The sequence below is a fragment of the Pseudomonas sp. GD03842 genome (genome assembly GCF_029841165.1).
Classification (GTDB): domain Bacteria; phylum Pseudomonadota; class Gammaproteobacteria; order Pseudomonadales; family Pseudomonadaceae; genus Aquipseudomonas.
Window position 1 is genome coordinate 337,349 of the sequence record NZ_JAOCEA010000003.1, and the last position, 57,671, is coordinate 395,019.

Sequence of the window (57,671 nt, forward strand, 5' to 3'; positions counted from 1 at the left end):
GGTTCTACACGGTGATCGACCAGCAGACCGGCGCCATCGACGGCTTTCTCAGCTTAATGTCTATCGTGCCGAGCGCCGGACGCATCGAAATTGGTCACGTGACCTTCGGCGCTTCCATGCAGCGCACGCCGAAAAGCACCGAGGCGGTTTACCTACTGGCGAAAGAGTCCTTCGCACTGGGCAACCGTCGTCTGGAGTGGAAGTGCAATGCAGACAATGCCCGGTCCATCGCTGCAGCCAAGCGCTTCGGCTTCAGCTATGAGGGCACATTTCGCCAACACATGATCGTCAAAGGCAAGAACCGCAACACGGCCTGGTTTTCGATTATCGACAGCGAATGGCCCGCAGTCGAAAAGGCATTCGCTGCCTGGCTGGCTGTGGATAATTTCAAGGAAGGCAAACAAATCGACACATTGAGCCATTTCAGGTCGTTATAAACCTGTCATATCAAACAGCTATACAGGACGGCCTTTTCATAAAATAGGCCGTCCGTCATGTTCCGCGCCAAGAACCGTCTCGCCCTGCAAGTCGCTCTTATCGTCTCCAGCGGCTTCGCAGGCGAAGCCTTCGCCGTGCCTGAGCCTCAGGACCTTCTGATCACGACACCCGATCAAGCAGGCGTCAAATTGAGCGGCACCGACAAGCTGACCGTGACCAGCACCGGAGGCATCACGGCGAGCGGCAAGGCGGTCAGCTTCAATGACATGACCAGCGGGTCCGGTGTGGTTGTGGATAACAGCGGCACCATCAAATCCACTGGCGGGCGGGCGTTCGACAGCAGCGGCGACGAAACTCAATCGCGCAACTACAGCATCATCAACCGCTCGACGGGGGTGATCACCAGTACCGATGACGCCATCCGCATCGACACCGACTTTCCCAGCGGCCGCGTTCTGATCGACAACAGCGGCACCATTCGCTCGACAGCAGGCGGTCAGGGGATCGACATGGATTCGGTGCGGGGTGCGGGCGTGACGACCACCATCATCAACCGCGAGGGCGCACTGATTCGTGGCGACTTGAGCGACGGCATGAAGACCGGCTCGAACGCCACCATCACCAATTACGGCGAGATTTCCTCAGGCGACTCGACCAAAGCCGATCAGAAATTCGACGGCATCGACGTCGACTCGGCGACCGGCGTGACCCTCAACAACTACGGCCTGATTTCGGGTGGCCGCCACGGTATCACCACCGACCTGGGCGCCACGCTGACCAACTACAGCACGGGCATCATCATCGGCCGCAACGGCTCGGGCTTCGGTTCCGATGGCAATGGCACCGTGATCAACTACGGCACCATCATCGGTAGCAACAACGGCCTGCAGCCCAACGGCGACGGTGACGGCGTGGACATCGACCTGCTCGCCCACATCGAGAACTACGGCACCATCAAGGGTCTGGGCGCCAGCGGCGTGGACAAGAACGGTTTTGCCAACGGCAGCGAAGGCATCGCTGCCGGCGGTGGCTACATCTCCAACGCCAGCAATGCGCTGATCAGCAGCGTAGACAACGCCATTCTGGTCGACAACGGCAGCGACGGTCCCGGTGTGGCCGCCACGACGTTGATCAACCACGGCACCATCGAGGGTCTGGGTGGCTTCGGCGTGAAGTTTGTCGGCGAGTTCGCCGACACTGTCTACAACAATGGCTTGATCAGTGGCAGCAGCGGCCTGGCCATGGACATGGGCGGCGGTGACGACACCCTTGCATTGGGGCACAACAGCCAGTTCATCGGCGTAGTCGACGGCGGCACCGGCACTGACACGGTCATCATGGACGATGCGATGGGTGGCAGCTTCGGCGCCAGCCGGAACTTCGAAAAACTGCAAGTGCGCCAGGGGACCTGGACGCTGACCGGCAGTGGCGATTTCAGCGACGGCGGTAGCGTGTCCAACGGTGCAGCGCTGATCAACCAGGGCGGCATCGCGGGCGCCATGACAGTCGATCAGGGCGGCCTGTATGCAGGCGGCGGCACGGTGGGTGGGCTGAACGTCAACGGCACATTGGTCGCGAACAAAACCCTCGGTGCTGCGCAGGTCAACGGCAATCTCAACATGGGCAGCGGCTCGACAGTGGCCTTTGGCGCCGATGCAGACGGCGGCAGCGCGACGATCAAAGTCGGCGGCAACGCCAACCTCAACGGCGCCTCGCTGGTGGTCAATGCCAGTTCCGGCACTTACCCGTGGCAAAGCCAGTACACCGTGCTTCAGGCAGGCAGCATTAGTGGCACCTTTGGCAGCGTCACCAGCGATTACGCGTTTCTCACCCCGACACTCACCTATCAACCCACCCGTGTTGGCCTGACCTATACCCGTAACGACGTGGCCTTCAATGACTACGCCACCACCGGCAACGGCGTTCAGGCCGCGAACAGCCTGGCGACGCTGGGCAAGAACAATGCGCTGTACAAGGCATTGCTGAACACCAGCACGTCATCCGCAGGTACGGCCATTGAGCAACTGGCAGGCAGCAGCAACGCCAACCTGACCAGCGCGACGCTGAGTGGAACCTCTCAAGTCAGCGCCACCATGATGTCGGCGATGCAAGGGATGAGCAGCAGTTCCAGCCTGTTGGTCGGCAGGAACGACAAAGACACCCCGGCCCTCGCCGCCACTGGCATTCCAACCGCAGCGCGCAACCTGAACGACCCGAACGCACAGGGCCGTGTCTGGCTGCAGGGCATCGGCAGCTACGGCAAGCTCGACGGCGAACATGGCAGCGCCGGTCTGGAACAGCGCACCAAGGGGACGGTGCTGGGCGTGGACTGGTCGTTGACCCCCGCCTGGCGCATGGGTGTGCTGGGCGGTTATTCGCGCACTGATCTGGACAGCACGGGTGTGGACGGCAAGGTCAACAGTTGGCACGTCGGCGCCTACGCGCAGCGTCAGGATGGCCCGGTCGCGTTGCGCTTGGGCGCGGCTTATAGCCGTCATGATGGCGAGAGTAAACGCTCGGTGGCGTTCGATGGCTTCAGTGATCGTCCGAAAGGCGACTACGACGCCGACAGCCAGCAGGCATTCGCTGAATTGGGCTATCAAATGGGCAGCGGTCGTCTGAACGTCGAACCATTCGCCAACCTCGGCTACCAGCGCTACCACCGGGACAGCTACACCGAAAAAGGTGGCGCAGCGGCGTTGAGCGTCGACTCGCAAAGCCAGGACAATTTCAGCAGCGCCTTCGGTGTACGTCTGGCACAACTGACCCAACTGGAAAACGGCATGAGCCTTACACCACGGGGCAGCCTGGGCTGGCGCCACACCTACGGCGACGTCGACAGCAAAACCCGTCAGGCCTTCGTGCTGGGCGGCAGCGCATTCAGCGTTGAAGGTACTGCGCTGGATCGCGATGCCATGGTCGTTGAAGCCGGCCTGGATCTAGGAATCTCTGCTCGCCACACCCTTAGCGTCGGTTACAACGGTGAGCTGGGTAGCAACAGCCGCAATCATGCGTTGATGGGGCAGTGGCAGATGAGTTTCTAATCCGCAGCACGCTGGGCAAAAAAAAGAGGAGCCACGAGAGCTCCCCCAGAGGTAACCGTTCAGCCTCTCGCGTCTGTCCGCGGGAGGCTGTTCAATCAATGATCATTCGATCTCGACCAGAATCTCACCCGGATTCACGCGGTCGCCCTTGGCCACGTTGATGGCCACGACCTTGCCTGCCACGGCGGCCTGGACCTCGGTTTCCATCTTCATCGCCTCGGTGATCAGCACGGCCTGACCGGCCTTCACCACATCGCCTTCCTTGACCAACACATCGACGATGTTGCCCGGCATGGTCGTACTGACATGGCCCGGTTTGCTGGCTTGAGCGCGCTTGCCGATACCGCCACCGACGAATTCGTTGAGCGGTTCGAACACCACCTCTTCCGGCATGCCGTCGATGGACAGGTAAAAGTGCCGTTTGCCTTCGGCCTTGACGCCCACACCCGTGATGTCGACGCGGTAGCTTTCGCCGTGCACGTCGATGACGAATTCGGTCGGCACGCCTTCACCACTGGCCTTGGCGACTGCACCAGGCTCGGGGATCGGGAGCAGCGGCTCTGGTGACAACGTGCCTGCCGCGCGCTCTTCGAGAAACTTGCGTCCGATGTCTGGGAACATCGCGTAGGTGAGTACGTCTTCCTCCGATTGCGCCAGCGCGCCGATTTCGCCCCGCAGCTTGGTCATTTCCGGCTTCAGCAAATCGGCTGGCCGCACGTCGATCAGCTCTTCATTGCCGATGGCCTGGCGCCGCAATTTTTCGTCGATCTGACCAGGCGCCTTGCCATAACCGCCGGTGAGGTACAGCTTCACTTCGTTGGTGATGGTCTTGTAGCGCTCACCTGCCAATACGTTGAAAAACGCCTGCGTCCCGACGATCTGCGAAGTCGGCGTGACCAAAGGCGGATAGCCCAGGTCTTTGCGCACACGAGGAATCTCGGCCAACACTTCGTTCATTCGGTTCAGCGCGCCCTGCTCTTTGAGCTGGTTGGCGAGGTTGGAAATCATGCCGCCTGGCACTTGGTTGACCTGCACACGGGTATCGACAGCGGTGAACTCGCTTTCGAACTGGTGATATTTCTTGCGCACCGCGTAGAAATACAGGCCGATCTCCTGCAGCAGTTCCAGATCCAGTCCGGTGTCGAACTCGCTGCCCTTGAGTGCCGCAACCATCGATTCTGTGCCCGGATGGCTGGTACCCCAGGCAAAGCTGGAAATGGCCGTGTCGATGTGATCGGCGCCGTTCTCCACCGCTTTCAGCTGGCACATTGCAGCCAGGCCAGCGGTGTCGTGGGAGTGAATGAATACAGGCAGTGACTGCTCGGCTTTCAGCGCCTTGACCAGCTCGCCCGTGGCGAACGGTGTCAGCAGCCCGGCCATGTCCTTGATTGCGACCGAGTCGCAACCCATCGCTTCCATCTGCTTGGCCTGGCTCACGAACGCCTCGATGGTGTGCACCGGGCTGGTGGTGTAAGCAATGGTGCCTTGTGCGTGTTTGCCGGCAGCCTTCACCGCTTCGATGGCTACCCGCAGGTTACGGACATCGTTCATCGCATCGAAGATACGGAACACGTCGATGCCGTTAACCGCAGCCTTGGCGACGAAGGCCTTGACCACGTCGTCGCTGTAATGGCGGTAGCCCAGCAGGTTCTGGCCCCGCAGCAGCATCTGCAGACGGGTGTTCGGTAACGCTGCACGCAATTGACGCAGGCGCTCCCACGGGTCTTCTTTCAGAAAGCGCACACACGCGTCGAATGTCGCGCCGCCCCAGACCTCCAGCGACCAGTAGCCGACCTTGTCGAGCTTCTCGCAGATCGGCAGCATGTCCTCGGTGCGCATGCGGGTGGCCAGCAACGATTGGTGGGCGTCGCGCAGGATGGTGTCCGTTACAAAGATCTTCTTCGTCATTCTTATCTCCTCACCAGCGTCGAGCTCCAAGCCACAAGCTACAAGTCAGCACGCGTACGGCTTTTACTTGAGGCTTGCAGCTCGCAGCTTGAGGCTGCTGTTAAAGGCCTGCGTGGGCGGCAATGGCGGCGGCGATGGCCAAAGCCAACTCTTCGGGTTTGCGCTTGATCGAGTAGTTGGTCAGTTCCGGGTGGCTTTCAACGAAGCTGGTGTTGAACTGACCGCTGCGGAACTCCGGATTGCGCAAGATTTCCTGGTAATACGCCGCGGTGGTTTTCACCCCTTGCAGGCGCATGTCATCCAACGCCCGAAGGCCACGGTCCATCGCCTCTTCCCACGTGAGTGCCCAAACGATCAGTTTCAGACACATGGAGTCGTAGAACGGCGGAATGGTGTAACCGGTGTAGATCGCCGTGTCCGTGCGCACCCCCGGGCCCCCAGGGGCGTAGTAACGGGTCACCTTGCCGAAACTGGGCAGGAAGTTGTTCTTCGGGTCTTCGGCGTTGATGCGGAACTGCAACGCGAAGCCACGATGAATGATGTCCTCCTGCTTGACCGACAGCGGCAGGCCAGAGGCGATGCGGATCTGCTCGCGAACGATGTCGATCCCGGTGATTTCCTCGGTGATGGTGTGTTCCACCTGCACCCGGGTGTTCATCTCCATGAAGTACACCTCGCCTTCGGCGAGCAAGAACTCCACGGTACCGGCATTCTCGTAACCCACTGCTTTGGCCGCGCGCACGGACAGGTCGCCGATGTAGGCTCGCTGCTCTGGCGTCAACTGAGGGCTGGGCGCGATTTCGATGAGCTTCTGGTTGCGACGCTGGATGGAGCAATCTCGCTCGAACAGATGCACCACGTTACCGAAGCGGTCACCGAGGATTTGCGCCTCGATGTGCTTGGGGTTGACGATGCATTTTTCGAGGAACACCTCCGCCTTGCCGAACGCTTTGGTCGCCTCGGAAATCACCCGTGGAAACGCCTGTTCCAGCTCATCTCGACTGTTGCAACGACGGATGCCCCGCCCGCCCCCGCCCGAGGTGGCCTTGAGCATCACCGGGTAACCGATGCGGTCCCCTTCGGCCAAGGCTTCGGTGATGTCCGCCACGTTGCCCTCGGTGCCGGGAGTAACGGGCACGCCGGCCTTGATCATGCTGCGTCGGGCTTCGGTCTTGTCACCCATGCGGCGAATCACTTCAGCGGAAGGTCCGATGAATTTGATCCCGCGCTCGGCGCAGATTTCAGCCAGCTCAGCGTTTTCCGAAAGGAAGCCATACCCGGGATGCAACGCATCACAACCGGTCTCCACGGCCAGATTCACCAATTTGCGCGGGTTCAGGTACCCCTCCAGAGGGTCCGAACCGATGCCATACGCCTCATCAGCACGCTTCACATGAAGGGCATGACGATCTGCGTCAGAGTAGATCGCCACCGAGCGAATGCCCATTTCGGCGCAGGCGCGCACGATACGAACAGCGATTTCCCCACGGTTGGCGATCAGGATTTTTGTTATCACTGGCATTTCCTCGACCGATGAGCAGACGGACCGGTAGACCCGGTCAGCACGTCGCGACATTCCGTAACTTCATGTTGCGTCGCAGCGATGCATGCACCCTAAGTCCAATCAGCAATTAATAAAAATGAGTAAAAATTGGGATTACCATAAGTAAAGACTTATAGTCTTGGTTTCGATCATCGAGAGAGCGTTGGCAAAATGCGTAAGTCATTGATGCGTATGACATTGCGTCAGCTACGCGTTTTCAACGAGGTCTGCGATTTACGTTCATACAGCCGCGCGGCAGAAGAAATGTCGCTGACGCAGCCTGCCGTTAGCCTGCAGATCCGGCAGCTGGAAGAACTCGTTGGGCAGCCTCTTTTTGAGTATGTCGGTAAAAAGCTTTACCTGACCGAGGCTGCCGAAGCGTTGCAATTGGCCAGCCGCGATATTTTCGGGCGCCTTGAAAGCCTCGACATGCAGCTTTCCGACATGCAGGGCTCGTTGCAGGGGCAACTGAAGCTTGCGATCGAGTCCAGCGCGAAGTATTTCGTTCCGCACCTATTCGCCGCATTTAAGCGCCAATACCCTGAAGTCATGCTCAGTCTGACCGTCGTCAACCGCGCCCAGGTGATTCGTCGACTCTCCGACAATCGAGACGATCTGGTGGTGATGTCGATGGTTCCACAAGACATGGGGCTGGAGTTTCTGCCGTTCCTGAACAACCCCATCGTGGCCGTCTCCAGACCCGATCATCCTCTCGCTCAACTGGCGGAACCGTCCTTAAAAGACCTGGAAAGCCACACGTTGGTAGTCCGGGAACAGGGCTCTGGCACGCGCAAGGCCTGCGAGGAATACTTCAAAGAAAAGCGCATTCACTTCGATAGCGCTCTGGAAGTGTCGTCCGCCGAAGCACAACGCGAATGCGTGGTGGCGGGGCTCGGCGTCGCGTTGCTGACCCGCCACGCGCTGAGTCTGGAGCTGGCCGCAGGCACCCTGAAAGAGCTGCCGGTGGCCGAGCTGCCGCTTTATCGAAGCTGGTGCGTCGTTCAGGCCAGAGAGAAACGTCTGTCACCAGTGGCGCACGCTTTCCTGGCCTTCATTCGCACGGAGCGGGCGCAGATCAGCGAGCTGGTCAAACGCTTTGACGGGCACCTTCGGACAGGCTAGCGAGCCGCCAGTGGCCTTCCGTCGCTTCGAGGTAGTCATCGAATTCAAGGCTCAGGCGACGGTCTTCGAAGCGGGTCTCGATCGCACGCCGAAAGGCCATGCGTCGTTGATCTTCTTGCTGACGGCGAGTCTTGGCGCTGGTGTGCTGCTGTGAGTCATCGTAGTGCCGAGGCATATCCTGTCTCCCATTGCGTGTGCGGAAGTACAGCATGGCGCTCAGCCGTGACGATCAGGTGGCGCGGCGATTACAAGTTGGTGAAGGGTGCAGAGCGCAAAGCCCGGTCTCAATCACCGCGCGCTGGCTCAATCTTCTGCCGACTTTATGGATTTCGGCGACAGACGCAGACTGCGCAAACTGCGCTTGACGCTCTTCAGGTGGTTGACCAGCGTCGGCCCGCGCGCCATTGCGACCCCCATCGCCAGCACATCGATCACGACCAGATGGGCGATTCGGGAGGTCAGAGGCGTATAGATTTCGGTGTCTTCGTGCACATCGATCGCCAGGTTGACGGTCGACAGCTCGGCCAACGGTGTCTGACTTGGGCACAGCGTGATCAGGTTGGCGCCGCTTTCGCGAACCAGGTTGGCGGTGATCAGCAGGTCCTTCGAGCGCCCGGACTGAGAGATGCACACCGCGACGTCCGACGGTTTGAGGGTGACTGCGGACATCGCTTGCATGTGCGGATCGGAGTAGGACGCCGCCGTTAGCAACAGCCTGAAAAATTTGTGCTGCGCATCCGCCGCAACCGCGCCGGATGCGCCGAATCCGTAGAACTCGACACGCTGCGCGGCAGCCATCACTGTCACTGCGGCTTGCAGTGCATGAGGGTCGAGCTTTTCCCGAACCTCCATCAGCGTATGCAGCGTGGTATCGAAAATTTTCAGGCTGTAGTCCGCGACCGAGTCATCCTCATGAATCGCGAACTGCCCGAAACTGGCCCCTGCGGCGAGGCTTTGGGCAAGCTTGAGCTTCAAGTCCTGAAACCCCGTGCACCCGATGGCGCGACAGAAGCGCACGATGGTCGGCTCGCTGATGCCGACACTGTGGGCCAGATCGGCCATGGAACTGTGCATGACAGCCGCAGGGTCAAGCAGCACATGGTCGGCTACCTTGAGCTCTGACTTACGCAAGAGATGGCGGGACTGGGCAATGTGCTGCAACAGATTCAAAGGGCAGGACTCATTGAGGATGATGGGCCGGGCTGTAGCTTTCTTGTAGTTATACTACATGACCTGCAAACCGCACAGCTAAACGAGCTTGGAGTTCGCAACTGATTGGCAGGAGCAGACAGTTCGCCGGTTAGTGTAGGACTTTTCATACGTGACTCCAGGCAACCGACGAAGAACCACGCAAGACTTCACCCATCGCGGCTGTCTCGAGTGGCCGACTGATCAAGTACCCCTGCACTTCATCGCAACCATGGGCTTTCAGGAAATCCAGTTGCCCTGCGTTCTCGACCCCTTCGGCAACCACCTTCAGGTCAAGACTGTGGGCCATGGCGATGATGGCGCGGGTGATCGCAGCATCCTCGGAACCTTCACCGAGGCCGCGAATGAATGCCTGATCGATCTTCACGTAATCCACCGGAAAGCGCTTCAGGTAGCTCAAAGATGAATAGCCCGTACCGAAATCGTCAATGGTCAGCTTTACCCCCAGCTCCCGCAGTTGGCGGAACGTACTGATAATGTGCTCAACACTGTCGAGCAACTGACTTTCTGTCAGTTCGAGCTCCAGGAATTCAGGCATCAGACCGGTTTCGTCGAGCACCTGACGAACCAGGGTGACCAATTTGCCTTGCCTCAATTGGTGCACGGACACATTGACCGAGACTCGGATCGGCACCCACCCACAGCGCTGCCATTCTCGGGCCTGTCGACAAGCACGCCGCAAGACGAATTCGCCGATATCACTGATCAGACCAGACTCTTCAGCCAAGCCGATGAAATCCCCGGGAGGGACCATGCCATGCACCGGATGGTGCCAGCGGACCAGCGCTTCGGCAGAGTTCAGCCGCCCAGATGCCAGATCGAGCTTGGGTTGGTAATACACCGTGAGCTGCCCTTCCTCGATGGCACGCCGCAACTGGATTTCCAGCTGCAATGTCTCCAATGTCCGAGCCTGCAGACGCTCGGTATAAAACTGGAAATTGTTGCCTCCCAAATGCTTGGCGTGTTGCATCGCCATGTTGGCTTGAGTGACCAGCGTCGAAACGTCGCGTGCAGAATCCGGGAACAGCGCGATGCCGATCGATGCACTGACCACTAACTCGTGCCCGGCCACCGACAGAGGGGAGCGCAGTTTGGCCAGCAAACGCGTGGTGATCCGGGCAAGCGTCGTCAGGTTGCCCTGGGCATCCAGCAAAATCGCGAATTCGTCGCCAGACAACCGTGCGATGGTGTCCGCCTCCGCCAATGCTGCACTCAAGCGCCGTCCCACTTGGCGCAGCAACTGATCGGCGATGTCGTGACCCAGGCTGTCATTGAGCAAGGTGAAGCGGTCCAGATTGATGTGCAGCAGCGCCAGCGAACGCCCACCCTGACGCACACGCTGGTTCGCCTCGCGCAGACGTTCATTGAACAGTGCCCGATTCGCCAGACCGGTGAGCGCGTCGTAATGGGAGAGGTAGCGCGCGCGCTCTTCGAATTGCCGGGCAAGCTCTCGATTGAGCGCTTCGCTGTTGGCTTGCGCCTGCTGCAAGTGTTCGATCAGGGCCAGATTCTGGAAACGCCGCATCAAGCCGCGCTGAATCACTCGGTTGACCTGCGCCGCGACGACGATCAGCGCCAAGAGAAGGATCAACCCCAGCCAGCCCCAGCCTCGCAAGCGAATGTCGCCGCTCCAGAACAGGTAAACCACTGGCGGCAACAGGCAAGGCACGGCGAAGGTCAGAAATGCCGGAATGCTCGCAGCGTAAGCCACGCTTGCCGAGAGGGTCGCGGCACCGATAAGGCCGAACACCCACGCCTGTTGCACGAAGCTTTCCGTCGGCACGAGCACCAGCGCCGCGGTGGACAGCGTCAGACCGCTCACACAGGCTCCCGCCAGAAACGTACGTTTCCAGACCGGATCGGCCTGCCGGTCTGACGAGGCGGCGCGAAAGGCTGCCACCTGAAGAATGCGCAGGCACACCAGTGCAGACAGCCAGCCTACCCAGATGCCGACCAGCACATAGCGCTCCGGGCTCCAGAGCAACCAGGCACACAGCAAACCATTGATGAACATGAACAGGGTTGGCAGCATCGAGCCTTGATAGAGAAGACGGATGCGTGCGGCCGCAAGCTGAGTGGCGTAACGCTTGCGAATGACAGAAGGTGTCGCCACGGCGTCGGCCGGGGCTGCTGGGCGGGTAGTCATGGCGATTCTTATAATTAGCGGCCTTGAACGTCAGCGGAGCATACACAAGCGGCTGACCAGACCAAACAGTCAGCACAATAAAATGCGTGAACGGTCGGCCGACGAGCGCGGGTACAGGCGCAGGTCGCCGCCTTCGCCCGTGGGAACGGAAGGTGGCGGGCGATTTAACGACCGGCCAGCGTTAGGGTTTGCCCGCTCTCCTCCCGCACCCTAGAATGCGCCGATGCATAACGACGACCTCTCCCTTCTGCTCAACTCCCTCAACGATGCCCAACGCCAGGCGGTCGCCGCTTCGGTAGGGCGTCAGTTGGTCCTAGCTGGCGCTGGCTCCGGCAAAACCCGCGTGCTCGTGCACCGCATCGCTTGGCTGATCCAGGTGGAGAACGCTTCGCCGCATTCGATCCTGTCGGTGACGTTCACCAACAAGGCCGCGGCCGAAATGCGCCATCGGATCGAGCAGTTGATGGGCATCAACCCGGCGGGTATGTGGGTGGGCACGTTCCACGGGCTGGCGCACCGCTTGCTGCGCGCGCACTGGCAGGAAGCGGGGCTGAACCAGAACTTCCAGATCCTCGACAGCGATGATCAGCAACGGCTGGTCAAACGCGTGATCCGCGAAATGGGGCTGGACGAGCAGAAGTGGCCCGCGCGTCAGGCGCAGTGGTTCATCAACGGTCAGAAAGACGAAGGCTTGCGGCCCAAGCACATTCAAGCGTCCGGCGACCTGTTCCTGAGCACCATGAAGGCAATCTACGAGAACTATGAGGCGGCCTGCCAGCGGGCCAGCGTCATCGACTTTTCGGAACTGCTGCTCCGTGCCCTGGACCTGTGGCGCGACAATCCAGGCCTGTTGGATCACTATCAACGCCGCTTCCGTCACGTACTTGTGGACGAATTCCAGGACACCAACGCCGTGCAGTACGCCTGGTTACGTCTGCTGGCCAAGGGCGGCGACAGCCTGATGGTCGTCGGTGACGACGATCAGTCCATCTACGGCTGGCGTGGGGCAAAGATCGAAAACATCCATCAGTATTCCGATGATTTCCCGGACACCGAAGTCATCCGCCTGGAGCAGAACTATCGCTCCACCGCCAGCATCCTGAAGGCCGCCAATGGGCTGATCGTCAATAACAGCGGGCGCCTGGGCAAAGAGCTGTGGACGGACGTGGGCGATGGCGAACTGATCAGCCTGTACGCGGCGTTCAACGAACAGGACGAAGCGCGCTACGTGGTCGAAACCATCGAAAGTGCGATCCGCAACGGGCTGTCGCGCAGCGACATCGCCATTCTCTATCGCTCCAACGCCCAGTCCCGGGTCCTTGAAGAAGCCTTGCTGCGCGAGCGTATTCCCTATCGTATCTACGGTGGCCAGCGCTTCTTCGAGCGCGCCGAGATCAAGAACGCCATGGCCTACCTTCGCCTGCTTGACGGCCGGGGTAACGACTCCGCGCTGGAGCGGGTGATCAACGTCCCGCCACGCGGCATCGGCGAAAAAACCGTCGAGGCCATCCGCGAACATGCGCGTCATGCCGATGTGTCCATGTGGGAGTCCATGCGGCTGTTGATCGCCAATAAAGGTCTGACCGGCCGGGCAGCCAGTGCGCTGGGCGCGTTCATCGAACTGATCGAGAACCTTTCGGCCAAGGTCGTGGACATGCCGCTGCACCTGATGACCCAGACGGTGATCGAACAATCCGGCTTGATCACTTACCACCAGGAAGAGAAAGGCGAGAAAGGCCAGGCCCGGGTGGAAAACCTTGAAGAACTGGTCAGCGCGGCCCGTGCTTTTGAAAACAGCGAAAGCGAGGAAGACTTGACCCCGCTGGCCGCTTTCCTGGGGCATGCCTCCCTGGAGGCGGGGGACACCCAGGCCGACGAGCACGAAGACAGCATTCAACTGATGACATTGCACAGCGCCAAGGGGCTTGAGTTCCCTTACGTGTTTCTCGTCGGCATGGAGGAAGGGTTGTTCCCGCACAAGATGAGTCTGGAAGAACCGGGCCGTCTGGAAGAGGAACGCCGTCTGGCTTATGTGGGCATCACCCGCGCGATGCAGCACCTAGTGCTGACCTATGCCGAAACCCGGCGTCTATACGGAAGCGAAACCTATAACAAGGTGTCGCGTTTCGTACGCGAGGTTCCACCGAACCTGATTCAGGAAGTGCGTTTGTCCAACAGTGTGTCGCGCCCTTTCGGTGGCTCGAAGACCATGGCACCGAGCCGACTGTTCGATGGCGAAGGCATACCGCAAAGCCAGTTCTCCTTGGGTCAGCGGGTGCAGCACGCTGTTTTCGGCGAGGGCGTGATTCTGAATTTCGAGGGCTCCGGTGCACAGGCGCGCGTTCAGGTGAATTTTTCCGAAGGCAGCAAGTGGCTGATGCTGGGTTACGCGAAGCTGGAGCCGGTTTGACGCTCGGCGTGGCTTCGTAGAAGCGCGCTTGCGCGGGATTGTGGTGTGTCTGTATGCAACGACGTGTCAGGCAAATAGCAATCGCGGGCAAGCGCGTTACCACACTGGCCGACACACCTACGCTTGCATTCCTACGCATGGCCCCCATCTTTCCTACAGAACTTTCTCCGTAGCCCTACAACCCAAGTCTTATAGGCGCTATTGAGATCCACGCAAAAGCCAGAAACATTTGGTCGCTGGTCAGACACAGTCGTCCTGTTCAATATGGCGCGCGTGCAATCCACAAACGGGAATTCCCACTATGCAACGTTTTCTTAGCATCGCCCTGGCGCTGGTCATCGGACTCACCATGAGTCTGGACGCCAACGCCGCGCGTTTTGGTGGCGGCAAGAGCATGGGCTCGGCGCCGACTCACCAGGCGCGTCAGACTGCCCCTTCTGCCCCTGCCGCTGCTCCTAACGCCGCCGGACGTCCTGCGCCCGCCGCAGGCGGTGCTTCCAAATGGTTGGGCCCGCTGGCCGGTATCGCCGCCGGTGGCCTGCTGGCCTCCATGTTCATGGGTGGCGGTTTCCAGGGCATGCAGTTCTTCGACATCCTGATCATGGCGATCATCGCCTTCGTCATCTTCCGCTTCATCGCAGCTCGTCGTCGCAAGCAGCAGCCGCACATGGCTCCGGCTGGCGCGCCGTACCAACGTGAAACCGTGGAACAGCCTGCGCAGAACAACCACTCGATGTTCGGTGGTTCGAGCGCCGCCGCGCCACGTCCGGTCATCAACGCACCGGCCTGGTTCAACGAGGAGCGCTTCGTCGAAGCCGCACGTACGCACTTCCAGTCCCTGCAACAACACTGGGACGCGAACGAGATGGACAAGATTGCTGAATTCGTGACCCCGCAAATGCTGCAGTTCCTCAAAAAGGAACGTGCCGACCTGGGTGACGCCTTCCAATCGACGTACATCGACAACCTGACCGTTCAACTGGAAGGTGTCGAAGACCGCGCTGACAAGACCATCGCAACGCTGACATTCAATGGCGTGGCGAAGACCTCGCGCTTTGACCAGGGCGAAGTGTTCAGCGAAAGCTGGAACATGGAGCGCGCCCCGGGCGAGAACCAGCCTTGGCTCGTAGCGGGTATCCGCCAGAACGGCTGAAACTCTTCCAGGCTTCGCTAATCCAAAACCCCGACTGCGATCGGGGTTTTGTTTTTCAGGGGCCGCAGTTAATTTGGTGTCGGCTTTAAGCTACTGTATAAACCGCGCATATCGTTAGAGGGTCCACGTCGTGGAAGAAGTTATCGAACAACTCCGTGAAGCCAATGAGCCGGTCCCCGTCCCGCTTGAGCTGCCGGACGAAGATCAGCTTGTCGAAATCGAAGAAGAGCTGTTCATCAACATTCCTTTCGTCTTCAAGGAATTCCTGCTGAATGTCAGTGACGTGGTGTACGGCAGCCTGGAGCCTGTGACCGTTACCGATCCCGGTTCGCACACTTATCTTCCGGAAGTGGCGGCCAACGCATGGGACGCCGGTGTTCCACGTGACCTGATCCCGATCTGTCAGGACGGTGAGGATTACTACTGTGTCGAGGAAGACGGCACCGTCGTGCTCTGGTCGGGCGACGAGGAGCTTGTCACTGAAGAAAGCTGGGAGTCGGTCTGGCACTGGGCACGAGACGTCTGGCTGGAAAGCTGAGACGAATCTACGCATGCCAACCAGCGGCCTTCAGCGGCTCAGTGCTCTGAAGGCTCCTGATGATTACCCAGCGTCTCCAGCAACGCGATCTGCATCCGCGTGTGCACGCGAATGAACCAGCGCCATAGCACCGCGGCCACTACGCCCGCCACGCCCACGATCAACAACAGCCATTCGCTCGTTGGCAACATGCTCGCCGACAGCAAGGCGATCAACAGGAAAATCACCATCAGCGACAGCAGCGGGATCACTTCGGCGATCACCCGCCGGACACGCTCTGTGTGACGTCCGGCCATTTCCGGCTTCACGCTCATCTCGGCCAGTAGCATCGACAAGGCCTTGAGCTTGCGATACGCCGCGATCAGGAAAGGTAGCGACAACAGAAGCGAGGCGCCCCAGATCCAGGCTTTCTGTTGGCCGGGGTCCGTCACCCACTCGCTGAAATAGTCGCCTATGCGCTCAGCGAAATACGCGCCACAAAAGAAGATCGCCACGACCAATGCCAGATTGACGCCTACCTGCAGCAGAATCTTGCGAATCATCGAGGCCAGCAAAGCGCTTTGGCCTTGAGGCTGGATGCTGCGCAGCCATTCCCCGTACAGCCCAAACACCCGCGCCATACGCGTGGGTACGACCCTCCCGAACGTGTGAGAAAGCGGATCGGCCGCACGAATCAAATAGGGCGTGAGCAAGGTGGTGATGGCTGAAACGGCCACTGCCACGGGGTAAAGAAAATCGCTGGTGACCTGGAGCGTCATCCCAAGGGCGGCGATGATGAAAGAAAATTCGCCGATCTGTGAGAGCCCCATTCCGACGCGTAGCGAGGTTTTGCCATCATTGCCTGCAATGAACGCCCCGAGGCCGCAAGACAGCATTTTGCCCAACACCACGGCGACCGTAATGACGACAATCGGCCAGGCGTATTCGACGAGAATGTTCGGGTCGATCAACAGGCCGATGGCGACAAAGAAGATGGCGCTGAACATGTCCCGAATGGGCTCGACCAGGTGTTCTATCTTTGCCAGCTGCCTCGACTCGGCCATGATCGCGCCGATCAGGAAAGCGCCCAGCACCATACTGTACTCAAGCTTGACCACGAGCAGACAGAACCCGAAGCACAGCCCCAGCACCGTGACCAGCAGCATTTCATTGCTCTGGAATTTCGCGACGTAGGCCAATAAGCGCGGCACCAGCAGAATGCCGATGACCAGGGCCACGATCATGAACAGCGACAACTTGCCGACCGTGGAAAAGACCTCACCCGAACTGACCGTGCCACTGACCGCGATGCCCGACAACAAGGCGATGATGCCGATGCCCAGAATGTCTTCGACGATCAGCACACCGAAAATCAACTGAGCGAAGCGTTGGTTCTTCATCTTCAAGTCGTTGAGGGCCTTGACGATGATGGTCGTAGAGGAGATCGCAAGGATTGCCCCCAGGAACAGCGAGTCCATCGTGCTCCAGCCAAAAAACTGGCCGATTTCATAACCGATCCAGATCATCAGCATGATTTCCAGAAACGCTGCGATGAAGGCCGTCGCGCCGACCTTGAGCAGCTTGCGCAAGCTGAACTCCAGGCCAAGGCAGAACATCAGGAAGATGACCCCCAGCTCGGCGAGTGTCTTGATGGTTTCTTCGTCGTGGATGAGGCCGAACGGCGGTGTGTGGGGCCCGATGATGAAGCCCGCCACAATGTAGCCAAGAACCACCGGTTGCTTGAGACGATGAAACAGGACGGTCACCACGCCCGCCACCAACATGATGACTGCCAGATCCTGAATGAAACCGATGGCATGCATGGCGTGGCTCCTTGTAACTGCGAGAAGGTGGCGCTATCGAGAAAAATACGGACGACTGCTGTACGACAATTCGTTAGCAGGGCCAGAATCTTCTGGTCGGAACGCAGGAATTACCCCATCCAAGGGTTTCCGCAGGTTAACACCGCGCAAAAGCGGATAAAGCCGGTGCAATATATGGAAACAGATCGACACCGGGCGTGACGGAAAACCCGCTGCCAGCGTCCCGGTAACGTCGGTTTTGATGGCCGCATTGCATTCGAACACCCCTACGAGGTGTCAATTGACTCAACCTGACCGTGAGCACGCTATGGAACCCGGAAACGCCCAGCTGTCGATGACTGTATTGATGACCCCGGACATGGCCAACTTCTCTGGCAACGTGCACGGCGGCACCCTGCTCAAATACCTCGACGAAGTCGCCTACGCCTGCGCCAGCCGTTACGCGGGGCGTTATGTGGTGACGCTGTCGGTGGATCAGGTGATTTTCCGCGAGCCGATCCATGTCGGTGAGCTGGTTACCTTCCTGGCCTCGGTGAACTACACCGGCAACACGTCAATGGAAGTCGGTATCAAGGTGGTCACGGAGAACATTCGCGAACGCTCCGTTCGCCACACCAATAGCTGCTTTTTCACCATGGTGGCCGTTGACGACCAGCGCAAGCCGGCCAGTGTCCCGCCCCTCACACCAGAAACCAGCGAAGGCAAGCGTCGTTACGTGCAAGCACAACAGCGCCGCCAGATTCGTCAGGAGTTGGAGAAGCGGTATCGCGAGATTCGCGAAGACGGGGTTTGATGGAAATCGTTGGCGTTTGAAAGCCCCCATAGCGGAGTCATCCGCGATGACGTTTGATCGTCCCCATTCTCTGCGTGGGTAAGCATCCCGTGACGCTCTGCGTCACCCCGGCGATGGACGCAGAGCGTTCAGAACGGCATTCCCACGCAGAGCGTGTGAACGATCATGTGCCTATCAAACATCCAGCCGGGTTGCCTCAAACCTGACCCTCGGGTGGGCAATCCTGTCCTGCGCCCGAACCAGTTCGAGCTCGTAACTGGCGCAAGCTTGGGTTTCCAGCAGCACTTCATGCACCGCTGAGGCCGCAAACTCAAAGGCGCTGCGCAGATCCTCGCCGAGCAGCACCTTGCCGAGGAACAAACCGGACGTGAGATCACCCACGCCCACCGGTTGCCGAGGAAACGCCAGCAGCGGCCGACGCAAGTGCCAGCTTTCGTGCTCGGTCACCAGCAGCATCTCGAAGCTGTCAGCTGGCTTGCCAGGGTAGGCGAGGTGTTTGACCACCACGGCTTTCGGCCCCTTGGCGAGCAGCGCGCGAGCCATCGCCAGGCAATCGGACAGTCCGCTGGGTTTGCGTCCAGAAAAACTGTCCAGCTCAAGCTGGTTCGGGCACAGGTAATCCGCGACGGCCGCCGCTTCTTCCAGCAGAAAATCACTGACCTCCTGGGGCACGATGCAACCCTTCTCCGGGTGGCCCATGACCGGGTCACACAGATACACCGCGCGAGGATTGGCACGTTTGATTTGCGCCACCGCTGCCAGAATCGCTCGTCCCTGAGCCGCACTGCCCAGATAGCCCGACAAGACCGCATCGCAATTGCCCAACTCGCCAATGGCCGCGATGCCTTCCACGAGGGCCGGAATCTGCTGCGGCGTCAGCACTTCGCCACTCCAGTGTCCATACTGGGTGTGATTTGAGAACTGTACGGTATTCAGCGGCCAGACGTTGATGCCGATACGCTGCATAGGAAAGACGGCCGCGCTGTTGCCAGCGTGCCCGAAGACCACATGGGACTGGATTGCGAGTAGGTGAGGCGAACGTTTCATGACAGGTTCCTGAGGCCGGGAAAGCACAGTAGTAGCGATGCCGGACGAAGTGAAGCGAAATTAAACCATCGGGCTATGGCTGTCGGCGACCTGACGCAGTTAAGCTGGACATCTTCTGTTGGAGCTCTCTTTTCATGCTGACCCTGGGCAACATTTTCGTCCTGATGCTGCTGGCGACCGCTGGCGCATGGCTGTGGCATTCCCATGGTCTGCGTGAACGGGCTTTGGAGCGTGTCAAACAGCACTGCGCCAAGCTCGATCTGGAACTGCTCGACGGCAATGTCGCGCTGCGGCGGCTCACCTTCAAGCGCGACAATGAAGGCCGCAAGCGGCTGGCCCGCGTGTACACCTTCGAATTCACTGTGACGGGTGAGCAACGTCACCCCGGCACCCTCACGATGTTCGGCGCCCACACCGCCCAAATCGAACTGGCGCCCTACCCGTTCGAGATCAAAGACCCCAAGCCGACGGCCGAGATCATCCAGCTCAGTGAATGGCGGCAGGAACACAACAAGTGGAAACAGTGATCGGCGTGGATAACGGGCGCTAGACCAGGCAGGCCCTGATCTGCGCAGATAACGCCCCCTCGTCTTTAGGCTCGTCGAAGATCAACTCCAGGCGCGAGTCCTTGCGCCACTCACTCGTCGTCCATTGGACTTCACTGCCTGCCAACGCATTGCCGGACACCCAGCCCTTATGGCTGTGGATAACCAACTTCGCCCGCCGCCAGTCGAGGCTTCGCAGCCAAGCTTGCACTTTGGACGCATCGAATGAACGGTCCGGGTGCCAGCGCCAGCCGATGCTCCAGCCCTCCACCTGCCGCTGGCTCAGGCAGATCGGCTCCAGGGGGTCGCTCCAGACGGCGGGCAACTGCGCCAGGCTCCTGGCCATGACCAAGCTGTCCCCACCCTCGGTTGCTCGATGATCGCGCCCCGGTAATCGATCCAGCGGCACGACCCCCGCCTCGGCCCACCAGATGGGACGATCGGGGAGCATCCCCAAGACCGCTCGCTTGTTCACGTCATCCAGTGCCGCCGACTTGTTGAGGACCAACAGTCCGGCGTCTTGCGCAGCGTCTCGCTGTGCCGGAGGTAAGGGGGTTCCGGCTGCGAGGGCCTGACTGTCCAGTACGATGACGCTGGGTTGCACGGCAAGCACACCGCGCCAGGGTGCCTCGCGCAATTGAGCCATCAGTTGCGCTGGGTGGCCGAGCCCGGAGGGCTCGATGAATAGTCGATCCGGTTGCGCCTTGCGAAGCAGACGACCCAGGCCGATCTGAAACGGTGCGCCATTGACACAGCACAGGCAGCCTCCAGCCACCTCACCCAGTGCGATACCATCCTCAGCCGTGGTCAGCAGTGCGGCATCCAGCCCGATCCGACCGAACTCGTTGATCAGAATCGCCCAGCGTTCATTGCCCGGCTTCTGCGACAACAGGTGCTTGATGAGGGTAGTCTTGCCTGCGCCCAATGGGCCGGCAATGACATGGGTAGGAATGTTCTGCAGCATGTCCGACCATTGTTCAACGTGGCTCCTCAGCGGAGCGCAGATGGAGATTATCGATGCGAGCAAGCGGGCTGCCCGCGCCACTGGCGATGCTGCTGATGGCCGTGATGTCGAGCCAAGTGCGGGCCGAATCCTGTGTGGTCCATAGCCAGGCCGAGCGGCTTGACGTCAAGGTCTGCCAGGAAAACCTCACCATCCCGCCCGAGCTGTTTCATGACGGCTTTTGCAAACCGCAGCTCAAGGATCAAAAGGTTGAAGTGACCTTCCTGGATCAGTGCCCGAGCGGCTCGTTCGGCCAATGCAGCAACGCGCAAGTCGCCAATATGCCTTATCGACAGAACATTCACTATTACGGGGTGGCCAGCGATGCCGCTTTTCTCAAGCCCTTCTGTGAACAGCAGAGCAAAGGCATCTGGAAAGCGCCGTGATCGCAGCGGGCGTTGATCCAGGGTAGCGAGCGGACTCGCGACGCGTCAGGTACGTTGATACCTTGTTCATCGCATTCGGTTCGAGCCGCGCTCGTGAGCCCGTTGCGCCCCTAAGGCTTTCTGTATCAAGCCGCCTCGCCATGCCAGTCACCGAACGGATCGGCGAGTTGAGCCCAACCCTCTACCCCGGCCGCCATTTCGACGTCCGTCAGCAGGCAGGCATCTAGCTCAGCGTTGAGGCGCGCAAAATCGATGTTCTGACCAATGAACACCAATTCCTGGCGGCAATCGCCACTCTGCGCCATCCAATTGCGCATGATGACTTCTGTGCTTTCCTCGTCCTGTGGCCAGTGCTCTTTGGGGACAAACCGCCACCAGCGGCCAGCAAAGCCGTAACGCATCAAGCCGCCGGCCTGCGACCAACTGCCGGCCTCCTGATGTTTGTTCGCCAGCCAGAAGAACCCCTTGGAGCGCAGCAACCTGCCGTTGGTCCACTCGCCATTGATGAAGTCGAAGAACCGTTGCGGGTGGAACGGGCGACGGGCGCGATAGGCGCCCGAGGCGATGCCGTATTCCTCGGTTTCGGGAACGTGCTCGCCTCGCAATTCCTTCAGCCAGCCCGGCGCTTGCGCGGCGCGCTCGAAGTCAAAACGGCCCGTGTCGAGGATCTTTCCAAGCGGCACCGCGCCCATCACCATCGGCAGGATCTCTGCCTGATGGTTGAGACGCTTGAGAATGGCCATCAATTCCTGACGATCACTGGTGCTGATCAAGTCGATTTTGCTGATCAGGATGACGTCGGCAAACTCGACCTGTTCGATCAACAGATCGGTGATCGAGCGTTCATCCTCGTCCCCCAGCGTCTCGCCCCGGGTCGCGAGGCTTTCGGCGGCTTGGTAGTCCTGCAGAAAATTCAGCCCGTCGACCACCGTCACCATGGTGTCGAGCCGCGCGACATCGGCCAGGCTCTGCCCGGTCTCGTCGCGAAAGGTGAACGTCTCAGCGACAGGAAGGGGTTCTGAGATCCCCGTGGACTCAATGAGCAGGTAGTCGAAGCGACCCTCATTGGCCAGACGGCTGACCTCTTGAAGCAGGTCCTCGCGCAACGTGCAGCAGATGCAGCCATTACTCATTTCCACGAGTTTTTCTTCTGCACGGTTGAGGCTGACATTGCGCTGGACTTCGCTGCCATCAATGTTGATTTCGCTCATGTCATTGACGATCACCGCGACCCGCAGGTTTTCACGGTTGCGCAAGACATGGTTAAGGAGCGTACTTTTACCGGCACCGAGAAAGCCGGACAGGACGGTAACGGGAAGACGGTTCATGAAGGTCTCATCAGGTAGCAGGTTCGGACGCTTTTTACGTTATAGTATAACAATACTAATCTGCTAACTTTTTTTACAAGGACCGCTCAATGGTCAGGGTTTCCCACATCGTTGTCGGTTTAGTCGTGATACTGGGCACGCCGGTCATGGCTGCGCCACCTTCACCTAAGCTGACTCGAGCGCTGTGTACCCGCAGCGCCACGCTTCTGGCGTGCGTTGATGCCTACGACAACCGCTACAACGTGGCGATGTCGGGCACCACCCTCTACTTGCGCGGCTTCGAAAGCGCAGGCAATCGCAGTTGGGCGCAGACCAACAGTCGCTATGGCGCGCTGACGTTTTTTACGGGGCTGGCCTCGGACGGGGAAGCGTGGGTGGGGACCATCCAGAAAGTCGGCTGGACGACGATCAGCCGGGTCTCCAGCTCCAGCGGCACTCGGAGCAGGATCACCTGCGATCGGGTCATGGGCTGCCGCTGAAGAGGCGCGGGTCAGGCCTCACATCACGCGAGGGCCTGCTCCGCCGCTTTCTGCTCCTGCCGCCAGGCGATGTACGACCCCAGCGGCGGATTGCGCTCGAAGTACTGCTTCATACCTTCGAACAAGCCGTCGGCCACGGCTTGCTGGTGACGCGCCGTGACCAGGCGCTGGCTGTCGCGGGTATTGGAGATGAAGCCCGTTTCGACCAGAATCGACGGGACGTCGGGGGATTTCAACACCGCAAACCCCGCCTGCTCCACGCGCTTCTGATGCAATGTGGTGATGCCCTCCAAGCTGCCCAGTACCGAATGTCCCAACTGCAGGCTGGCGGCGATGGTCGCGTTCATTGACATGTCGAGGATCACCCCCGCAAGCATCGGATCCTTGTCCTTGAGATTGAGCAGGCTGTTGGCGCCGATCAGATCGGCGTCGTTTTCACGCTGAGCCATAAAACGGGCGGTGGCCGATGTGGCGCCGGTTTCCGACAACGCGAACACCGAAGCGCCGGAGGCGGTGAGCCGGGGTGCTGCGTCCGCGTGAACAGAGATAAACATGTCGGCGTTGTATTTACGAGCGATGTCGACGCGCTTGCGCAGTGGCACGAAAAAGTCATCGTTGCGCACCATGCGCACGTCAAAACCCTTCTCACGCTTCAGGCGCTTGGCGAGCAACTGTGCGATGGAAAGCACTACGTCTTTCTCACGTTCGCCTTTGGAGCCGACCGCACCAGGGTCCTTGCCACCATGACCGGCGTCGACCACCACCATGATGTCGCGCTTGGGGTGCGCCTTGTCGGCGACGGGGGCTGGTTGCTTGATCACGGCCGCCGGCGCGGCAGCGAGTTGTACAGGCGGATGGGCTGCAACCTCGTGCCCTAAGTCCAGCACCAGTCTGTTGCCCTGGGCGCCATCCGGGCCAAGGAGAAAGCTATTGAGTTGAACCGGCGAGACCAGGTCAAGCACGATGCGCGTATCGCCTTGGCCAAAGTGGCCTGAACGAATGCCCTTGATCGGTGTGTTTTCCAGGGCGAGTTGGCTGAAATTGCCCTCCAGGCGCGCGCCACTGATGTCGATGATGATGCGCTCAGGCGCACTCAGCGTGAACGTCTTGTACTGCACCGGTCCACTGAGATCGAAAACCAATCGCAATTTGCTTTCGGAACGCCACAGGCGGGCATTACGAATCTGCGTGGCATTGACGGAGAAAGGAAGCGCAAAGGCGGCGCTTGCCAACAGCATATTGAGCAGCATCTGACGTCGGTGCATGACACGTTCCGAAAGAAGATGAGATTCTTCGCAACAATATAACATGCCGGCAACGCGGTGAAGATGAAGCTTTTGATAGGTTCTGCCCTGGATTTATCACTCAAAACAACGGGTAACGGCAAAAAACTCAGGTGAAACAACAAGATGTTCCACGTGGAACATCAGACCGTGTTCGAGCTGAAAAAGAAATGCCCCGGCGAACGGGGCATTCGGACGAACGGTCTATCAGGTGCGGGGCTTGACTGCCCCACAGTTCTGTCCAAGCCAAACCGCTTTGGTGTCCATGCTGCCGTTTTGCTGTTGCCCGGTCGCATTGAAAGAGCCCACGACATGGGTGGTGAACTGACGATCGCTCTGGAACTGCGCAACGCCAGTGCCCTGAGCTCTGGGGCAACTGAATTCGAATTTCCAAGTCGGCCCATTGCGATCAGTGATCCGCTGAGTGCAGCCCGTCTTGGGGTCGGTCAGCGGGATCTGTTCATTTTTAACCTGCTCCGGGGTAAGGCATACGCGAACGCCTTGGCCGCCCAGGATAATGCCTTGCTTGGCGAGCATTTGCTCCATGGCCGCGCGTTGCTGGGGGGCCATCATTTGCAGTTGAGCAAGCATGACTTGCATGTCGGGCATCTGCTGGCCGTCCACCTGCATATTGCTAGACGTCAGCTCCCACAAGCCGGGCTGCAGCACCTGCGCCTGGGCGAAGGGCGCAGCCAGACAAACCATCAACGCCATGACGCGCTTTTTCATGAACATGTTCCTTTATCTGCTGAAGCAAACGAAATGTGGCCGCGTAACAGGGTGGCCCGCCGATGACGCTTAGACGGCAGATCTTCTGGCCAGTTGCAGGCCAAAGAAAATAGCGACAATCCCAGCGCACTGTGGTCTGTTAGGCACTAGGCCAACAGGATAAGGTCGCGCATGGACTATCACAGCCCGTATTTTTTTGGCTACTTGCTTGGCTTTACGCACCTCATTGGCATCGTAGCAGCGATTCACGCGCTGCTGACCGTACGCACGGCACAAGGCTCGATCGCCTGGGCGATGCCGTTGATCTTCATCCCTTACGTCACGCTGATTCCCTATCTGGTGTTCGGCCGAAGTACCTTCGATGCCTACATCAAAGCGCGGCGGCAGGCCAACGAGGAGATGCGTAACGCAATTGTCGACTTCAACTGGAAACCCTGGATTGAAGAGGCGGTGGCCGCACGACGCTCAGCCGCTTATGAATCCTTGCGCGCGATGCCGAAGCTGGGGCGCATGCCGTGTCTGGCCAACAATGAGGTAAAACTGCTGATCGACGGCGACATGACGTTCTCCGCCATCTTCGAAGCCATCCGTTCCGCCAGCCGGGTTGTGTTCGTAGAGTTTTTCATCATCCATGACGACGACCTCGGGCGGCGCTTGCAATCCTTGCTGCTGGAAAAAGCGGCTGAAGGCGTGGAAATCTTCGTGCTCTATGACCGCATTGGCAGCCACGCCTTGCCCGCTCGCTACGTCGAGACGCTGCGGGCGGGCGGCGTGAAAGTGAAAGCTTTCGCTACGCGCGGGGGCTGGCTCAATCGCTTCCAGATAAACTTTCGCAATCACCGCAAGATCGTCGTGGTGGACGGCGTGAAGGGGTTCGTCGGCGGGCATAACGTGGGCGATGAATACCTCGGACTGAAGCCGCCATTGGCCCCGTGGCGCGACACACATGTGTCGATCGTCGGGCCGGTGGTGGCATGCCTGCAGGAGTCTTTCGCTGAAGACTGGTTCTGGGCAACCCGAGAGTTGCCCCCTTTGATCCTGCCGGACAGCTACCCCGAAGACGGCGTGTTATGTCAGTTCCTTGCGACCGGCCCGGCCGATCGGCAAGAAACCTGCTCGCTGTTTTTCGTCGAAGCGATCCACGCGGCGACCGAACGGGTCTGGATCACCACCCCTTATTTCATTCCCGATGAAGCGGTATCGGCTGCACTGCGCCTGGCCGTACTGCGCGGTGTCGATGTGCGTCTGCTACTGCCATCGCGTCCGGATCATTACACCGTTTACGCAGCGTCCAGTCTGTTTGCCTTCGAAGCGGTGCGCGCGGGCGTGCGGATATTCCGCTACACGCCGGGCTTCTTGCATCAGAAAGTCGTCCTGGTGGACAACGAAATATCGGCCATTGGCAGCGCGAATCTGGATAACCGATCATTTCGGTTGAATTTCGAGCTCATGCTGCTCACGGTGGATGAAGACTTCGCCAGGGAGGTCGAGGCCATGTTGAGCGATGACTTCGCCCAGGCCCATGAAATCTCCATAGAGGAAAGCAAGGAAACCCATCACTTGCAGCAGTTGGGGATGCGCGTGGCGCGGCTGATCTCACCGATCCTGTAGGTCATTCTGGCGTCAGGCGGTCCGTCCGGCTGCCCGGCGCTGGCGTTTTTACCACGCCAAGCCCGACAAGCCGAACGGTTCAACGATGGCGAGTGCGCGGTCAGGGATACAGGTCATCCCGCGTCCAGGGCAGGTCATGACCACCGTCGCTACGAGGCTTGACGGCCAGGATCTGATGGAGGTTGATCCAGCCTTTCGAGAACGCATACGCGCACCCCGCCAGGTACAACCGGAAAATCCGCAGGGCCTGCTCCGGTACCATGGTCGCCGCCACGTCCAGCTTCTGCTCCAGACGCATGCTCCAATGATCGAGGGTTTTGGCGTAGTGCAGACGAAGGCTTTCCACGTCGACCACTTCAAGGCCCGCTTCGCTGATGAAGGCGGTGATCATGGCCAGGTGTGGTAATTCGCCATTGGGAAACACATAGCGGTCAATGAAGTCGCCAGCGCCGCGCCCTACCGGACGACCGTCAGTGTGCTTGGCGGTAATGCCATGGTTCATCACCAGACCGCCCTCCTTCACCGCGCCAAACAGGCATTTGGCATACAGAGCGAGGTTCGCATGACCGACGTGTTCAAACATGCCGACACTCACGACTTTGTCGAAGCGGCCATCCTGAGGCAGATCGCGGTAGTCGAGGAGTTTGAGTTCGACCCGATCCTGTAGCCCCTCTGCCTTCACTCTCTCTTGCGCCAGCGCTAATTGCTCGCGGCTCAAGGTGATGCCGAACACTTTCACGCCATATTCGCGGGCGGCGAAACGTGCCAGGCCGCCCCAGCCACAACCGACGTCCAGCAGGTATTCACCCGGCTTGAGACGCAGCTTGCGACAGAGGTGATGAAATTTATCCTGCTGGGCCTGATCGAGTGTTTCTTCGCCGGTCTTGAAGTAGGCGCAGGAGTAGACCATCTCCTTGTCCAGCCACAGCCGGTAGAAGTCATTGGACAGGTCGTAGTGATAAGAGATGGATTTCGCGTCGGTGTCCTTGTCGTGCTGGGTGCGCACCGGGGCGACACCCTCGTCCGCGTCCGCCAACGCGGCGGTCAATTCGTCGCAGACGCGCATGACTTCGCTGATCGAACCTTCCAGTTCGAGACGCCCTTCCACAAAAGCACTGCCCAAGAGGTCTAGGCTCGGGTGGGTGAAGTCGGACACCAGCGAAGGATCCTTGACGACAATCGTGACGCTGGGGTCATTCCCCAGTTCCACCTCGTTGCCGTCCCAGAGCTTGAGACGCAGGGGCAGATGAAGGTTCTGTAACGCCGGTGGTAGTTGCGCGAGCATCGAAGGTAACTCCCTGATCCAAGACAAGGAAAAGGGTAGTCCAAAACCGGCTCCAGACAGGAACCGTCAGGCTATCGGCTTAAGCGAGGGACTGCGACGAATCTGCTGCAGGGGCGGCCGCTGCTCCGCCTCAGGATTCGAGCCCATTTGAAGCCTGCTGTGTTGGAGCACCCACTCATGACTGACTCATAATTTGTTACAGAGTTCTTCAAGGCTCAAGCGAATTCGAGACCATGGCCGAGCCATCTGGAGCGCTGCCGGTCGTGGAGGCAGCGCAACCCAAGGCTTGCAAACGTTTATGAATATTTACCGATGGGCTCGTGGAAACGCAGCAGCCGCCCGGCGTTACCCAAGACCAGCAGCGTACTGAGGTTATGCAGCACAGCAGCGATCATCGCGCCCGCCGCACCGAGAACACCGAACGCTGCGAGCGCGACGATCGCCAAGGTCCACCCCAGGCCGATGATGACATTCACCTGCAAGGTGGAGCGGCATTGGCGGCTCAATCGCACACAGGTTCCCAGTCGACGCAAATCGCTGCCGATCAGCACGATATCCGCTGACGCCAACGCGATGTCGGCGCCACCGGCCCCCATCGCAACACCCACTACGCCGGCTTTCAACGCGAGTGAGTCGTTGATGCCGTCGCCTACCACCATGGGCCGGAAGCCACGACTGATCTCGCCCATGACGCGATTGAGCTTGTCTTCCGGCAAGGCTTGCGCCTGGATGTCGCCGATACCGACCTCCGCTCCCAGGCTATCGGCCACGCTCTGCCGATCACCGGTCAACAGCAGTTGCCGCCCAAGCCCCAGGTCACGTAACTCGCCAAGCGCCTGTCGCGCCTCGGGCTTGAGGCTGTCTGCCAGGAGCAGCCAGGCGAGAAACGTACCATCGATCGCCAGCCCCGCGATTGGCCCGTCATGGCCGGGGACCGGCGAAGTCGCGATTCCCAACTGGGCAAACAGCTCGGGGCGACCCAGTGCCGCCTCGCCTCGCGACGTGTGTGCGACGACGCCCAGCCCCTGACGTTCGCGGATATCTTCCAGCGGCACATGCAGGTCTTTCTCGACCAGGCCCGCCAGGGCGCGGCTGACCGGATGGCTGCTGGCCGAGCCCAGGCTGGCGGCCAGCACAAGAATGTCCTCACCCGCCCCTTCCTGCGCCAGGACGGACTGCAGGCGCAGACTGCCATAGGTCAGGGTGCCTGTTTTGTCGACCACCAACGAAGTCAGGTCCGCGAGTTCTTCGAGGAAAGCCGAGCTGCGGATCAGGATGCCGTGTCGCGCGGCCACGGCGATCCCGGCAATCGCCGTCGCCGGGGCGGACAACACGAGCGCGCAGGGGCATGCGGCGACCAGCACGGCGAGCATGGCTTGCGCGTTGTTGGTGATGAACCAGGTCACGGCAGCGATCAGTAACACCAGCACCATGTAACTGCCCGCGTAGCGTTCCAGCAGGCGCGTGATCGGCGGCTTCGAACGCTCGGCACTCTGCATCAGGGCGATGACCTTACCCAGCGTCGATTCGTGGCCAATGCGCGTGACTTCGATGCGCAGCAGCCCATCCAGGTTGATCGCGCCGCCAAACACCTCCATACCGGAGCGGGCTTCGAGGGGCACCGATTCGCCAGTAATGGGCGCCGTGTCGAGACTCGCCTGTCCCGAGATCACCCGTCCGTCCGCGGGCACACGATCCCCGGCACGCACTTCAACGCGATCACCCGCCACCAGCGAACCGTTGTCCACTTCACGAATCGAGCCGTCCGGCGCGATCAGACGCGCGTGGCTGCGAGTCAGCTTGCCAAGGGCCTGAATGGCTTCTTGCGAACCGATGACGCTGCGCTCCTCCAGCACATGGCCAAAAATCATGATGATGGGCAGCAGGGCAGCCGTCATCAGGTCGCCGGTCGCCCAAGCGCCGAGCATCGCCAGCGCGATCAGCTGGTCGGTAATGCCATGCAGGCTCGGATAGCGCAGGCTATGCCAGCCGGCACTGACCACTGGAATCGCCACCAGCAGTGAAGCGGCGCCCAGCAGCAATTGGCTGACGCCCACTTGCTCCGGCGCGAAGAACCGCCATACCAGCCCCAGCACCAGGAGTCCCAATGCCAACATGGCCAGTGTGAGTTGCCGGGCAGCGCTGCGCTGCTCGGTGCTGGTCAGCATGCTGCCAGGCGTCGCCGGTTCGGCGGAATGATGATCGTGAGCGTGGGTGTGTGCGGCTTGGCCACTCATTTGTCGGCTCCCTGAATGATCAGGCGTGAATCGTCATGGGGGTCGACCGTCGTCACCGAGCCGGCCTGCTTGAGAATTCCCGGCACCCGCTCGCGGTACAGGCGCAGCAACAGCCCGGGGTCACTCTTGTTCTGGATCGACTGGGAAAGGCCTGTTACCGCAGCCGTGTCGGTCTGCGCCTTGGCCAGCCGTTCGGAAGCCTGAGCATGGGCGACTTGCAGCAGGCGGTCCGCTTGTTGATTGGCGGCCTGGTTCTGTTTTTCGGCGGCGGTGCGCGCGTTGGCCACGGCCTGATCGGCCTGCTGACTGGCAGTGAGCACGGCGTTGAAGGCGTTCACTGCGGCCGGGGGCAGGCTGGACTGAACGTCCACCCGCACCACCTCGACACCCAGTCCGCCGCCAGTGGTGGCGAGCGCTTCGAGGCGCTGATTGATCCCCTGTACCAGATCGCCTCGCAGCCGCTCGCGCCGCTCGGCCGCCTGGCTGTCGGACCCCACCAGTTCAGGGCGCGCCACCAGAATCGTGTCCAGATCACGTGCAGCGGTGAGGCTGACCGCGCTGCGGTTGACCAGACGATCCAGCGCTGGCAGCACATGTTCGCCCTGCAGAACGAAGGCCCGGGGATCGGTAACTTTGTAGTACGCCGTTACGTCCAGTTGCACGACGCCCGCATCCCCGGTGAGGAGAAAGCCCGAGCCCGCCAGCGCATCGCTCATCGGCGTGGCGAAGCTGGTGATCTTGTCGGCAGCCAGCGCTGCGGGCGAACGCAGCAGCGTTTCAACGTGGCGCTCAATGACGCGGTCCGCCGACGGCAGCAGCACGACTTGCTCGAACGGCTGTGGCCATGCCAACAACAACCCTGCGTTCTGCACGCGATCCAGTTCACCGAAGCGAAATACCACTGCGCGATTTTGCGGATCGATCTGGCGCACGTTGGAGACCGCCCAGCCGATGGCCGCAAGCAGTGTCACCACGTACAGGCCCACAAACGCCAAACGGCTGGCTTGCAGCCACGGGCTGTTCACCGCCGGGCGCTCGATGTGCGACGCCTCATGCTCACTCATGGCTGCGTCCCGGCCTTACCGTCCTGCTTGCCTTCCGACAGCGTGGGCGGCCCGTCGACCAGCACCCGAAACGGCGCAGCGTCGGTGCGCAGGATCAACTTGGTGCTGGGGCCGACAATCGTGCCCAAGGTGTCGAGCGAGCGCAGCAAATTGTAGAGCTGCGGTGAACTGGCATAAGCCCGGCCGTATATCAGCGCCGCCTCCACGCGGGATTGCGCTTCGATATCGGCGGCTTTCACCGTGGCATCGGCCTCGACGATACGCGCGTCGCGCTCGGCGGCGGAGCGGATCTGCGCCGCTTCGCGTTTGCCGATGGCCGTACGTTCGGTGGCAATGGTTTCCCGCTCGGCGCGCATGCGATCGACCGTGGCATTGAGCGTCACTGACGGAAGCGTCAGACGCTCCACGCCCACCTGCAACACGCGCACCCCGTAGGTATCGAGCAGTTGCTTCTCGATCTGTTGCCGTAACTGGTTTTCGAAGTCACCGATGCGCACTTGATTGGCATCGGTGTTGATCAGGTTTGCCAGGTCGAAACTGGCGGCGGTCGTTTCCAGCGCCGAGCCGACGAAGGTACGGATCTGCCGCGCCGCTTCGTCCGGCTGATTCTGGACGGCGCGCATGAAGCGCTTCACGTTGTCAGGGTCGCCCTGCACCTGCCAGGCCACATAGGCTTGAACGATGATGCGCAAACCGTCACGGGTGCCGACGTCCTGCAGGCCGCTGGATGTGGTGCGCAGGCGCAAGTCCACTGGAATCGCCGCTTCGAATGGCGCGGGCCAGCGCCAGCTCAACCCCGGATCGAGGAGTACACGGGCCGGATTGCCGAAGCGAGTGATGACGGTCGCCTCGCCAGAGCGCACTTGGACCAGGCTCGCCGCGGCCACTGCAAAGGCCACCAACAACGCCGCCAGACCGGCTCGACGCCAGGGAAACCCGACCGGGCCGGCGTCTTCGCCATGATGAGAATGGCCATGATGATGCCCATGCCCGTGACCGGTATGGTCGTGATGATCGTGGGAATGAAACAGACTCAAGGAACGACTCCTTATTCAGCCACTGGCTGTTCGGCTGACTTGGGCGACGTGGTGGGGTCGACCGGAAGAGTGAAAGTACGCAGATCAATGGTCGGGGCACTGCCACCGCCTAGGCGATGGTCCAGAACCAGCAATTTGGCGTGGGTCATGCCCTGGGTCAGTTGGCTCAGGTACTGCTCAAGCAGAAAGGCTTGGCCCGCCTTGGCATAACCCTGTTGTTCGGCACCGAATCGCAGGTCGGCGCTTTGCGCAGTGGCCATAACTTCGCGCGACGTTGCCGCGGCCTGGTCATGCGCGACGCTGGCGTGCAGTTGCGCAAGGTTGGCCTGATCCGCCGCAGCGCCCCGCTCGCGAGCGATCAGCGCCTGGGCGCTGATCTGCGCCGCCTGGACACCGTGGTAGGCATTGGCTGCACCGGCAGGGGGGTGGATCGATTCAACGACGGTTGCGAGGATCTCAACGCCACTGTCGAGTTTTCTCAGGTCCCGCGCGACGGCGCTGCCAATGTCGGCCGCCAGATCCGTGCGCTGTTCCCCGAGCAACTCATCAAGCGTCCGCGAAGCGAAATCGTGGACCAGCACCCGGCTGGCAGTGCTGCGGATCAGGCTCGGAATGTCGGCGCTGTTATAGGTCGCGGCCATCGCTGCCTGGTCGTCCAGCCCGATACGGTAGACGAAGCGCACGTCCATGTTGACGATTTGAAAGCTCTGCTTCTCGACAGAACCGCTGGCGATCACCTGGGACTTATCGTTGATGTGAGTCGCATCCCACAGCCTGTTCGCGGTGGCAGGGGGCGGTCCTTCGGCAGGATCGAGCGCTGGTTCCGCAGGGCTGTTATCCGCACGGCTGCCCTCCGAAACACTGGTCGCCAGTTCATGGACCACACCGTTCTCAACAGGCAACACCGCACCGAACGGCCAGGGCAGTCCAGCATGCAAGCCAGGCCCGAGGACCTCGACCGGTTTACCGAAGCGCTCGTAGATGCCGCGACCCTGCATGGGAATTTCGTGAACCCCGCTCAGTGCCCAACCCAGCGCGATTATGACCGCCAGGACCGGCAGAAATGCACGGCGCATGTAGGTAAACGCCCAGACCTGCCGCAAGTCGATGCCAAAGCGGTTGTGCAATTCATTCTGCAATGCCGTCAGCGGGCGCGGCGGCCAGCGCAGCAGACCGGCGACGAAACTGCTGGCTATCAGACGAGGCTCGAGCCGCTCGTTGCGAGGGCTGAAAACCGACAACAGCGCTCGGACCAGCAATTCCACTGCTACCAACCCGGGTAGCAGCCCGATCAGCACGGCCAGCCGTACGGGCCAGACACGCTCGACGGAAGAAAAGAACAGGCACAAGGCCGCGATCAGCAATGTCCCGATGGCGACCCGCGTGATCTGGGCCAACTGCTCGGCCTCCGGCCAACTGGCTTCGGATTCGTTGCTGAACTGACGCTCCAATACCAGCAAACCGAAGCCGATCAGTAACAGGAGGCCTCCAACCCCATTACCAACGAGGCCAACCGCGGTGCCGACCAGCGTGAAATTCCATATCATCGCGATGCTGATTAGCGCCAAGAGTGTCCAACCCGCCAGCCAGAAGACCGGCACGCCGATCTGGCCCGCCATCGACGCCCCCGCCCCGCTGATACGCGCTAACAGGCGATCGTACCAACCAAGCTCGTCGGCCGAGACATCCTCGACCGAAGAGACGTCCTCCTCATCCGGTGTCAGCACGCGAGAGCGCCACTGCGCCACGATCTGTGCAGACTGCAGTGCCGCGGCGAGCACCAGCAGGCTCGCCGCGCTGTTGGTCAGCACGGCGGTCCACAGGGGATTGGGGGAAAACAGATCGACGAACAGCGATATCACCAAGCCAATGACGCCCAGAGTACCCAGCAGGTAGGTCAATCGTGAAAGCCGACGCACGTGAAAGCCCGCGCGCTGGAACCTTGGCATGCTGGCAGGCGCCACTCCTTCAACATCCAGATCAACCCGCATCGCCACCCCAGAACTTGCTGAATGCTGAACTCATTTCCCAACCTGCCGACTCTGCGGGTGCAATAGCCCGCAACATAGATTCAAGTGGCGTTACGATATAACAAGTGGCGTGAAATTTTCGTCTGGTCATTCACAGACTCAGGGTCAATCCACTCCCCTGACAGCCAGTAGACAGGTTAGTCGCGTGCACGCCCCCGATGGCCGTCTCGACGCAACGGCATGAGGCCCGCCGCCTCTCCACACAACCATAGAATTGCACTAAGCTCCCTGAAAGTTATCCACAGGCAGAGGATTGGCTATGGTGCCGAGTGCCTGGTTGCAAAGAGTCCTTCATCCCGTTGCGAGAATTTTGTTTGAAGACGGTGTACGCGCCATCCATGTCACCCTGTGTACGGCGTTGATTTCCGTCGCAGTGGGTGTGTTGGTGGCTGCTTTCGCTGCCAACGAGCGCATCTTCCTGCTGATTCCAGTCTGGATGCTGATCCGCACACTGTTCAACGCCATCGAAGCCTTGCTGGTCAATGAATTCGGTCAGTATTCCCGGCTCGGCCAGTGCGTCCAGGAATTAGGACGCGTCGTCGCGGAAACAGCGCTGCTCTTGCCATTTGCAGCGGTGCCGAAGGTTAGCCTGCTGCTGGTTTTACTGGTGACGCTACTGGCGATCTTCAGCGAATTCGCAGGCCTGCTGGGCCCGCTGATCAAAGCATCCAGACGCCGGGAGGGCCCTTTGAGCAGCGCGGTGCGAACGCTATGTTTCGCTGTGTTCGGGCTCGGAATCAGCTCAGGCCATACGCTTACTGCGGCGATCAACATCACGCTGGCGTTGATGGCGGTCCTGTTAGTGGCGACGATCGATAAGCGCATCCGGGGCGCTGTCGCGCAAACACCCAGACCTGACGCCGGAGCAGCCGCACGCAGTGGTGGCCCTGAATAGCGCTGTTGCTTCAACAGCGTTACACACGCCTTGCGAACAGCTTATCCACAGGCCTTTCTTGCATTTTCGACAACGGTGCTTGAACACATCGGGACTTGACCTCAGGTTCAAGCGCACTTGATATTACAACCATAATTTCCCTGGCATGTCGTCGACGGGATTTTTGCGGAGAGCGGTCTACGCTTCCCTCCACTGTCGATTTTTCTCGAGGAGTGCGTTCATGAGTCACTACGACGTTGTCATCATTGGTGGCGGGCCTGGCGGCTACAACGCGGCCATTCATGCTGGCCAGAAAGGTTTGAAGGTGGCCTGTGTGGAGGGTCGGGAAACGTTGGGCGGGACCTGCCTGAACGTCGGCTGCATCCCGTCCAAGTCACTGCTGCACGCCTCGGAACTGTACGAGGCAGCAACGGGGGAAGAATTCAAGAAATTGGGTATCGAAGTGGCGCCGACGCTGAACCTGCCGCAGATGATGGCCCAGAAAGTCGAGAGCGTGACCGGCCTGACCAAGGGCATCGAGTTTCTGTTTCGTAAGTACAAGGCCGAATGGATCAAGGGCTGGGGGCGCCTGGCTGGGCCCGGCAAGGTCATCGTCACCGACGCCAATGGTGCGGAATCCGAGCTGACCGCCAAAGACATCATCATCGCCACTGGCTCAGAACCTACCCCCCTGCCGGGCGTGACCATCGACAACAAACGCATCCTCGACTCCACCGGCGCCTTGTCACTCAGCGAAGTACCCAAGCATCTGGTCGTGATCGGTGGAGGTGTCATCGGCCTGGAGTTGGGGTCCGTCTGGCGTCGGTTGGGCGCCAAAGTGACGGTGGTCGAATTTCTCGACCATGTTGCCCATGGCTCGGACCTTGAGACGGGCAAGACGCTGCACCGCTCCCTGTCGCGTCAGGGGATGAATTTCAAACTGAGCGCCAAAGTGACCTCCGCTGTCTCGAGCGATTCGGGCGTAAGCCTGACCGTCGAACCTGCTGCGGGCGGCGAGGCTGAAGTGCTGGAAGCAGACTACGTACTGGTCTCCATCGGGCGTCGTCCTGTGACGAAGGGGCTGGGCCTGGAAACTGTCGGGCTGGAAGTGGACAAACGGGGCGTGCTTGCCAACAAGGGCCACCGTACGGCGGTGGAGGGCATCTGGGTCATCGGCGACGTCACCTCCGGCCCGATGCTGGCGCACAAAGCAGAAGACGAAGCGGCGGTCTGCGTGGAGCGCATTGTGGGTAAAAAAGGCGAACTCAACTACAACCTCATCCCCAACGTCATTTACACCCGGCCGGAGATGGCCAGTGTGGGTAAGACCGAAGAGCAGTTGAAGGAGGAAGGCCGGGCCTACAAGGTTGGGAAATTCCCCTTCAGCGCCAACAGCCGGGCGAAGGTCAACCACGAAGGCGATGGCTTCGCCAAGGTGCTGGCCGATGAGAAGACCGATGAAATCCTGGGAGTCCACCTGGTGGGCCCGAGTGTCAGCGAGATGATCGCCGAGTACTGCGTGGCCATGGAGTTCGCGGCGTCAGCAGAAGATGTGGCGCTGACTTGTCACCCTCACCCGACACGCTCCGAGGCGCTGCGCCAAGCGGCGATGGGCGCTGGAGGGCACACGACTCAGGCGTGACCGACCCGGGCCTTGCGGCCGCAACGCGGCGTGTCGATGGCGGCGTTTCCAAAGGCGCTGACGGTCGCGCGGCCCGTTGCCCGCAGGGTTTGACCTACAGCAACCCGTTGAAGCCCATCAGGAAGTGCTCTGAAACGAATTTTCTTTTTTTTCCGAACAAGATGCCGAGATTGTTATCTGTGTTGTTGGTAATTTGCGTTCGGCAAGGATTGGGAAAGCGCACGTCCATGTGCAGGAAGGCACAGCATTTCTTCAGAGGCTTCACCTTATGAATCGCAGGAATCTACTGAAAGCTTCCATGGCGCTGGCAGCGTATAGCGCGCTGCCCGCCTCGGGCCTTTATGCAGCACATGCCCTGGCGGCCGCAGCAGACGGCGACATCGAACATTTCGACTTCAAGACCTTGCAAGACCTCGCCAAGCAGATGGCCGGCAAAGCCTACGTCAGCACCAAGCAGAACCTGCCGCCTACCCTGGCGAACATGACCCCACAACAGTTCAACGCCATCCGATACGACGCCGGCCATTCCCTGTGGAACGACGTCAAGGGTCAACTGGACGTGCATTTCTTCCACGTCGGCGCAGGTTTCAAGACGCCGGTGCGTATGTACAGCGTCGACCCGGCCACGAACCAGGCGCGGGAGGTGCATTTCCGTCCGGAACTGTTCAATTACGAAGCCAGCCGCATCGACCAGAGTCAGCTAAAAGGCGACTTGGGCTTTGCAGGCTTCAAGCTGTTCAAGGCCCCTGAAATCGCCATCAACGACATCTTGTCGTTCCTGGGGGCCAGCTACTTCCGCGCGATTGACAGCAACAAACAATACGGCCTGTCCGCTCGGGGTCTGGCGATCGACACCTACGCCCACCGCCCGGAAGAATTCCCGGATTTCACCAAGTTCTGGTTTGAAAAACCGACCAAGGACGCCACGCGCTTCGTGGTGTACGCGCTCCTGGATTCGCCGAGCGCAACGGGCGCCTACCGCTTCGATATCGATTGCCAAGCCGAGCGTGTGGTGATGGACATCGACGCGCACATCAACGCTCGGGCCGACATCGAGCAACTGGGCATCGCGACCATGACCAGCATGTTCAGCTGTGGCACCCACGAACGCCGCATGTGCGACACCATTCACCCCGAGATCCATGACTCGGATCGGCTCGCCATGTGGCGCGGCAACGGTGAGTGGATCTGCCGTCCTCTCAATAACCCGGCCAAACTCCAATTCAACGCCTTCGCCGACAAGGACCCGAAAGGATTCGGTCTGGTGCAGACCGATCATGACTTCAAGACCTACCAGGACACCGTCGACTGGTATCACCGTCGGCCGAGCCTGTGGGTCGAGCCCACCACACCTTGGGGGGAGGGATCGATCGACCTGCTGGAACTGCCGACCACAGGCGAGACGCTGGACAACATCGTTGCCTTCTGGAACCCGAAAGTGCCGGTCAAGGCCGGGATGTCCATGAATTACGGCTACAAGCTCTATTGGAGTCCGTTGCCACCGGTGAGCACGCCGCTGGCGCAGGTCAATGCGACGCGCTCCGGCATGGGCGGCTTCATTGAAGGCTGGGCACCGGGAGAGCACTATCCCGATGTCTGGGCGCGACGGTTTGCCGTGGACTTCAACGGCGGAGGACTGGATCGCCTGCCGGAAGGCTCGGGGATCGAACCTGTTGTGTCCGTATCGAACGGCAAGGTGCAGGATTTCAATGTGCTTGTATTGCCGGATATCAAAGGCTTCCGTGTGACCTTCGATTGGTATCCAACCAACGATTCGGTCGACCCTGTAGAGATGCGCATGTTCATCAAAACGGGCGATAGGACGCTGAGCGAGACGTGGCTGTACCAGTACTTTCCGCCTGCACCGGACAAACGCAAATACACCTGAGCCATTGACCGCAGCGGTGCATTGAGCCTGCGTGAGCGCTTCTGTGATCCTGCAAAAGGATGAGAGAAGCGCTCGGTCCCTGAGCTAGATGCCGGCCCCGTTCTATAGGCTGAGCCCGTCGAGACCCTGCAATGCTCGGCTGTGCTGTAACAGAAATGAGTCATAGACGGCGGCCGAAAAGGCGCTGGAGATCGCCCGATTTACCAGCGTCAAATTTCACACCCTTAGTAAATTCAATAAGTTACAGACTCCGATTTTTTCGATCGGGCGACCCTGTCCGAAAATTTGACTAATTCGTTGACAGCCTCTCCATCTGGGGCTGATATATCTCCTGTCACGCCGATTCAGCATGGCTTGCCAAGCTCTGCTGCACCTACCCCGGCGCTTGCGACATACCGCATCTATTTTCTGATCGACAGCCCGAAGCTGAGTCGATGGGCGGTAGCTTTGCGTCGAGAACTTCAACCGGCCGGCCCCCGGCTAGCTGTCCGACGATCACTTCCATTCGAGCGCTTCAAAGGGACTGACCATGATGTCGAATGCCTCCGTTGATAAACCTTCGATCCTCTCTTTCAACATCTCCACGGCCATCGTCTGGACGGCCATCAGCTTGATCGTGGTCGAAACATTCTCAGGGGCGCTGCGTTTTTATCTGGACAAGGCGGGCCTGTCCGCGGTGCTGTACGGTCCCAAAATCCTTTGCTGCCTGCTGCTGATGCTGCAACTCCTGCACTTGAAGACCAGCAAAGGGGTGTGGCTCGGCCTGCTCGCGCTGGTGATTTCGAGCCTGATCGCCATGCTGCATGGCGCGTCACTCAGCAACATCGGATTCAGTGTCTTCGGGATCTGCCCGATATTGTTCGGCATGATTTGCAGCGAACAGCTCATCCATCGCAAAAAGCTGCTGCTGTGGGCGGTCGGCCTGTGCCTGCTAGCGTCTTTCGTCGGGCTGGCGCTGGACAAACTGACGTCCGTTCCCTGGAAAGGCTACAGCTACACACTCGGCGAAACGGAGTTGAGCGGCAATACGGCCTGGGCGGTAGACGAAGCCGACCGCCTGGCCGGTTTTGCACGCGTGTCCAATATCCTGTCGATCAACCTGGCGATGGGCGCGTTGTTCGTGATGCCGTTCTTGCGGTCCCGGCTCTTGATGCTCGTGCTCAGCGGCGTGACCGCCGTGGCGATCGTCATGACGACGAGCAAGGCACCCGCAGCCGGCTTCGTGTGCGCGGTGGGACTGCTGATGGTCCTACGGTTTCACTGGACAGCACGGGTGGTGATGACGATCGCTGTACTGATCGGGATGATCCTGCCGCTGATCAGTTTTCTCTACGACTTCAACGCGGGCCTGGCCAGCACCGGCACCCTGTCTTCGCTTTACGATCGTTTGATCAACAGTTGGCCGAACATGGCGAGGTGGATCATCAGCGAAGGTTGGGAGCTGACCGGGGCTGGGCTCGGCGCCTATGGCAGCACGTTGGCCCTGTTCCCGATTCCGGGCCTGCCGACCCTGGGTTCAGACAGCACCGTGCTGTACCTGTGGGGCATGCTGGGCGCGTTCGGAATTCTTCTGTTCACGCTGCAGATCCCTCTGTTCATTGCCTTGGGCGATGACGTGACGCGGGCGGGACGAGCGTTACTGGCGGTGTGCTTTTGCTGTCTGCTGACGGGCTGGACCACCGACATGCCTGAAATCGCGACGGCCAATTTGTTTCTGGGCATGGCCATTGGTCACGTCCTCGGCCGAAATCGAGTACCGCGTCCGGTGACCTCCACCTTCAGCGGGACGCACGCTCTGTTTCCTGTCCTGCCCCACTTGAATTGAGAGCATCGGCAATGAAGTTCAGCCGCCTGTCAGCCGCATTCCTGTCTCTGCTCAGCATGTTCCTCGTTCATGAAGCGGCCGCCGACGAGCCGTTCATTCTGGGCATCGGCACCCACTTGATGAACTTTCCGGCTTCGCCTCGAGTGCCCTTGCAGCTTGCGGCGCAAGCCGGCGTCACCGCACTCAAGGACGATGCGTTCTGGTCAACCGCCGAGCCGGCACCCAATCAACTGAGGATCGTGCAGCCATGGCGTGATTACCTGAGCGCTGCAGCCACGCAGAACTTGTCCCGCCTGGTGATTCTCGACTACAGCACCTTTTTTCACGACAACGCCAAGCCGCGCGCAGGCAAGGTCAAGGCGGCCTATCTGAATTACGTCAATTACGTGGTCGGTCAGTTGGGGAACAGGGTCAATTACTACGAAATCTGGAATGAATGGGACTTGGAAGCCCCGGGCGATCCCAAGCTGGCCGCCGACTACGCAGCGCTGGTGCGTGACACGGTTCCGCTGATTCGCAAGCACACCCAAGGGCAAAACGGCTCACCCGCGAAGATCCTGGCCGGTTCGATCACCCCCCAGGGCATGGACGAGGGATTTGCCGACCACCTGATCGACGCCGGCATGCTCGATCAAGTCGACGGGCTGTCGATCCATCCCTACGCGCATTGCGCAGGGGGCGGTCGAAACAATCCGGAGGGTTGGGTCAACTGGGTGCGTGAATACGAACGCCATATCCGCACCAAGGCCGGTCGCGACGTACCGTTGTACATCACCGAGATGGCTTGGCCGAGTCACACCGAGAACTGCGGGAGCACCCCCGAAACCCAGGCGGCCTTCATGGCACGCATCCTGTTTTTCGCGCGCACGATCCCCAATCTCGAAGGCATGTGGTGGTACGACCTGATCAACGACGGGGCCGATCGAAAAGATCAGGAGCATAACTTCGGGCTTTTAAATGAAGACCTTTCAGCCAAGCCGGCCTACAACGTGCTGAAGGTCATCAGCCCCTTCATCAAAGACTTCACCTATGACCCAGACGCCAGCGTGTGGGCCGATGACGCTTATTTGCTGCATTTCTCGAAGGGTGAAGAGCAGATCGTCGTGGCATGGGCAGGTGCCAGGAAAACCATCGAGAAAACCGTACATTCCGCTGGCCCACAGAACGGTGCGCTCAGGCTCATCGACACCGCCCAGCCGCAAAAGGGCTGGTTCAACGCGGAGCAATCCTGGGCTTGCCAGGCGCAGCAGTGTTCGGCGCCTATCACATTGAACGGCTTCCCAAAAATCATTCGCGTGGGCGCATCAGGCTAACGGATGCGTTTCTGCGCTGGCCTCTTAACAACGTCACTTGAAGAATCGCCATGGATTTCAGAAAAGACATCAATGGACTCAGGGCCATCGCGGTCATCGCAGTGGTGATCTTCCATTTCAATCCCGCCTGGCTGCCGGGCGGATTTTCCGGTGTGGATATTTTCTTCGTGATTTCCGGGTTTCTGATCACCGGAATACTGTTCCGCAATCTGGAGAAAGACAGCCTGAGTCTCATTGGTTTCTATAAGTCTCGGGCGCGGCGAATCATTCCGGCCTTGGCCGTCATGTGTGCGGCCCTGCTGATACTCGGCTGGGTCTATCTGCTGCCACTGGAATACAGCGAGCTCGGCAAACACGTCGCTGCCAGCCTCGGGTTCTACTCCAACTTCACATACTGGTCGGAAGCGGGCTATTTCACTGCCAGCGCCCACGAAAAGTGGCTGCTGCATACGTGGTCGCTGTCCGTCGAATGGCAGTTCTACATGCTCTACCCCGTCGTGCTATTGGGGCTTAGCAAGGTCATGACAGTGCGTCATTTGCGCTGGGTGGTCATGGCGGCATGTGCGGGCGGTTTCGTCGTCTGTGTGATCGCGTCGGTCAAGTGGCCGGAGCCTGCGTTCTATCTACTGCCTACACGTGCCTGGGAACTGTTGCTGGGCGGCGTGGCCGCGTTGTTTCCAGTGAAACTGAATCCCGCGCAACAACGGGTTTTGGAAGCCACCGGCCTGGGGTTGATGGCCGCCAGCTTTGTCGTCCTCTCGGAGCGCGTGGTGTGGCCTGGCTATCTGGCTTTGATGCCGGTGCTGGGCACATTCGCAGTCATCATGGCGGCGCGGCAAGACTCGCCCGTGACCAACAATCGGTTTTCCCAATGGACCGGCAAACTGTCGTATTCATTGTATTTGTGGCACTGGCCCGTCGTGGTGTACATGAGTTATGCGGGTTATCTCGGAAGTCCGGTCAACGCGCTGCCAGGCATCATCGCTGCCTTTGTTCTGGCCCAGCTTTCGTACTCGCTGATCGAACAAACGCCGCAGAAAAAAGCATCGACAAGCTCGTGGCGATTTGCGGGTGCGGGCGCTCTGATTGCGCTGGTCTTCGTCGGTGGCACGGCGGTCAATGCCACCGATGGCGCCGTTTCTGCGCTGCGCCCGGTGAGCATCTCGGACAAGGCACGCTTTCTTCAGGATTACGCGACCCGGCAGAAAAACCTGTATGAAAACTATTGGCTGAAATGCGATGCCTTTTCGGCGTTCACTGAGCGCAACCAGACGCAGATCGACGCGTCATGCACGCGCAAATCGGGCGATGGCGGCGTATTCCTCTGGGGCGATTCCCACGCACAAGCGCTGTCGCTCGGCTTGAGAACGTTCCTGGCACGGGGCACGCCTTTCTACCAGGTGGCCTCTGCCGGCTGTAAGCCCAGCCTGACAATAGATACAGGCAGGGAAACCCCAGCGCGGATTACCTGCAACTACTCCAACACCACCGCTTTGAAAGCCATCGCTGCGTTGCAACCTGAGGTGGTGGTGATCGCGCAAAAGGATCAGCACGACAAGACGCGCTGGAACGAGCTGGCCGCGCGGCTCAAGGCCGACGGTGTCAAACGAGTGGTGCTGATGGGGCCTCTGCCCCAGTGGAACCCTTCGTTGCCCAGCGTCATTGCCAATCGTCACTGGGGCACGGACGATTCGCACATCACCGATTCCGCTATGGACAAGGAACTGATCGACACGAACCGCGCCACACGGGCCATGATCGATCCCCACATGGTCGATTTCGTGTCGCTGATGGACGGATTGTGCGTGGTCGACTCATGCCTGGTGCGCTTGCAGGAGGATCATTCGTTGCTGCAAATCGACTCAGGCCACTTGAGCTCAGCGGGATCGCTTTACATCGTAAAAAACTACGTGATGCCCGAATTGCGCAAAGAGAATGCGGCGCTTGAAGGGGCACGAGACACCAAGGTCGCTATCAACGCTGCAACGTCTTACTGACCTCGCCAAGAGGAAGACTTCGCACCCCGCCCGCCCGGCGTTGCCGGTGCGGGCTTTTTTACGCGTGGCATCAGGGTGGCTTATCGCAGCGGATACTCAGGCGATGTTCACGCCGGCACCATCATCCCTAACATTTCCCGGGCGATTCGATCAGCATCGACAAACGCCCGAGAGTAGCTCCCCGATGAAGGCACGTAGTGGTTGTAATAGGTAGCGCCCTCTACGATGGGGCCGGTTATCCACAGATTGGGTTGAGCTCTGCCATGGCTGTCGATATGAATCAGTCCATCATTCCCATCGCCACTGTGGATAATTCCGCTCTCCCGCAATTGACGTATGATCGCTGGCTGCGAGGCTACGGTCAGATTTGGACTGACGTGCGCGGAGATAACCACGTCCAATGACGTCGCACTTTCACCCTCGCGCTGAAGTACAACGTCCCCCGTTTCGGGGTCGCGCGTGACGTGCGAAGGATGGACCCAGTCGAGAATGCCAGCGTTTGCCAGTGCTAACAGCTCTTGGTGACGTTCTTTTTGGGGACCCGCCACCATCCTGTTGACCAGTGGAGCGTACTCATCGAAGAACACCCGATGGGACGCCCTGCTCAGCCCCTGGTTATCCACAACACGCCGCAGTTGCTCTCGACAGCTCCTCCACACCTCAGCCGCAGCTTTGATGGGGCTTTGATCAAGCCCGTAGCTGCTCTGCTGCAAATCCGCCTCGATCATTGATCTCACCCACTGCGCGTAATTCTCCACAGGTGCTGTCGAATAGCCGGGATCGAAAAGCATAGGGTCCAGGCCCGGCACACCAAACATCCGCGCCAGAGCGTGTAGCTTGGGCTCGATCTCGCCCAACAGGTGAGCAGTCGCGATTTCCGACTTCACCCGCAAGGAGGACTCGCCACGCAGAGAGGCGACCATGCCAAAGTATTCCGCAGCCATCTCCGCCTTTATTAGCGGCAACACCTGGCATTCGAAATCCAGGCCAATCGGGTGCCGGGCGCGTAGATCGGCGACGGCGGATAGGGTGAATATCAACGGAGCGGCTCCGAGCCGATGCGGGACGATGTCGGGCCGAGTCCAATAGGGGAGCCCACGACGGGAGTACATAAACAGACGAGGCTCCTCACCGGACGGCTGATAGGTCAGCCCAGCAGGCCCCGCGATGAAGCGCCCTCCCCGTCCCACGGTCAACTGCGCGACCGCGTCCATCGCCGACAGCCCCATTCCTTCGATGCCGACCGCCTGTGTGGAAGCGATAGTCTGGCTCGCATGCGCTTGTGGATAAGCGCAAACACGCTGGGTTGTCTTTCCCAGCCCCGCGCCAGCAGCAGGCGGCTCAGCGTGCCCGATGGTGATCAAGAGCCAATCCACGTGATAGCGCTGTCGGTCATCTGTGGACAATACAAAGGCACCGGTATCGGTGTGCTCAATGTTATCCACAGCATGGGGATGATGGATGACGTCGACGCATGTGGGCAGCGTACGAAGGACTTCCCGATACGTCCATGCCAAGTACTCTCCTAGCCAAGCGCGTGGAAGAAACTCATCAGGCCTGACCACCCGCTCTGCCGCCTTATAGCGCAAGCACCATTCATAGAAATTCGGTCCTGTGCGCCCGGCAAGCCCGTTCAGCGCGGCGGAGTCCGGAAACATTGAAATCTGCGACGCCACAGTGTTGAGCATCAGCCAGGCGGGCTGGTCCACCGAGTGCAAACCCGGACCCGGTTGGCGAGGTTCGAACACATGAATCGCCACCCTTCGCTCGCTGTGCGCGGCGACCGCGCATAGCCGTTCAAGTACGGTCAGCCCCCTTGAACCACACCCGACGATGCCGATCTGTATAGCGGCCCCGCGATCATCGATGGGTTGGCGCTCATGCAGGTCACGAACAAAACGCAAGCTGGCACTCAGTTCCATCTCAGGGTTTCTCCAAAAAACGCATCAATGGCCACGGCACGCGATTCAGCCAATGCGGTATCCACGACGAACTTGGCCAGTGCCAGGTCCAGCACGCCAAGCCCGAAGGGCGAGAAGATCGACGGCTTGCCTGGGTCGAGTGCGACCTCGCCGCGCATCAGGCCCGCCAATGTGCCGTTCATGAAGTGACGATGACCGGTGAGTTGTTCGGCGAGATGCGGAGAGGTGTTGGCCTTCATGCAATGCTCGACGTCGTCACACAGGTTGTTGGCCGCCAGCAGCACTTCAGGGGAGATGTCGCGCAAGGAAATGTTGAGCACCACCTGACCCGCCCGAAATGCCTTCGGGTGCGCAACGTAGGGTTCGCCAGCGGTCGTGGCGAAAATCACGAGATCTGCCGCCAACGCCTCTTCAAGTGAGCCAGTGCGGGCTGTGCATAAGTCCCTCTGTTCGATGAAGGCTTTCAATGCGTTGGCCGAGGCTGAGTCCAGGTCATGCACCAAGGCTTCCCCGAGATTCCATCCCTCCACGGCTAACATGCGCGCGATGTTGCGTGCGATGACGCCGGCACCGATGAAGCTCACCGATCCCGCCTGCCGAGACTGCCCGTTAAGCCAGTAAGCGCCCGAGACCGCCGAGGCCGCCGTTCGAACGGCACTGATCTGGGCGCCTTCAAGGCAGGCGACCGGATAGCCTGTCTCCCGATCATTGAGGATCACAACCGCAGAGGCTCGTGGCTTCTGCTGTTGAACGTTGGCTGGAAAACTCGAGATCCACTTGATGCCAGCCACCGCCCCCTCGCCTTCCAGCGATGCAGGTAACGCGATGATGCGATTGGCGGGCTGCTGTGGAAAACGCAGGAAATAGCTGTCTGGATTGAGCGTCTGTCCATCGTGGTGCTGCAGATAGACCTGCTCGACCCGCGCCACCATCGAGTGTGCTTGCACGTCGAGAATGTCTTTGATCACGGCACCCGGTACCACATGAAAATCAGACATTGGCCTCCTCCCTTTCGAAAGAATGCACGTACTGTTTGAGGTAACGGCTGATTGGTTGCGAGGAAAGCGCTGACAGCTCGGCAAGCCCGAATTTCTGAATGACCCACTCGTCGTTGTAGATGGTTTCCAAATAGCGCTCACCGGCATCCGGCGAGATCGCGACCACTACGGCATCCTTGGGAATATTCAGTGATGGCGCAGCCAGCCCGGCAATGACGGTGCCCGTCGAGCCGCCGGCCAGCACACCATTGGACCTGGCCAGCCAGCGACACATGGCCACCGTCGCACGCTCGTCGACCACTTGCTGTTTATGCAGGTGATGCGCACGAAAGATCGGCGGCATCTGACTCGATCCCAGCCCAGGGATGTAGCGTTTGCCCGGCGCCTGCCCGAAAGTGACCGAGCCTGCGCTGTCTACGGCGATGATCTTGGTACGCGGTGAATGCTTGCGGAAATACTGCACGCAGCCCATCAAGGTCCCTGTGGTTCCCGCGCCAACGACGAGGTAATCAAGCGCCGGAAAGGCGATGTGAATCGAGCGAGCCGTGGTTTGCTCGTGCGTCCGAGCGTTGGCCGGATTGCTGTATTGGTTCAGCCAAAGATGGCGCGGGTCTCTAGCGACCGTATCGCGGATGTAGCGGATGCGGGTTCCGAGGTAGCCGTCGTTGTCGTCACGCTCGGTGACGATGACGATCTGTGCACCGAACGCCTCCATCATTTTGATGTTGTGAAGATTGGTATTGGGGTCGACGACGCAGCAGAACTTGTAGCCTCGTTCCGCGCAAATCATCGCCAGCGCCACCCCAAGATTCCCGGAGGACGACTCGATCAGCACGGTATCCTTGTGGATAAGTCGTCGCTCTGCGTAAGAATCGATCAAGCCAATAGCCGTCTTCATCTTGATCGAGCCCGCCGGGTTACAGGATTCCAGCTTCAGATGAAGGTTCTCGAAGCCAAGACCTTTCACACGGACGAAATTCGAGTCGCCCACGATATGAGAAATGAAATTCATGACCGAGCCTCGGCGCGCGCAGCCGCAGCCCGCTTAGGGTGAGATACAACCTTTGCGAGTTGACGCGGTTGCGTCGCAAGCAATGCATCGGTCAATTGCTGGGCACGCAGCGCCACCATCGAGAAGGATTGCGCGTCGCTGATGCCGTGGGTCTTCTCCGAGGTCCCGTTGGCCAAGATCTGCAACCCTTCGCTGTTTTGCAGGCTGACTCGGTAGGATCTGTCCACAGACAGGCTGCCGTCTTCTTCGCGCACCAGCCAGGGCAGCAGCAGCGTCAGCAGCGGCGGGACAGCCAGTTGTTCGTAACCCGTGCCGAGGACAATGCCGTCGACATAGAGCGTGGTTTCACTGCCGGTATTGTTGTCACGCAGCACAACGGAATAGGCATCGCCGACCTTTTCCACAGACTCGACACTGGACCATGTGTGTAAATTAAGACGCTGATGGCCGCTGACCTCGCCCTCGTACATGAAGGAGTACAAGGCTTGGCTCTCATCGGCGTCGATTCCGGCATAGTTGGTCGAGCGAATCTCATCGAACACTCGGGTACGCCGCGCAGGCTCCAGCTGGTGGAAGTAGTCCACCTGCTCCGGCAGGAAAGCCATATTGGGAAACTGCCCCAATTGCCCCACTCTGAACCCGACGCCCCGGTGGACGGAGTGCACTTGGGTGGTCGGTGCAGCGCCCAGGAGGTGCGCAACCGCTTCGCCCGCGCTTTGCCCAGAACCCAGGACCAGCCAGCGCTGGGCGATCGGGCCGCCGCCCAAGTGGACGTTCTTCAAATACTGCGACGTGTGAAAAACCCGGCCGCCTAAATGCGCGCTGAAGACCTCGGGAATCCTGGGAAGGCTGCCGTGCGAAAGTACCAAGCGCCGAGTGCGATAGATGCCCTTCGGCGTCACGATATCCACAGCCTTGAGGATGCCGCTCTCAGTGACCGGCAGGATATCCACAACCCCTTCGTCGTAGGACACATAATCGTTCAACTGGTCGGCAACCCAACTGATGTAGTCCGACCACTCCACTCGGCTGGCAGGGCGGCCTAGCAGACCGAACTTGTACAGGCGCCCTTTCGCCTTAAGGTACATGGCGAAAGAGAAACGGCTGCGAGGGTTACGCGGGGTCACCAAGTCACGAAATACATGATGGTTGATGTCAGTCCCGGCCAATAAAAACGCCCCATGCCAAGTCGTATCGCGCCCTTTCTCGAAGAACTTCACCCGCTGGAACGGCTTCTTGCCGTTGTCTTCCGCTTCGTCTTCCAGCGCACAGGCCAGCGCGATACCGGCGGGACCGAAGCCGACTGATGCGACGTCCAACTCCTGGCGCATACCCTCGATTTCAAACTGATTCATGATGGTTCTTCCTGAAAAGAATGAGACGTGGCGAGCCCAATGGCCCGGTTCAACTCAGCAGCCGTCGTTCATGGACGCGCTTGTCGGCGTAGACCCAAAGCGAAACACGGGCGTGATCGTTCTCCCCGTTGCTGAAACTGACGGGGCCTGCGGGTGTGGAAAAGTGGTCGAAGCGCAGCGCATCCAGCAAATGGCGACGCTGACGAGCAGCCGCGTCGACGAGGGAAAACGCAGCGAGGGTTTCGATGGCGTAGACCGGGGTGTGCTCGCCGTAGAAGCGCTGGTACACCTGATCGACGCCCTGCGCTTCCGCCAGATCGCTGGCAATCGGAAAACTCACCACGTAGATCGTGCCAGGACGGGCAACGCCTTGGGCGAGCGCAGGGGACGCTGCGTCGTCGGTGAAGATCAGGGGTAATTCACATCCAGCCGCCCGGTTATCCACAAGGAACTGGTGGCTCGCTTTAAGGCGGCCGCAGTAGACCAACGCGTCAGCCTCGTTAGGGTCGCTCACGATGCGGACTGTGGATAAGCTAGCGCCCTGCTCCAATTCAAGCAGTTGCCTTTGGCCGTGGAGACTGGCATCCGCGAACAACGCCAACTTGCTCAATCCGGCCTCTTGCGCAAAGGCCAAAAGCTGCTGCGCCAGTTTGCGATCGGAGGCGCATACCCGGAACGTGGTGCGCCCGTCTTCAGTCAGCCGGGCGCAGGTGGACGCCGGGAGTATCAGCGGAATGCCCGCCTGTGCATAACGCTCGATGACTGCGGCGGCGGACTCGGATGCGAAGTGCCCAATGACCGCATCGACCCCTGCCTCGATGAACCGTTCAGCAGCCGCTTGCCCGCCTTCGGCGCTGGCGCCGTCGTCGAGATACAGGTGTTGAGCGCGACGAACATGGCTGAACAAGTGGCTCGACAGATAGACGCCGCGCAAAAAGCTTCGAGCGTGCAAGGTGGTGCGTACGTCCAGCGCCGCGCAGATTCCCAGGCGCATCATGACAAGGCGACCTCGGTAAAGCGGGAAGGACAGAAAGCCTGCATCGTGGAGCAGTGGCTCTTGTCCAGGGTTACCCCCGCCATCAGGCTACTCAACTCATACGCCAAACGTTCCGCGACATTGGGCGCCATCTTGAAACCTATGCCACAGAAGCCGGTCGCCAGGTAGAGGTGACTGTCGTCACTGAAGCGACCGATCAGCGGCCGACCATCATCGGTATAGGCATCCCAGCCCACTTGAGTCACCAACGGCCAGCAGTGATGCGCGTCGTAGCCAAGCCGCGCCACACGCTCGACGACATCCTGTTCATTGTCGAGACTCGCAAGGTTCAACTGGTCAGCATGTCCAGCGCGTTGCCGTCGCTGCCCTCCGACTTGCATCACACTGCGCCCCAGTGGCAATAGATAGGTATTCAAATGATGCGCAATGACCGGCATGCTCGGCGATTGATCGCACCCCATCCGGGTGAACGGTATCGTCCGCGCATGGACGGCGCCGTGCGGTCTGGCCAGGGGACCATTGGCACCACTGGCATCGACCGCCCATGTCGCCGTCAGGCACAGCGGACCGGCGAAGACCTGGACCTGACCGCCCTCATCCCGGCAGTGATCCACCGCCAGATGGTCAATGAAGGTCGCCTTTTCACGGACGTACCGGCAAAGGTTCGCCACAGCCACCCGCGCATCGACGATCCCGCCGTTGCGCTCGATCAAAAGGCATTCCTGCGGGCACAGCGCCGAAAAACGACCGTTGTCCAAGGGCCCCACCGAAGCATGCAGTTCGACGTTCTGCGTCCCTTCACTGCCCACCGCGTCGAGATACTGGCCGCAGACGTCGGAACTGGCGATATACGCCACTCCCGTGCGTTTGAGTGCCTGCGCGAACAGGGAATGGACGACGCCGGTGCTGTCATCCTGCGGACGGTGGCTGGTCAACGGGCGCAACGCCGGATCCAGCTCCAGCCCGCGCACGATCCCCCCGGTGTCTCGGGTCGCGCCCTGAGCCCCGGCAACTCCTTTTTCGATCAGGGCCACGTCCAGGCCATTCTCCACTAATGCCGCAGCAATCGAGGCGCCCATGACGCCCGCGCCGATCACGATCACATCAAATGAGGTCTTCATCAGCGACTGCCCCCGGTCAGATCTCGTACTCGACGGCGCTGACGTACACCAATTGCTGGAACACCTCATTCTCGGTGAAGCGGCAATAGCGCAGGATCTGTCGGGCAAGGTCCGGAAACACTGGAGCGCCCATCGCACCGATCAGCGCCATGTACGGCAAGATGCGCTTGCCGAGGAGTTGGCGATCACGCGCCGCGTTGATCACGTCCGAGAGCAATACCGCCAGGCCCTTCATGGTGAAGTGATCCACCGAGGTGACTTCGAACCAGCGTGCGACCAGCAACTTGATCGCGGCGGCATCTGCCGATGACACCTTGAGGCTGTCGCCGTCGACGCGCTCGCGTTCGGCCTGGGCCGCCAGTTTGGCGAGTACTTCGTTGAAGGTCTGCTCGCGCCAGGTCGCGAACTTGTTCACATCGAAGTCATCGGTGTCCTGTTCGGGCGCGATCAGCGCCAGGTAAAAGCGTGCGCTGTCGGTGCAGGCGTCGGCGACCAGATCCCGCGCCCAGATGGCATAGTTACGGCTGGTCGAAAGGTTTTTCCCATTCAGCGTCAGGAACTGGTTGGTATAAAACGTCTGACGCAGGCGATAGCCGTACATCGTCTGCAGCAACGCCGGATACACCATCATGTGGCTGAATGCGCAGTCGTAACCAAGGAAATGCACCAGCCGGCCTTTGCCAGAGCGACAGTACTCGTCGTACTCCCATGGGGCGTGCTTGTGTTCGTTGAGGTATTCGCGGAAGGCACCCAGGTAGCCCGACAGCCCCATGGCCCAGGTATGAATCCTGCGGCTGCCGTCTGGCTTGAGGTCGAGGCCGCCGTCGTGCGGGCGGGTGATGGCCCAATCGATCGGGCCGATCTCGAACTCCTCGTTCAGGAACCGACGGATAAAGGGCCGCAGCGGCGCGTTCTCGAACGTACTCTTGAGGTGGCTGCGGAAATTCGAAAGCGCCAGGAACTCGCGTTCCACAGGCCGCCAGATCATCTGCGCCGAGCACAGCTTGCAGTGAAACCCACTCATCTTCGACGCATTGGGTGTGTGCGCACATTCTTCACACTGACTCGCATCCGAGTCCGATCCACAATGATCGCAATTGCCGCGGCCGAAAGCCTCGTAGCCCCACTTGTCACAGTGTTCGCAATAGGGCTCCTGGCTGACCTTCTTATAGATGGCCCCCGCCTTTACCGCTGCTTCGTACGTTTCCTCGACGGCCCTCTTGAAGTAGTTGTTGCGATAAGGGCGCATCCAGAAATCGACTTCGATGCCCATCTTGGCCAGGGTGTCGTTAATCTTGTCGGTGTTCTCCAACGCCAGTTCCTGCGGCGCACGATCCAGCTCGATCCCGCGACGTAACAGGTAAGACTGATAATCGTCCGAGTACGAGACCAATGTGCAGTCATGGCCTCGCTGACGCTGAACGCGGGTGAAGATATCCGCCGCCAGGAATGGACCTGCCATGTGCCCGATATGCAAATCGCCATTGGGCGTAGGTGGGGTGATGGTGACCAGAAGCTTGCCCATTACGAAGCCCTCTGATCGGAAACGTCATGAAGGGTCGCCTTCTGCAAGGCGAATTCATTGAGGGCCATGGCCTGTTGTGCATCTTCATCGAGAAACCGATTGGCCGAGTCACGATCCCACCACACCACATAGAAGTGAAAGTCTTCGTCGGTATCGTTGATGACGTAATGATCCGTGTGTTTGGGGATGGCGGCGATATCGCCCATGGTGAAAGGATAGGTTTCTTCCCCCACGACCAGCTTCGCGTTGCCCTTGATGCCGATGAAGAATTCCTGGTCGATCTGGGTGTGCGAGAGAGACTGGGTGCCGGGGCGTACAACGCACCAACCGCCCCCAATAGGGGTAGGGTAGCCCTTCCAAGGCAACAGCCGGGAACCGTCCAGATCATACTCATGGACCAGTTTGTCCCACGCCATGGGCCGGAATATTTGAAAGTCTGTCATGAAGTTTCTCCTTCAGCGCGGGGCATCCCTGCCCGTTGTTTTTTCGGCTGAATGACGCCGTTGGGTTGAGGGATAAACTGAAGAAATCCGCAGACAGGCGCAAACAAGAAAATCGCAATCAGCAGTTAAGTTTGACTTAACTCAACTTTGCTTAATCATCATGTTTATCAGCAAGTTAGGGTGGCTTTACACCCTCTGTGTTTCAACTTTGAACACTGAAGCAGGACTTAACTGTCACGTGGAATAGCGCACGCTGTACGGGCCAACAATGATCATCGCAGATCACGTAGTTGTGGTTATCCACAGGCGGATTGTTAGGCAACGCGCGAATCGAGGACAATCGCCTAGACGGGCGCAGGGCAACTGACTTCCAGAGAGCCCGCTGTTCGCTCAACTCAACGGGTGGTGAATTCCCGCTGACTGGCGATCGCCTGAGACACCAGCCAGTCGCGGAACTGTCGGCTGGATTTGGGCAGGATGGCGGTTTCGTCGTAAACCAGGTAGTAGGCGATGGGGGTCTCGATCGTGGCGCGGAACGGCACCACCAGGCGCCCCGAGGTCAACTCCTCCCGGATCAGCGAACGGCGGACTAATGCGATGCCCATGCCCGCCAACGCCGCTTCGATCACGCCATTGGAGTCCACGAACACCGAGCCCCGCTGAACCGCCGCGTCGGCGTCCTCGATACCTACCGCCCTTAGCCACAAGGCCCAGTCTTCGCGATGCTCGTCGTGGAGCAGGTTGTAGTTCTTCAGGTCGATGGGGGAAGACAGATAACGCGACTCCGGCAGCAGGCTAGGTGCACAGACGGGTTGCAGCCGGTCATTGATCAGCATCTCGACTTCCAGCCCTGGATACCGCCCCAACCCATGGCGCACCGCGAAGTCGATACCATCGCCAAGCAGATCCACCAGCCGGTTGGTGGTGCTGATCAGCACCTCGATGCCGGGGCACAAAGCTTGAAAATCCGGAAGACGCGGCAACAGCCACTGCATGGCGAAGCCGCTGGTGCAGCTGACCGTGATGGTGTTGGGACCGTTATCGCTCATCAACCGCTGTGTGGCATCGGAAATCTGACCCAGCGCCGGGCGAATGGCACGCAAGTAGATCTTGCCTTCCGGAGTCAGCTCCAAACGCTTGGTATTACGAATGAACAAGGTGACGCCAACGGCTTTTTCCAATTTGGCGATCTGCTGGCTGATGGCCGCAGGGGTGACGAAAAGCTCGCCCGCCGCGCTTTTCATGCTGGCGTGACGCCCCGTCGCTTCAAAGCAAAGCAAGGCGTACAGGGGCGGGAATTTCATGCCGATCCTTGAGTTAAGAAAATCTAATGTGCGTTAGAAAAGCTCGCTTGAGCGGGGGTCCAGACACTGTTGAAATCATCACACCCCGGCTCGAAGAGCGTCAATCTACACCTTTCGAGTCGTTTTGTTGAACGCATTGAAGACGGGAAGGAAGTGTCATGCGGCCATCTGACTATGTGCGGTTACTGCTCCTGGCAGCGATCTGGGGAGCCAGCTTTCTGTTCATGCGAGTGGCGGCGCCCGTGCTGGGTGCATTGCCCACCGCGTTCTTCCGCGTGCTGCTGGGTGCCATCGGCTTGTTGGTGATTCTGGCGATTCTCAAGACGCATCATGAATTCAACGGCAAGTTCAAAGCCACCTTGATTCTGGGCGTGATCAATTCGGGCATCCCGTTCTTGATGTACAGCATGGCAGCCTTGCTGCTCCCTGCCGGTTACTCCGCCATTCTGAATGCCACCACCCCCTTGATGGGCGTTCTGATCGGCGCGATGTTCTTCAACGATTCCCTCACGCCGAAAAAAGCGGCGGGCGTATTGGTCGGCCTGTTGGGGATTTCCCTTTTGACCACCACCGGGCCGATGACCTTTACCAGTTCCGTCGTCATGGGGGCCGTGGCTTGCCTGGTCGCCACCAGTTGCTACGGTGCAGCCGGTTTTCTCACCCGACAATGGATCGCCGACCAGGGCGGGCTCGACGCGAAACTGGTGGCCTTCGGCAGTCAGGTCGGCGCGACATTGTTCCTGGCCCCTTTCTTCGGTATTTCCGCCGTGGTCAACCCACCGGTCAGTTGGGGTGACGCGACAGTCTGGCTGTCTCTCGCAGCCGTTGGCTTTATCTGCACGGCCTGTGCCTACATTCTTTACTTCCGCCTGATCGCCGACATCGGACCGGTCCGTTCACTGACCGTGACGTTTCTGATTCCCCCGTTCGGCGTGCTCTGGGGCGTCATGTTTCTGGGTGAGCACCTGTCCGTCGGCCATCTGTACGGCGGCGGCCTGATTTGCCTGGCCGTGTGGTTCGTGCTCGGCCAGAGCAAGGCCAAACCTGCTCCGAAAGCGCAGGATACGCCGGCAACGACCTGATCTCGAGCTTTTCAAGTTATCCACAACCTAATAGGGCGCTGGCTTCAGCGCCTGACGGGACGGGGCTGTGCCGGGTATTTATCCACATACGGCGCAGTGAGACACCAACAGGCTTCTGGACGTATTCAACATGGCCACATGGACAGACCCATCGATGCTTCGAATGATTGGCTCAGACGCCAGCGCGGAGGCTAAACGATGAGCAGAGCGATCCCGCTGATTGCCCTGCGCACCTTCGTCGAGGTGTGCAAGGTCGGCAGCATGAAACGCGCTGCGGATCACCTGTGCGTCTCCCCAGCAGCGATCAGCCAGCAGATCAAGGGACTGGAAGACCAGATCGGCAAGAGGCTATTCGAGCGCGACGCCAAAGGAATTCAGCTCACTACCAGTGGCCGTGGCTTGTTCGAAGAGCTGGCTGATACCTTCGACGTCATTGAAAAAGCCTGGTCCAGCGCAGCCCTCAAACAGCCGCGGCAAACGCGCCTGGCGATCAGCACCACCTCAACCATCGCCAGCTCATGGCTGATACCGGCATTGGGGGATTTCAAGGAACGGTGTCCGACCATCGAAATTTCGATTCAGATCTGCAACGGCCTCTCAGACCTCAAGCATGGCCATGTGGATATCGCTATCCAGCGTGAAATGGCTGCCAGCCCGGACAACCATGCAACCCGTCTCTGGTCGTCGTACCTGATCCCTGTGTGCAGCCCGGAACTGCTCGCCAAACAACGCACGATCGAAAGTCCACAGGACTGCCTCACTTACCCACTGCTGCAAGACACGGAGCGCAATTACTGGAAGGTGTGGATGAATGCGTTTGGTGTGAATAACCGAAAGATGATTGCAGGCTCAAGCTACGGAGATGAATCCCTGTTGATAAGTGCAGCGTGCGCAGGGCAAGGCATCGCTTTGGTGAACAACGTCTTCGCTTCCGAAGCGCTGCGCTCTAAACGACTCGTACAGGTGACCAACGCCACTTCAGAACTGAAATTCGATTATTTCGTGTACTGCGCCAAAGAGCGCCGAGAGGAGTGGGCAATCGTCGAGTTCATGAAGTGGGCAGAGCAGCAGGCGGGGAAAACCGCGAAGCGCTCAACCCCTGACGCCGAAGGCCTAATCAAAGTTGCCTGAACACAGGGCATTACCGTACCCAGTGTTCATATCGTCGCTGAATCCTCGCCAAAGCTCCTGAGTTGCGCAAGGTGGCCAGCGCATTGGCCCAGGCGTTCACCACCTCATCGTCCGATCCAGGGCTAAAGGCGATGTACAGCGAAGAGCGATACATTTCCACTGGTATCCTGCGCAGGGCGGCGGGTGGAACATTCAGTTTATGGGCATAGGAAGCCACCCCTGCGGGCGTATCGTCGACGATGATATCGGTACGTCCTGCCAACAGCATGCGGTAAAGCTGTTCGCTCCCAGCGGCACTCTTGTCGAGATTGGAAAAGCCTTTCACCAGCAGCGCGTCGGGTACTGACCCCGCGATCCGGGTGGTCACCCGCGGCGCGTGCATCAGTTGCTCCAACGTATTGATCGGCGCAGCACTCGCCAGGTGGGGAAGAAGACATTGCGCAGACATCTTGACAATGCGCATCTATTTCCAGCAAGCGATAGCGCGTCGGTGAAGTCGACACCATTTGAGAAACGCCCGAGCCGTATCCGGCGCATCGTCGCCATTCGCGATACACAGCTCACGGCCGACTCTGTTGAAAAAGCCAACCCGGTCCCGCCAAAAGCCGCACCTGAGTTCATGAATGGCTTTTTGGAGAGATCACCGCCGCAACCCCGGCTGCGTCGACAGGTGGAGGTGAGGAAAAGGCCTCCGCCGGAGTAACCAAGGCAATCAGCAACCCGGTACTAGCGATACCCAAGCCCAGCCACTGGCCCGCCGTCGGCAACTCGCCGATCAATGGAATGCCGAGCAGGATTGCGACCGCGGGTGCCAGCGCCGGGAACAGTGCGGCGCGCCCGGCTCCGAGCCGCTGGACTGCTTGGGCGAAGGCGAATAACGCGATGATGCCGGACAGCACACCCTGCACAAATACCTGTTCAACTAGGATTGAGGGCGACGCCGAGGCTATGCGCGCAGTGTCTTCTAACAACAGGTAGGACGGCGAGTATGTGACAGCCGACAGCACCGACACTACTACTGTCGCGTCGAGTGCCGCGATCTTCCAGCGCCTTATCAGCACGGTGAACGTCG

General features: G+C 59.8%; 43 protein-coding genes and 2 pseudogenes (2 of these 45 running past the window's edge). 19 read left to right on the plus strand and 26 right to left on the minus strand.

The features are described 5' to 3' along the window. Together N5D61_RS06530 and N5D61_RS06535 are read left to right on the plus strand one after the other, a co-directional pair. Positions 1–437, plus strand: partial view of a GNAT family protein gene (locus N5D61_RS06530; RefSeq protein ID WP_108236250.1) — the 3' portion only. It extends 235 nt beyond the left edge of the window; 437 of the gene's 672 nt are visible here — the last part of the coding sequence; its start codon lies off the left edge, out of view; it ends in the stop codon at positions 435–437. Positions 438–494: 57 nt separating this feature from the next. Beyond that, complete coding sequence (locus N5D61_RS06535) at positions 495–3,482, plus strand: autotransporter domain-containing protein (RefSeq protein WP_279891496.1); 2,988 nt, start codon at positions 495–497, stop codon at positions 3,480–3,482. 102 nt (positions 3,483–3,584) lie between these two features. Here the strand turns inward: N5D61_RS06535 and oadA are convergent, their stop codons facing one another. Beyond that, positions 3,585–5,390 (minus strand): sodium-extruding oxaloacetate decarboxylase subunit alpha, encoded by a 1,806-nt coding sequence (gene oadA / locus N5D61_RS06540; protein ID WP_279891497.1) that lies wholly within the window; start codon positions 5,388–5,390, stop codon positions 3,585–3,587. Between the two features lie 100 nt (positions 5,391–5,490). Beyond that, positions 5,491–6,906 carry an acetyl-CoA carboxylase biotin carboxylase subunit gene (locus tag N5D61_RS06545; RefSeq protein ID WP_279891626.1) on the minus strand — a complete coding sequence of 472 codons (1,416 nt, stop codon included), beginning with the start codon at positions 6,904–6,906 and terminating at the stop codon, positions 5,491–5,493. A gap of 198 nt (positions 6,907–7,104) precedes the next feature. Between N5D61_RS06545 and N5D61_RS06550 the strand changes: the two genes are divergently transcribed. Next, positions 7,105–8,055 carry a LysR family transcriptional regulator gene (locus tag N5D61_RS06550; protein ID WP_279891499.1) on the plus strand — a complete coding sequence of 317 codons (951 nt, stop codon included), beginning with the start codon at positions 7,105–7,107 and terminating at the stop codon, positions 8,053–8,055. Here N5D61_RS06550 and N5D61_RS06555 read toward each other — a convergent pair. From N5D61_RS06555 to N5D61_RS06565, 3 genes are all read right to left on the minus strand, one after another. After that, positions 8,021–8,230, minus strand: a complete 210-nt coding sequence (locus tag N5D61_RS06555) for a hypothetical protein (RefSeq protein ID WP_108236254.1) — start codon at positions 8,228–8,230, stop codon at positions 8,021–8,023. The two genes, N5D61_RS06550 and N5D61_RS06555, sit on opposite strands and share 35 nt — an antisense overlap. Positions 8,231–8,358: 128 nt before the next feature. Further along, the gene (gene hexR / locus N5D61_RS06560; protein WP_108236255.1) at positions 8,359–9,225 is read right to left on the minus strand and encodes a transcriptional regulator HexR; all 867 of its coding nucleotides are present in this window, start codon (positions 9,223–9,225) and stop codon (positions 8,359–8,361) included. Positions 9,226–9,370: 145 nt separating this feature from the next. Beyond that, entirely contained in the window at positions 9,371–11,410 is a 2,040-nt protein-coding gene (locus N5D61_RS06565) for an EAL domain-containing protein (protein WP_279891503.1), read from the minus strand. Between the two features lie 223 nt (positions 11,411–11,633). Between N5D61_RS06565 and uvrD the strand changes: the two genes are divergently transcribed. The 3 genes from uvrD (at position 11,634) to N5D61_RS06580 (ending at position 15,511) form a co-directional block, all read left to right on the plus strand. Then, positions 11,634–13,820 carry a DNA helicase II gene (gene uvrD, locus N5D61_RS06570; RefSeq protein ID WP_279891505.1) on the plus strand — a complete coding sequence of 729 codons (2,187 nt, stop codon included), beginning with the start codon at positions 11,634–11,636 and terminating at the stop codon, positions 13,818–13,820. A gap of 301 nt (positions 13,821–14,121) precedes the next feature. Next, entirely contained in the window at positions 14,122–14,973 is an 852-nt protein-coding gene (locus tag N5D61_RS06575; protein WP_279891507.1) for a Tim44 domain-containing protein, read from the plus strand. Positions 14,974–15,103: 130 nt separating this feature from the next. Beyond that, entirely contained in the window at positions 15,104–15,511 is a 408-nt protein-coding gene (locus N5D61_RS06580) for an SMI1/KNR4 family protein (RefSeq protein ID WP_108236259.1), read from the plus strand. 38 nt (positions 15,512–15,549) lie between these two features. Here the strand turns inward: N5D61_RS06580 and N5D61_RS06585 are convergent, their stop codons facing one another. Beyond that, positions 15,550–17,313 (minus strand): cation:proton antiporter, encoded by a 1,764-nt coding sequence (locus tag N5D61_RS06585; protein ID WP_279891510.1) that lies wholly within the window; start codon positions 17,311–17,313, stop codon positions 15,550–15,552. Between the two features lie 307 nt (positions 17,314–17,620). On the opposite strand from N5D61_RS06585, the gene N5D61_RS06590 reads away from it, so the two are divergent. Then, positions 17,621–18,106 (plus strand): acyl-CoA thioesterase, encoded by a 486-nt coding sequence (locus N5D61_RS06590; protein WP_108236261.1) that lies wholly within the window; start codon positions 17,621–17,623, stop codon positions 18,104–18,106. Positions 18,107–18,280: 174 nt separating this feature from the next. On the opposite strand, the gene pdxY is transcribed toward N5D61_RS06590, so the two are convergent. Further along, complete coding sequence (gene pdxY, locus N5D61_RS06595) at positions 18,281–19,153, minus strand: pyridoxal kinase PdxY (RefSeq protein ID WP_279891512.1); 873 nt, start codon at positions 19,151–19,153, stop codon at positions 18,281–18,283. Between the two features lie 134 nt (positions 19,154–19,287). Between pdxY and N5D61_RS06600 the strand changes: the two genes are divergently transcribed. Then, complete coding sequence (locus N5D61_RS06600; RefSeq protein ID WP_108236263.1) at positions 19,288–19,680, plus strand: DUF3301 domain-containing protein; 393 nt, start codon at positions 19,288–19,290, stop codon at positions 19,678–19,680. Between the two features lie 19 nt (positions 19,681–19,699). On the opposite strand, the gene N5D61_RS06605 is transcribed toward N5D61_RS06600, so the two are convergent. Next, the gene (locus N5D61_RS06605) at positions 19,700–20,662 is read right to left on the minus strand and encodes a CobW-like GTP-binding protein (protein WP_279891514.1); all 963 of its coding nucleotides are present in this window, start codon (positions 20,660–20,662) and stop codon (positions 19,700–19,702) included. Positions 20,663–20,715: 53 nt separating this feature from the next. On the opposite strand from N5D61_RS06605, the gene N5D61_RS06610 reads away from it, so the two are divergent. After that, a complete protein-coding gene (locus tag N5D61_RS06610; RefSeq protein ID WP_279891516.1) occupies positions 20,716–21,087 on the plus strand; it encodes an NADH:ubiquinone oxidoreductase in 372 nt (123 codons plus the stop codon). Positions 21,088–21,212: 125 nt separating this feature from the next. Here the strand turns inward: N5D61_RS06610 and zigA are convergent, their stop codons facing one another. Beyond that, positions 21,213–22,415 carry a zinc metallochaperone GTPase ZigA gene (gene zigA / locus N5D61_RS06615; RefSeq protein WP_279891519.1) on the minus strand — a complete coding sequence of 401 codons (1,203 nt, stop codon included), beginning with the start codon at positions 22,413–22,415 and terminating at the stop codon, positions 21,213–21,215. Between the two features lie 146 nt (positions 22,416–22,561). Between zigA and N5D61_RS06620 the strand changes: the two genes are divergently transcribed. Continuing rightward, a complete protein-coding gene (locus N5D61_RS06620; RefSeq protein WP_256601182.1) occupies positions 22,562–22,894 on the plus strand; it encodes a glutamine synthetase in 333 nt (110 codons plus the stop codon). Positions 22,895–22,917: 23 nt separating this feature from the next. On the opposite strand, the gene N5D61_RS06625 is transcribed toward N5D61_RS06620, so the two are convergent. Next, on the minus strand, positions 22,918–24,159 hold the full coding sequence (locus N5D61_RS06625; RefSeq protein ID WP_279891521.1) for an N-acetylmuramoyl-L-alanine amidase: 1,242 nt from the start codon (positions 24,157–24,159) through the stop codon (positions 22,918–22,920). 225 nt (positions 24,160–24,384) lie between these two features. Beyond that, complete coding sequence (locus N5D61_RS06630; protein WP_279891522.1) at positions 24,385–24,906, minus strand: DUF3617 domain-containing protein; 522 nt, start codon at positions 24,904–24,906, stop codon at positions 24,385–24,387. 171 nt (positions 24,907–25,077) lie between these two features. Between N5D61_RS06630 and cls the strand changes: the two genes are divergently transcribed. Further along, entirely contained in the window at positions 25,078–26,517 is a 1,440-nt protein-coding gene (gene cls / locus N5D61_RS06635; RefSeq protein ID WP_279891524.1) for a cardiolipin synthase, read from the plus strand. Between the two features lie 100 nt (positions 26,518–26,617). Here cls and cfaB read toward each other — a convergent pair whose 3' ends face one another. From cfaB to N5D61_RS06660, 5 genes are all read right to left on the minus strand, one after another. After that, the gene (gene cfaB, locus N5D61_RS06640; RefSeq protein WP_108236271.1) at positions 26,618–27,802 is read right to left on the minus strand and encodes a C17 cyclopropane fatty acid synthase CfaB; all 1,185 of its coding nucleotides are present in this window, start codon (positions 27,800–27,802) and stop codon (positions 26,618–26,620) included. Positions 27,803–28,098: 296 nt separating this feature from the next. Next, complete coding sequence (locus N5D61_RS06645) at positions 28,099–30,039, minus strand: cation-translocating P-type ATPase (protein ID WP_279891525.1); 1,941 nt, start codon at positions 30,037–30,039, stop codon at positions 28,099–28,101. Continuing rightward, positions 30,036–31,103 carry a protease modulator HflK gene (locus N5D61_RS06650; RefSeq protein WP_279891528.1) on the minus strand — a complete coding sequence of 356 codons (1,068 nt, stop codon included), beginning with the start codon at positions 31,101–31,103 and terminating at the stop codon, positions 30,036–30,038. Before N5D61_RS06650 ends, N5D61_RS06645 begins: the two co-directional genes overlap by 4 nt. After that, positions 31,100–32,140, minus strand: coding sequence for a protease modulator HflC (locus N5D61_RS06655; protein WP_279891529.1), 1,041 nt, complete (start codon positions 32,138–32,140; stop codon positions 31,100–31,102). The genes N5D61_RS06650 and N5D61_RS06655 overlap by 4 nt, the downstream gene beginning before the upstream one ends. A gap of 11 nt (positions 32,141–32,151) precedes the next feature. Then, positions 32,152–34,131, minus strand: a complete 1,980-nt coding sequence (locus N5D61_RS06660; RefSeq protein WP_279891530.1) for a protease modulator HflK — start codon at positions 34,129–34,131, stop codon at positions 32,152–32,154. A 349-nt stretch (positions 34,132–34,480) separates the two neighbouring features. On the opposite strand from N5D61_RS06660, the gene N5D61_RS06665 reads away from it, so the two are divergent. The 6 genes from N5D61_RS06665 to N5D61_RS06690 all read left to right on the plus strand — a co-directional run bounded on the left by N5D61_RS06665 (position 34,481) and on the right by N5D61_RS06690 (position 43,709). After that, positions 34,481–35,065 carry a CDP-alcohol phosphatidyltransferase family protein gene (locus N5D61_RS06665; protein WP_279891532.1) on the plus strand — a complete coding sequence of 195 codons (585 nt, stop codon included), beginning with the start codon at positions 34,481–34,483 and terminating at the stop codon, positions 35,063–35,065. A 220-nt stretch (positions 35,066–35,285) separates the two neighbouring features. Then, positions 35,286–36,686, plus strand: coding sequence for a dihydrolipoyl dehydrogenase (gene lpdA, locus N5D61_RS06670; RefSeq protein WP_279891534.1), 1,401 nt, complete (start codon positions 35,286–35,288; stop codon positions 36,684–36,686). A gap of 268 nt (positions 36,687–36,954) precedes the next feature. Then, positions 36,955–38,574 (plus strand): glucan biosynthesis protein D, encoded by a 1,620-nt coding sequence (locus N5D61_RS06675; protein WP_108236278.1) that lies wholly within the window; start codon positions 36,955–36,957, stop codon positions 38,572–38,574. Positions 38,575–39,103: 529 nt separating this feature from the next. Then, entirely contained in the window at positions 39,104–40,399 is a 1,296-nt protein-coding gene (locus tag N5D61_RS06680; RefSeq protein ID WP_279891537.1) for a hypothetical protein, read from the plus strand. An 11-nt stretch (positions 40,400–40,410) separates the two neighbouring features. Beyond that, on the plus strand, positions 40,411–41,712 hold the full coding sequence (locus N5D61_RS06685) for a hypothetical protein (RefSeq protein ID WP_279891538.1): 1,302 nt from the start codon (positions 40,411–40,413) through the stop codon (positions 41,710–41,712). Between the two features lie 50 nt (positions 41,713–41,762). Next, positions 41,763–43,709: an acyltransferase family protein gene (locus N5D61_RS06690; protein ID WP_279891540.1), complete on the plus strand. Its 1,947-nt coding sequence runs from the start codon at positions 41,763–41,765 to the stop codon at positions 43,707–43,709. Positions 43,710–43,816: 107 nt separating this feature from the next. Here the strand turns inward: N5D61_RS06690 and N5D61_RS06695 are convergent, their stop codons facing one another. The 8 genes and pseudogenes from N5D61_RS06695 to gcvA all read right to left on the minus strand — a co-directional run bounded on the left by N5D61_RS06695 (position 43,817) and on the right by gcvA (position 54,386). Beyond that, positions 43,817–45,631 (minus strand): FAD/NAD(P)-binding protein, encoded by a 1,815-nt coding sequence (locus tag N5D61_RS06695; RefSeq protein WP_279891542.1) that lies wholly within the window; start codon positions 45,629–45,631, stop codon positions 43,817–43,819. Beyond that, positions 45,622–47,641: pseudogene (sbnA, locus tag N5D61_RS06700) on the minus strand (2,3-diaminopropionate biosynthesis protein SbnA). The gene N5D61_RS06695 and the pseudogene sbnA overlap by 10 nt, the downstream one beginning before the upstream one ends. Continuing rightward, a complete protein-coding gene (locus N5D61_RS06705) occupies positions 47,638–48,996 on the minus strand; it encodes a SidA/IucD/PvdA family monooxygenase (RefSeq protein ID WP_279891544.1) in 1,359 nt (452 codons plus the stop codon). The pseudogene sbnA and the gene N5D61_RS06705 overlap by 4 nt, the downstream one beginning before the upstream one ends. 49 nt (positions 48,997–49,045) lie before the next feature. After that, complete coding sequence (locus tag N5D61_RS06710) at positions 49,046–49,993, minus strand: ABC transporter substrate-binding protein (RefSeq protein ID WP_279891545.1); 948 nt, start codon at positions 49,991–49,993, stop codon at positions 49,046–49,048. After that, positions 49,990–51,114: an FAD-dependent oxidoreductase gene (locus N5D61_RS06715; RefSeq protein ID WP_279891546.1), complete on the minus strand. Its 1,125-nt coding sequence runs from the start codon at positions 51,112–51,114 to the stop codon at positions 49,990–49,992. The genes N5D61_RS06710 and N5D61_RS06715 overlap by 4 nt, the downstream gene beginning before the upstream one ends. A 16-nt stretch (positions 51,115–51,130) precedes the next feature. Further along, entirely contained in the window at positions 51,131–52,639 is a 1,509-nt protein-coding gene (locus tag N5D61_RS06720) for a methionine--tRNA ligase (RefSeq protein ID WP_108236284.1), read from the minus strand. Next, positions 52,639–53,082 (minus strand): cupin domain-containing protein, encoded by a 444-nt coding sequence (locus N5D61_RS06725; protein ID WP_279891547.1) that lies wholly within the window; start codon positions 53,080–53,082, stop codon positions 52,639–52,641. Before N5D61_RS06725 ends, N5D61_RS06720 begins: the two co-directional genes overlap by 1 nt. Positions 53,083–53,477: 395 nt before the next feature. Continuing rightward, positions 53,478–54,386, minus strand: a complete 909-nt coding sequence (gene gcvA / locus N5D61_RS06730; protein WP_279891550.1) for a transcriptional regulator GcvA — start codon at positions 54,384–54,386, stop codon at positions 53,478–53,480. A gap of 158 nt (positions 54,387–54,544) precedes the next feature. On the opposite strand from gcvA, the gene N5D61_RS06735 reads away from it, so the two are divergent. Both N5D61_RS06735 and N5D61_RS06740 read left to right on the plus strand, forming a co-directional pair. Further along, positions 54,545–55,468, plus strand: a complete 924-nt coding sequence (locus N5D61_RS06735; protein WP_279891552.1) for a DMT family transporter — start codon at positions 54,545–54,547, stop codon at positions 55,466–55,468. Positions 55,469–55,666: 198 nt separating this feature from the next. After that, positions 55,667–56,599 carry a LysR substrate-binding domain-containing protein gene (locus tag N5D61_RS06740; protein WP_108236288.1) on the plus strand — a complete coding sequence of 311 codons (933 nt, stop codon included), beginning with the start codon at positions 55,667–55,669 and terminating at the stop codon, positions 56,597–56,599. Between the two features lie 10 nt (positions 56,600–56,609). On the opposite strand, the pseudogene N5D61_RS06745 reads toward N5D61_RS06740, so the two are convergent. Beyond that, a pseudogene (locus N5D61_RS06745) lies at positions 56,610–57,038 on the minus strand (transporter substrate-binding domain-containing protein); the annotation flags it as partial. 178 nt (positions 57,039–57,216) lie between these two features. After that, positions 57,217–57,671, minus strand: the final stretch of a protein-coding gene (locus tag N5D61_RS06750; protein WP_279891554.1) for a DMT family transporter. The gene runs 550 nt beyond the window's last position; 455 of the gene's 1,005 nt are visible here — the last part of the coding sequence; the start codon falls outside the window, past its right edge; it ends in the stop codon at positions 57,217–57,219.

Excerpts from the sequence above, each read along its gene's own strand:
- N5D61_RS06535 (WP_279891496.1), top strand. The coding sequence starts at position 495 with ATGTTCCGCGCCAAGAACCGTCTCGCCCTGCAAGTCGCTCTTATCGTC.
- oadA (WP_279891497.1), bottom strand. The coding sequence starts at position 5,390 with ATGACGAAGAAGATCTTTGTAACGGACACCATCCTGCGCGACGCCCAC.
- N5D61_RS06550 (WP_279891499.1), top strand. The coding sequence starts at position 7,105 with ATGCGTAAGTCATTGATGCGTATGACATTGCGTCAGCTACGCGTTTTC.
- N5D61_RS06555 (WP_108236254.1), bottom strand. The coding sequence starts at position 8,230 with ATGCCTCGGCACTACGATGACTCACAGCAGCACACCAGCGCCAAGACT.
- N5D61_RS06565 (WP_279891503.1), bottom strand. The coding sequence starts at position 11,410 with ATGACTACCCGCCCAGCAGCCCCGGCCGACGCCGTGGCGACACCTTCT.
- uvrD (WP_279891505.1), top strand. The coding sequence starts at position 11,634 with ATGCATAACGACGACCTCTCCCTTCTGCTCAACTCCCTCAACGATGCC.
- N5D61_RS06575 (WP_279891507.1), top strand. The coding sequence starts at position 14,122 with ATGCAACGTTTTCTTAGCATCGCCCTGGCGCTGGTCATCGGACTCACC.
- N5D61_RS06585 (WP_279891510.1), bottom strand. The coding sequence starts at position 17,313 with ATGCATGCCATCGGTTTCATTCAGGATCTGGCAGTCATCATGTTGGTG.
- N5D61_RS06590 (WP_108236261.1), top strand. The coding sequence starts at position 17,621 with ATGGAACCCGGAAACGCCCAGCTGTCGATGACTGTATTGATGACCCCG.
- pdxY (WP_279891512.1), bottom strand. The coding sequence starts at position 19,153 with ATGAAACGTTCGCCTCACCTACTCGCAATCCAGTCCCATGTGGTCTTC.
- N5D61_RS06600 (WP_108236263.1), top strand. The coding sequence starts at position 19,288 with ATGCTGACCCTGGGCAACATTTTCGTCCTGATGCTGCTGGCGACCGCT.
- N5D61_RS06605 (WP_279891514.1), bottom strand. The coding sequence starts at position 20,662 with ATGCTGCAGAACATTCCTACCCATGTCATTGCCGGCCCATTGGGCGCA.
- N5D61_RS06610 (WP_279891516.1), top strand. The coding sequence starts at position 20,716 with ATGCGAGCAAGCGGGCTGCCCGCGCCACTGGCGATGCTGCTGATGGCC.
- zigA (WP_279891519.1), bottom strand. The coding sequence starts at position 22,415 with ATGAACCGTCTTCCCGTTACCGTCCTGTCCGGCTTTCTCGGTGCCGGT.
- N5D61_RS06620 (WP_256601182.1), top strand. The coding sequence starts at position 22,562 with ATGGCTGCGCCACCTTCACCTAAGCTGACTCGAGCGCTGTGTACCCGC.
- N5D61_RS06625 (WP_279891521.1), bottom strand. The coding sequence starts at position 24,159 with ATGCACCGACGTCAGATGCTGCTCAATATGCTGTTGGCAAGCGCCGCC.
- N5D61_RS06630 (WP_279891522.1), bottom strand. The coding sequence starts at position 24,906 with ATGAAAAAGCGCGTCATGGCGTTGATGGTTTGTCTGGCTGCGCCCTTC.
- cls (WP_279891524.1), top strand. The coding sequence starts at position 25,078 with ATGGACTATCACAGCCCGTATTTTTTTGGCTACTTGCTTGGCTTTACG.
- cfaB (WP_108236271.1), bottom strand. The coding sequence starts at position 27,802 with ATGCTCGCGCAACTACCACCGGCGTTACAGAACCTTCATCTGCCCCTG.
- N5D61_RS06645 (WP_279891525.1), bottom strand. The coding sequence starts at position 30,039 with ATGAGTGGCCAAGCCGCACACACCCACGCTCACGATCATCATTCCGCC.
- N5D61_RS06650 (WP_279891528.1), bottom strand. The coding sequence starts at position 31,103 with ATGAGTGAGCATGAGGCGTCGCACATCGAGCGCCCGGCGGTGAACAGC.
- N5D61_RS06660 (WP_279891530.1), bottom strand. The coding sequence starts at position 34,131 with ATGCGGGTTGATCTGGATGTTGAAGGAGTGGCGCCTGCCAGCATGCCA.
- lpdA (WP_279891534.1), top strand. The coding sequence starts at position 35,286 with ATGAGTCACTACGACGTTGTCATCATTGGTGGCGGGCCTGGCGGCTAC.
- N5D61_RS06675 (WP_108236278.1), top strand. The coding sequence starts at position 36,955 with ATGAATCGCAGGAATCTACTGAAAGCTTCCATGGCGCTGGCAGCGTAT.
- N5D61_RS06680 (WP_279891537.1), top strand. The coding sequence starts at position 39,104 with ATGATGTCGAATGCCTCCGTTGATAAACCTTCGATCCTCTCTTTCAAC.
- N5D61_RS06685 (WP_279891538.1), top strand. The coding sequence starts at position 40,411 with ATGAAGTTCAGCCGCCTGTCAGCCGCATTCCTGTCTCTGCTCAGCATG.
- N5D61_RS06690 (WP_279891540.1), top strand. The coding sequence starts at position 41,763 with ATGGATTTCAGAAAAGACATCAATGGACTCAGGGCCATCGCGGTCATC.
- N5D61_RS06695 (WP_279891542.1), bottom strand. The coding sequence starts at position 45,631 with ATGGAACTGAGTGCCAGCTTGCGTTTTGTTCGTGACCTGCATGAGCGC.
- N5D61_RS06705 (WP_279891544.1), bottom strand. The coding sequence starts at position 48,996 with ATGAATCAGTTTGAAATCGAGGGTATGCGCCAGGAGTTGGACGTCGCA.
- N5D61_RS06710 (WP_279891545.1), bottom strand. The coding sequence starts at position 49,993 with ATGATGCGCCTGGGAATCTGCGCGGCGCTGGACGTACGCACCACCTTG.
- N5D61_RS06715 (WP_279891546.1), bottom strand. The coding sequence starts at position 51,114 with ATGAAGACCTCATTTGATGTGATCGTGATCGGCGCGGGCGTCATGGGC.
- N5D61_RS06720 (WP_108236284.1), bottom strand. The coding sequence starts at position 52,639 with ATGGGCAAGCTTCTGGTCACCATCACCCCACCTACGCCCAATGGCGAT.
- N5D61_RS06725 (WP_279891547.1), bottom strand. The coding sequence starts at position 53,082 with ATGACAGACTTTCAAATATTCCGGCCCATGGCGTGGGACAAACTGGTC.
- gcvA (WP_279891550.1), bottom strand. The coding sequence starts at position 54,386 with ATGAAATTCCCGCCCCTGTACGCCTTGCTTTGCTTTGAAGCGACGGGG.
- N5D61_RS06735 (WP_279891552.1), top strand. The coding sequence starts at position 54,545 with ATGCGGCCATCTGACTATGTGCGGTTACTGCTCCTGGCAGCGATCTGG.
- N5D61_RS06740 (WP_108236288.1), top strand. The coding sequence starts at position 55,667 with ATGAGCAGAGCGATCCCGCTGATTGCCCTGCGCACCTTCGTCGAGGTG.